General features: G+C 50.3%; 55 protein-coding genes, 1 tRNA gene and 2 rRNA genes (2 of these 58 only partly in view). 23 read left to right on the forward strand and 35 right to left on the reverse strand.

The features are described from left to right. Positions 1-1,413: ribosomal RNA gene (locus DFER_RS18940) — 23S ribosomal RNA — on the forward strand; it begins 1,405 nt to the left of the window's first position. An 80-nt stretch (positions 1,414-1,493) separates the two neighbouring features. Then, positions 1,494-1,605, forward strand: a 5S ribosomal RNA gene (gene rrf / locus DFER_RS18945). 683 nt (positions 1,606-2,288) lie between these two features. Here the strand turns inward: rrf and dxs are convergent. The 4 genes from dxs to mutL all read right to left on the reverse strand — a co-directional run bounded on the left by dxs (position 2,289) and on the right by mutL (position 7,976). Beyond that, a complete protein-coding gene (gene dxs, locus DFER_RS18950) occupies positions 2,289-4,232 on the reverse strand; it encodes a 1-deoxy-D-xylulose-5-phosphate synthase (protein WP_015813256.1) in 1,944 nt (647 codons plus the stop codon). An 87-nt stretch (positions 4,233-4,319) separates the two neighbouring features. Next, on the reverse strand, positions 4,320-5,234 hold the full coding sequence (locus DFER_RS18955) for a rhomboid family intramembrane serine protease (RefSeq protein ID WP_015813257.1): 915 nt from the start codon (positions 5,232-5,234) through the stop codon (positions 4,320-4,322). Between the two features lie 9 nt (positions 5,235-5,243). Further along, positions 5,244-6,029 carry a rhomboid family intramembrane serine protease gene (locus DFER_RS18960; protein WP_015813258.1) on the reverse strand — a complete coding sequence of 262 codons (786 nt, stop codon included), beginning with the start codon at positions 6,027-6,029 and terminating at the stop codon, positions 5,244-5,246. 57 nt (positions 6,030-6,086) lie between these two features. Further along, positions 6,087-7,976: a DNA mismatch repair endonuclease MutL gene (mutL, locus tag DFER_RS18965; protein ID WP_015813259.1), complete on the reverse strand. Its 1,890-nt coding sequence runs from the start codon at positions 7,974-7,976 to the stop codon at positions 6,087-6,089. 243 nt (positions 7,977-8,219) lie between these two features. Between mutL and DFER_RS30185 the strand changes: the two genes are divergently transcribed. Continuing rightward, positions 8,220-8,384: a hypothetical protein gene (locus tag DFER_RS30185; RefSeq protein WP_015813260.1), complete on the forward strand. Its 165-nt coding sequence runs from the start codon at positions 8,220-8,222 to the stop codon at positions 8,382-8,384. A gap of 93 nt (positions 8,385-8,477) precedes the next feature. Here DFER_RS30185 and nagB read toward each other — a convergent pair whose 3' ends face one another. Further along, positions 8,478-10,418, reverse strand: a complete 1,941-nt coding sequence (gene nagB, locus DFER_RS18970) for a glucosamine-6-phosphate deaminase (RefSeq protein ID WP_015813261.1) — start codon at positions 10,416-10,418, stop codon at positions 8,478-8,480. Positions 10,419-10,771: 353 nt separating this feature from the next. Between nagB and glyA the strand changes: the two genes are divergently transcribed. The 5 genes from glyA to serS all read left to right on the forward strand — a co-directional run bounded on the left by glyA (position 10,772) and on the right by serS (position 16,493). Continuing rightward, positions 10,772-12,073 carry a serine hydroxymethyltransferase gene (gene glyA / locus DFER_RS18975; RefSeq protein ID WP_015813262.1) on the forward strand — a complete coding sequence of 434 codons (1,302 nt, stop codon included), beginning with the start codon at positions 10,772-10,774 and terminating at the stop codon, positions 12,071-12,073. A gap of 232 nt (positions 12,074-12,305) precedes the next feature. Then, positions 12,306-13,007, forward strand: coding sequence for a tetratricopeptide repeat protein (locus DFER_RS18980; RefSeq protein ID WP_015813263.1), 702 nt, complete (start codon positions 12,306-12,308; stop codon positions 13,005-13,007). 118 nt (positions 13,008-13,125) lie between these two features. After that, on the forward strand, positions 13,126-13,623 hold the full coding sequence (gene ribH / locus DFER_RS18985) for a 6,7-dimethyl-8-ribityllumazine synthase (RefSeq protein ID WP_015813264.1): 498 nt from the start codon (positions 13,126-13,128) through the stop codon (positions 13,621-13,623). 161 nt (positions 13,624-13,784) lie between these two features. Beyond that, positions 13,785-15,143, forward strand: a complete 1,359-nt coding sequence (locus DFER_RS18990) for an aspartate kinase (protein WP_015813265.1) — start codon at positions 13,785-13,787, stop codon at positions 15,141-15,143. A gap of 57 nt (positions 15,144-15,200) precedes the next feature. Then, positions 15,201-16,493 carry a serine--tRNA ligase gene (serS, locus tag DFER_RS18995; RefSeq protein ID WP_015813266.1) on the forward strand — a complete coding sequence of 431 codons (1,293 nt, stop codon included), beginning with the start codon at positions 15,201-15,203 and terminating at the stop codon, positions 16,491-16,493. Positions 16,494-16,561: 68 nt separating this feature from the next. Here serS and DFER_RS19000 read toward each other — a convergent pair whose 3' ends face one another. From DFER_RS19000 to DFER_RS19010, 3 genes are all read right to left on the reverse strand, one after another. Continuing rightward, positions 16,562-17,899 (reverse strand): MutS-related protein, encoded by a 1,338-nt coding sequence (locus DFER_RS19000; protein ID WP_015813267.1) that lies wholly within the window; start codon positions 17,897-17,899, stop codon positions 16,562-16,564. A 143-nt stretch (positions 17,900-18,042) separates the two neighbouring features. Further along, positions 18,043-19,293, reverse strand: coding sequence for a hypothetical protein (locus DFER_RS19005; protein WP_015813268.1), 1,251 nt, complete (start codon positions 19,291-19,293; stop codon positions 18,043-18,045). Further along, a complete protein-coding gene (locus DFER_RS19010; protein WP_015813269.1) occupies positions 19,290-20,561 on the reverse strand; it encodes a hypothetical protein in 1,272 nt (423 codons plus the stop codon). Before DFER_RS19010 ends, DFER_RS19005 begins: the two co-directional genes overlap by 4 nt. A gap of 185 nt (positions 20,562-20,746) precedes the next feature. On the opposite strand from DFER_RS19010, the gene DFER_RS19015 reads away from it, so the two are divergent. Then, the gene (locus tag DFER_RS19015) at positions 20,747-21,886 is read left to right on the forward strand and encodes an acyl-CoA dehydrogenase (RefSeq protein WP_015813270.1); all 1,140 of its coding nucleotides are present in this window, start codon (positions 20,747-20,749) and stop codon (positions 21,884-21,886) included. Positions 21,887-22,058: 172 nt separating this feature from the next. Continuing rightward, on the forward strand, positions 22,059-22,988 hold the full coding sequence (locus DFER_RS19020) for a helix-turn-helix domain-containing protein (RefSeq protein ID WP_015813271.1): 930 nt from the start codon (positions 22,059-22,061) through the stop codon (positions 22,986-22,988). 141 nt (positions 22,989-23,129) lie between these two features. On the opposite strand, the gene DFER_RS19025 is transcribed toward DFER_RS19020, so the two are convergent. Beyond that, entirely contained in the window at positions 23,130-23,561 is a 432-nt protein-coding gene (locus DFER_RS19025; protein ID WP_015813272.1) for a nuclear transport factor 2 family protein, read from the reverse strand. Positions 23,562-23,685: 124 nt separating this feature from the next. Between DFER_RS19025 and DFER_RS19030 the strand changes: the two genes are divergently transcribed. Beyond that, entirely contained in the window at positions 23,686-24,027 is a 342-nt protein-coding gene (locus DFER_RS19030) for a hypothetical protein (protein ID WP_015813273.1), read from the forward strand. Between the two features lie 45 nt (positions 24,028-24,072). Here the strand turns inward: DFER_RS19030 and nadD are convergent, their stop codons facing one another. The 7 genes from nadD to DFER_RS19065 all read right to left on the reverse strand — a co-directional run bounded on the left by nadD (position 24,073) and on the right by DFER_RS19065 (position 28,809). Beyond that, on the reverse strand, positions 24,073-24,645 hold the full coding sequence (nadD, locus tag DFER_RS19035) for a nicotinate (nicotinamide) nucleotide adenylyltransferase (protein WP_015813274.1): 573 nt from the start codon (positions 24,643-24,645) through the stop codon (positions 24,073-24,075). A 15-nt stretch (positions 24,646-24,660) separates the two neighbouring features. After that, positions 24,661-25,230 (reverse strand): guanylate kinase, encoded by a 570-nt coding sequence (gene gmk, locus DFER_RS19040; RefSeq protein WP_015813275.1) that lies wholly within the window; start codon positions 25,228-25,230, stop codon positions 24,661-24,663. A 9-nt stretch (positions 25,231-25,239) separates the two neighbouring features. Continuing rightward, entirely contained in the window at positions 25,240-25,443 is a 204-nt protein-coding gene (locus DFER_RS19045) for a hypothetical protein (protein ID WP_015813276.1), read from the reverse strand. A 165-nt stretch (positions 25,444-25,608) separates the two neighbouring features. After that, positions 25,609-26,208: a sigma-70 family RNA polymerase sigma factor gene (locus DFER_RS19050; RefSeq protein WP_015813277.1), complete on the reverse strand. Its 600-nt coding sequence runs from the start codon at positions 26,206-26,208 to the stop codon at positions 25,609-25,611. A 220-nt stretch (positions 26,209-26,428) separates the two neighbouring features. Beyond that, a complete protein-coding gene (locus DFER_RS19055; RefSeq protein WP_015813278.1) occupies positions 26,429-26,932 on the reverse strand; it encodes a hypothetical protein in 504 nt (167 codons plus the stop codon). Next, positions 26,929-27,771: a rod shape-determining protein MreC gene (gene mreC / locus DFER_RS19060; protein WP_015813279.1), complete on the reverse strand. Its 843-nt coding sequence runs from the start codon at positions 27,769-27,771 to the stop codon at positions 26,929-26,931. The genes DFER_RS19055 and mreC overlap by 4 nt, the downstream gene beginning before the upstream one ends. Before the next feature lie 12 nt (positions 27,772-27,783). After that, the gene (locus DFER_RS19065) at positions 27,784-28,809 is read right to left on the reverse strand and encodes a rod shape-determining protein (protein ID WP_015813280.1); all 1,026 of its coding nucleotides are present in this window, start codon (positions 28,807-28,809) and stop codon (positions 27,784-27,786) included. Between the two features lie 222 nt (positions 28,810-29,031). Here DFER_RS19065 and DFER_RS19070 point away from each other — a divergent pair, with 222 nt between their 5' ends. From DFER_RS19070 to DFER_RS19080, 3 genes are read left to right on the forward strand one after another with little or no spacing between them, the layout of a single operon-like run. Then, entirely contained in the window at positions 29,032-30,534 is a 1,503-nt protein-coding gene (locus DFER_RS19070) for a GH3 auxin-responsive promoter family protein (RefSeq protein ID WP_015813281.1), read from the forward strand. A gap of 19 nt (positions 30,535-30,553) precedes the next feature. Then, positions 30,554-31,714, forward strand: coding sequence for a 1-deoxy-D-xylulose-5-phosphate reductoisomerase (locus DFER_RS19075; protein ID WP_015813282.1), 1,161 nt, complete (start codon positions 30,554-30,556; stop codon positions 31,712-31,714). Between the two features lie 12 nt (positions 31,715-31,726). Beyond that, positions 31,727-32,164 carry a hypothetical protein gene (locus DFER_RS19080; RefSeq protein ID WP_229206048.1) on the forward strand — a complete coding sequence of 146 codons (438 nt, stop codon included), beginning with the start codon at positions 31,727-31,729 and terminating at the stop codon, positions 32,162-32,164. 24 nt (positions 32,165-32,188) lie between these two features. Here DFER_RS19080 and DFER_RS19085 read toward each other — a convergent pair whose 3' ends face one another. The 5 genes from DFER_RS19085 to DFER_RS19105 all read right to left on the reverse strand — a co-directional run bounded on the left by DFER_RS19085 (position 32,189) and on the right by DFER_RS19105 (position 36,602). Then, the gene (locus tag DFER_RS19085; protein ID WP_015813284.1) at positions 32,189-32,953 is read right to left on the reverse strand and encodes a glycosyltransferase family 2 protein; all 765 of its coding nucleotides are present in this window, start codon (positions 32,951-32,953) and stop codon (positions 32,189-32,191) included. 38 nt (positions 32,954-32,991) lie between these two features. Then, positions 32,992-33,822: a glycosyltransferase family 2 protein gene (locus DFER_RS19090; RefSeq protein WP_015813285.1), complete on the reverse strand. Its 831-nt coding sequence runs from the start codon at positions 33,820-33,822 to the stop codon at positions 32,992-32,994. Between the two features lie 6 nt (positions 33,823-33,828). Next, complete coding sequence (locus DFER_RS19095; RefSeq protein ID WP_015813286.1) at positions 33,829-34,647, reverse strand: phytanoyl-CoA dioxygenase family protein; 819 nt, start codon at positions 34,645-34,647, stop codon at positions 33,829-33,831. 96 nt (positions 34,648-34,743) lie between these two features. After that, entirely contained in the window at positions 34,744-35,679 is a 936-nt protein-coding gene (locus tag DFER_RS19100) for a glycoside hydrolase family protein (RefSeq protein ID WP_015813287.1), read from the reverse strand. A gap of 41 nt (positions 35,680-35,720) precedes the next feature. Then, complete coding sequence (locus DFER_RS19105) at positions 35,721-36,602, reverse strand: class I SAM-dependent methyltransferase (protein WP_015813288.1); 882 nt, start codon at positions 36,600-36,602, stop codon at positions 35,721-35,723. Between the two features lie 186 nt (positions 36,603-36,788). Between DFER_RS19105 and DFER_RS19110 the strand changes: the two genes are divergently transcribed. Continuing rightward, positions 36,789-37,982: a M20 metallopeptidase family protein gene (locus tag DFER_RS19110; protein WP_015813289.1), complete on the forward strand. Its 1,194-nt coding sequence runs from the start codon at positions 36,789-36,791 to the stop codon at positions 37,980-37,982. Here DFER_RS19110 and DFER_RS19115 read toward each other — a convergent pair. Both DFER_RS19115 and DFER_RS19120 read right to left on the reverse strand, forming a co-directional pair. Continuing rightward, on the reverse strand, positions 37,945-38,706 hold the full coding sequence (locus tag DFER_RS19115; RefSeq protein WP_015813290.1) for a polyprenol monophosphomannose synthase: 762 nt from the start codon (positions 38,704-38,706) through the stop codon (positions 37,945-37,947). The genes DFER_RS19110 and DFER_RS19115 overlap by 38 nt on opposite strands. A gap of 55 nt (positions 38,707-38,761) precedes the next feature. After that, entirely contained in the window at positions 38,762-39,121 is a 360-nt protein-coding gene (locus DFER_RS19120) for a DUF4296 domain-containing protein (RefSeq protein WP_015813291.1), read from the reverse strand. Positions 39,122-39,196: 75 nt separating this feature from the next. Between DFER_RS19120 and DFER_RS19125 the strand changes: the two genes are divergently transcribed. The 4 genes from DFER_RS19125 to rnhB are packed head-to-tail and all read left to right on the forward strand — an operon-like array spanning position 39,197 to position 42,661. Beyond that, positions 39,197-40,084, forward strand: a complete 888-nt coding sequence (locus DFER_RS19125; protein ID WP_015813292.1) for a DUF58 domain-containing protein — start codon at positions 39,197-39,199, stop codon at positions 40,082-40,084. Continuing rightward, entirely contained in the window at positions 40,077-41,003 is a 927-nt protein-coding gene (locus DFER_RS19130) for a hypothetical protein (RefSeq protein WP_015813293.1), read from the forward strand. The genes DFER_RS19125 and DFER_RS19130 overlap by 8 nt, the downstream gene beginning before the upstream one ends. A 12-nt stretch (positions 41,004-41,015) precedes the next feature. Next, complete coding sequence (locus DFER_RS19135) at positions 41,016-42,035, forward strand: VWA domain-containing protein (protein WP_015813294.1); 1,020 nt, start codon at positions 41,016-41,018, stop codon at positions 42,033-42,035. Beyond that, complete coding sequence (rnhB, locus tag DFER_RS19140; protein WP_015813295.1) at positions 42,035-42,661, forward strand: ribonuclease HII; 627 nt, start codon at positions 42,035-42,037, stop codon at positions 42,659-42,661. The genes DFER_RS19135 and rnhB overlap by 1 nt, the downstream gene beginning before the upstream one ends. On the opposite strand, the gene DFER_RS19145 is transcribed toward rnhB, so the two are convergent. The 8 genes from DFER_RS19145 to DFER_RS19175 all read right to left on the reverse strand — a co-directional run bounded on the left by DFER_RS19145 (position 42,622) and on the right by DFER_RS19175 (position 48,553). Next, a complete protein-coding gene (locus DFER_RS19145) occupies positions 42,622-43,155 on the reverse strand; it encodes a DUF2480 family protein (RefSeq protein ID WP_015813296.1) in 534 nt (177 codons plus the stop codon). The two genes, rnhB and DFER_RS19145, sit on opposite strands and share 40 nt — an antisense overlap. A gap of 91 nt (positions 43,156-43,246) precedes the next feature. Beyond that, positions 43,247-43,942: a tRNA (adenosine(37)-N6)-threonylcarbamoyltransferase complex dimerization subunit type 1 TsaB gene (tsaB, locus tag DFER_RS19150; RefSeq protein WP_015813297.1), complete on the reverse strand. Its 696-nt coding sequence runs from the start codon at positions 43,940-43,942 to the stop codon at positions 43,247-43,249. 42 nt (positions 43,943-43,984) lie between these two features. Further along, positions 43,985-45,637, reverse strand: coding sequence for a S41 family peptidase (locus DFER_RS19155; RefSeq protein WP_015813298.1), 1,653 nt, complete (start codon positions 45,635-45,637; stop codon positions 43,985-43,987). A gap of 6 nt (positions 45,638-45,643) precedes the next feature. Continuing rightward, on the reverse strand, positions 45,644-46,060 hold the full coding sequence (locus DFER_RS19160; protein ID WP_041735301.1) for a ribonuclease P protein component: 417 nt from the start codon (positions 46,058-46,060) through the stop codon (positions 45,644-45,646). 97 nt (positions 46,061-46,157) lie between these two features. After that, positions 46,158-46,316, reverse strand: a complete 159-nt coding sequence (gene rpmH, locus DFER_RS29655) for a 50S ribosomal protein L34 (protein ID WP_015813300.1) — start codon at positions 46,314-46,316, stop codon at positions 46,158-46,160. Between the two features lie 124 nt (positions 46,317-46,440). Continuing rightward, positions 46,441-47,859 carry a hypothetical protein gene (locus DFER_RS19165; RefSeq protein ID WP_015813301.1) on the reverse strand — a complete coding sequence of 473 codons (1,419 nt, stop codon included), beginning with the start codon at positions 47,857-47,859 and terminating at the stop codon, positions 46,441-46,443. A 123-nt stretch (positions 47,860-47,982) separates the two neighbouring features. After that, positions 47,983-48,207, reverse strand: a complete 225-nt coding sequence (locus tag DFER_RS19170) for a hypothetical protein (protein ID WP_229206049.1) — start codon at positions 48,205-48,207, stop codon at positions 47,983-47,985. A gap of 273 nt (positions 48,208-48,480) precedes the next feature. Then, positions 48,481-48,553 (reverse strand) — tRNA-Met (locus DFER_RS19175). 108 nt (positions 48,554-48,661) lie between these two features. Here DFER_RS19175 and DFER_RS19180 point away from each other — a divergent pair. From DFER_RS19180 to DFER_RS19195, 4 genes are all read left to right on the forward strand, one after another. Next, the gene (locus DFER_RS19180) at positions 48,662-50,662 is read left to right on the forward strand and encodes an LTA synthase family protein (RefSeq protein WP_015813303.1); all 2,001 of its coding nucleotides are present in this window, start codon (positions 48,662-48,664) and stop codon (positions 50,660-50,662) included. Between the two features lie 45 nt (positions 50,663-50,707). Next, on the forward strand, positions 50,708-51,634 hold the full coding sequence (era, locus tag DFER_RS19185; RefSeq protein WP_015813304.1) for a GTPase Era: 927 nt from the start codon (positions 50,708-50,710) through the stop codon (positions 51,632-51,634). Positions 51,635-51,699: 65 nt separating this feature from the next. Beyond that, positions 51,700-53,010 (forward strand): ribosome biogenesis GTPase Der, encoded by a 1,311-nt coding sequence (gene der / locus DFER_RS19190; protein WP_015813305.1) that lies wholly within the window; start codon positions 51,700-51,702, stop codon positions 53,008-53,010. A 317-nt stretch (positions 53,011-53,327) separates the two neighbouring features. Further along, the gene (locus tag DFER_RS19195; protein ID WP_015813306.1) at positions 53,328-53,720 is read left to right on the forward strand and encodes a hypothetical protein; all 393 of its coding nucleotides are present in this window, start codon (positions 53,328-53,330) and stop codon (positions 53,718-53,720) included. A 59-nt stretch (positions 53,721-53,779) separates the two neighbouring features. Here DFER_RS19195 and DFER_RS19200 read toward each other — a convergent pair whose 3' ends face one another. The 4 genes from DFER_RS19200 to uvrA all read right to left on the reverse strand — a co-directional run. Further along, positions 53,780-54,616 (reverse strand): fumarylacetoacetate hydrolase family protein, encoded by an 837-nt coding sequence (locus DFER_RS19200; protein ID WP_015813307.1) that lies wholly within the window; start codon positions 54,614-54,616, stop codon positions 53,780-53,782. A gap of 110 nt (positions 54,617-54,726) precedes the next feature. Then, entirely contained in the window at positions 54,727-55,191 is a 465-nt protein-coding gene (locus DFER_RS19205; protein WP_041735310.1) for an RES family NAD+ phosphorylase, read from the reverse strand. Between the two features lie 7 nt (positions 55,192-55,198). Next, positions 55,199-55,624 (reverse strand): Xre family toxin-antitoxin system antitoxin, encoded by a 426-nt coding sequence (locus tag DFER_RS19210; RefSeq protein ID WP_015813309.1) that lies wholly within the window; start codon positions 55,622-55,624, stop codon positions 55,199-55,201. A 50-nt stretch (positions 55,625-55,674) separates the two neighbouring features. Beyond that, positions 55,675-57,671, reverse strand: partial view of an excinuclease ABC subunit UvrA gene (gene uvrA / locus DFER_RS19215; RefSeq protein WP_015813310.1) — the 3' portion only. Its footprint extends 910 nt past the window's final position; only the last 1,997 of its 2,907 coding nucleotides appear in the window; the start codon falls outside the window, past its right edge — the gene reads right to left on this strand; its stop codon occupies positions 55,675-55,677.

The raw sequence follows: 57,671 nt of genomic DNA on the forward strand, positions 1-57,671 counted from the left end.
CAGGTTAATATTCCTGCCCCTGCATGCAGTGTGAAAAAGTGACGGAGCGACGTGGGTGGTACGTACTGACGGAATAGTGCGTTGAGCGGAGCCTACGGGCGATGCGAACCATTGAAGACGCTTCCAAGAAAAGCTTTTGAAACTCCAGCTGTATGCAGCCCGTACCGTAAACCGACACAGGTAGTCGAGAAGAATATTCTAAGGTGCTCGAGTGAATCACGGCTAAGGAACTCGGCAAATTAACCCTGTAACTTCGGGAGAAGGGGAGCCTCCTCGCAAGAGAGGCCGCAGAGAAATGGCCCAGGCGACTGTTTAGCAAAAACACAGGGCTCTGCCAAATCGAAAGATGACGTATAGGGCCTGACACCTGCCCGGTGCTGGAAGGTTAAGAGGGGATGTTACCGCAAGGGAAGCATTGAATCGAAGCCCCAGTAAACGGCGGCCGTAACTATAACGGTCCTAAGGTAGCGAAATTCCTTGTCGGGTAAGTTCCGACCTGCACGAATGGTGTAACGATCTGGGCACTGTCTCGGCCGTGAGCTCGGTGAAATTGTAGTAGCGGTGAAGATGCCGCTTACCCGCCACGGGACGGAAAGACCCCGTGCACCTTTACTATAGCTTTGCATTGTTTTCGGGTCAGGGATGTGTAGGATAGGTGGGAGGCTGTGATTGGGCGTCGCCAGGCGTTCAGGAGCCAACGTTGAAATACCACCCTTCGCTGGCCTGGGATCTAACTTGACTGCGTCAAGGACCGTGCATGGTGGGTAGTTTGACTGGGGTGGTCGCCTCCAAAAGTGTAACGGAGGCTTCCAAAGGTCTGCTCAACACGCTTGGTAACCGTGTGTGGAGTGCAATAGTACAAGCAGGCTTGACTGCGAGACCGACGGGTCGAGCAGGTGGGAAACCAGGGTATAGTGATCCGGTGGTTCTGTATGGAAGGGCCATCGCTCAAAGGATAAAAGGTACGCCGGGGATAACAGGCTGATCTCCCCCAAGAGCTCACATCGACGGGGAGGTTTGGCACCTCGATGTCGGCTCGTCACATCCTGGGGCTGGAGAAGGTCCCAAGGGTTCGGCTGTTCGCCGATTAAAGTGGCACGCGAGCTGGGTTCAGAACGTCGTGAGACAGTTCGGTCCCTATCTGTGGTGGGCGTAGGAAGATTGACGGGGGCTGACCTTAGTACGAGAGGACCGGGTTGGACCCACCGCTGGTGAGCCGGTTGTTACGCCAGTAGCATGGCCGGGTAGCTATGTGGGGAATAGATAAGCGCTGAAAGCATCTAAGTGCGAAACTAGCCCGAAGATGAATCTTCCACATAAGGGTCGTTGTAGACTACGACGTTGATAGGCTGCAGGTACACGTGTCGAAATACACTCAGCTGAGCAGTACTAATTACCCAACAGCTTGCACATTTAATCTTTATCCTTCATCTCTTCTACTTCCAATATGACATGAAAATCAATGACTGGTTCATTGATAACTCAAAGAGCTTGTTGGTGACTATTGGACTGGTGTTCACCTCTTCCCATCCCGAACAGAGAAGTTAAGCCCAGTTCCGCCGATGATACTTGGATCAAACCTGGTAAAGTAGGTAGTCGCCACAATTATTAAAAGCAAAAGCATCCTCATAAGGGATGCTTTTTTGCGTTTTGGGGTGCTCACCTCTTCCCAGTCGTGCGCGACCCCGGTCCGAAACAGAGAAGTTAAGCGGGGCTGCCTAAGCCCGGGTCCGCCGATGATACTTGGACTGGGCGTCCCCGACTAGGCGTCCCCCGACTGGGCGTCCCCCGACTGGGCGTCCCCGACCAAACCTGGTAATGTAGGCCGGGCCGCGTAGGCGGGGCGCGCAGCTTAGCCGCCACAATTATTAAAAGCAAAAGCCTCGCAGAAATGTGAGGCTTTTTTGCATTTTGGGTGTTGATTTCTTCTCACTTGATACCGAAATATCAAACTGTGATTCGGCACCGATATTTGAAATGGGCATCTCCAATCAAGCCTTGGCAAAGTAGGCATGAGCCGCGAAGCCTAGCCGCCACAATTATTAAAATATAACGCTGCTCAGAAATGGGCGGCTTTTTTGCATTTCTGAAATTTGAGATTGAGCGGCATATTGTGGAAGTATCCCCAGGATTCCTTTGAAGCCCCAGGAATATCATTTTTTCATCCAGCGGGACAAGTTGCTAAGCCTACCAATGATAGCGTCCTGCACAGCCGATTTTGCCCCTACCAAGCCCACAACAAAAAAGCCGATCAAACGACCGGCTTTCTATCTCAAAGAATTTTTTCTCTAATGCATTAAAGAGGCGACACGGGAACGGCGTTGCATCACTTCTACCGAAGCCGATACAATCCCTTTTGTATCTATTCCGCATTCGTGATACAATTCGGCTGGTTCGCCGTGTTCGATGATTGTATCTGCGATGCCGAGACGTTTGATTGCGCTGCTGTATCCATTGTCAGCCATGAACTCGACCACTGCGCTGCCAAATCCGCCTTGCACGCAGCCATCTTCCAGTGTGATGACTCTCTCATAGGATGAGAAGATTTCGTGCAGCAGAGCCTCATCTAATGGCTTTGCAAAACGCATATCATAAAGTGAAGCGCTAATGCCTTGTTTCTCTAAGTCTTCACAAGCCTGCAACGCGAAGTTTCCAAGCGGGCCGAGAGATAGGATGGCAAGGTCGCTGCCACTCCGGACTTTGCGGCCTTTTCCAATCTGAATTTCTTCGAATGGTGTTTTCCAATCCGGCATTACTCCATTGCCTCTTGGATAGCGGATGGTGAATGCGTTTTTGCCTGACTGAAACGATTCCAGCTGGGCGGTGTACATCATGTTCCGTAGTTCCTGCTCGTTCATCGGCGAGGCGACCACCATATTTGGAATACAACGCATGTAAGCAATGTCATACAAGCCATGGTGTGTCGGGCCATCGGCGCCTACGAGGCCTGCCCTGTCGAGACAGAATATTACTGGCAGTTCCTGAATGCATACGTCGTGCACGACCTGATCGTACGCGCGCTGCATGAAAGTGGAATAAATGTTACAATAGACCACTTCGCCGCGTGTAGCCATGCCCGCCGAGAAAGTAACAGCGTGCTGTTCGGCGATGCCGACGTCGAAAGCCCTTTCAGGAACGGCTTCCATCATGATGTTTAGTGACGAGCCGGACGGCATGGCAGGCGTGATACCGACAATTTTGGGATTTGCTTTCGCCAGTTCTACAATGGTATGGCCGAAGACATCCTGGTATTTGGGCGCCTGAGGCGTGTCGTAAACTTTTTTCTTGATCTCCCCCGTGATTTTGTCGAAAACGCCGGGAGCATGCCATTTCGTTTGGTCCTTTTCAGCCGGTCCGTAGCCTTTTCCTTTTACGGTAAGGCAATGCAGCAGCTTTGGACCCGGGATGTTTTTAAGGTCTTTCAATACTTCGGTGAGATGGCTGATATCGTTGCCATCAATCGGGCCGAAATAGCGCAAGCCAAGCGATTCAAACAGGTTGCTCTGGCGAAGAATGGCGGTTTTCATGGCCGTCTCCACTTTTGAAACAATCTCCTGAGCACTTTTGCCGAAGTTACTCATCTTGCCGAGCAGGTTCCAGACTTCGTCTTTGAACTTGTTATAAGTCTGCGAAGTCGTGATGTCGGTCAGGTATTCTTTCAGCGCACCGACGTTCGGGTCGATGGCCATGCAGTTATCATTGAGGATGATCAGCAAATTGGAGTCCGTGGCGCCGGCGTGGTTCATGCCTTCGAAGGCCAAACCGGCCGTCATGGCACCGTCGCCGATGATCGCGATGTGCTGGCGCTGGAAGTTCTTTTCCAATGCTGATGCCACCGCCATTCCGAGCGCGGACGAAATGGATGTCGACGAGTGACCTACACCAAATGCATCGTAAATGCTCTCTTTTCTTTTGGGAAAACCGGATAACCCGCCGTAAACGCGGTTGGAATGGAAGTCGTCGCGGCGACCTGTAAGGATTTTATGCCCGTAAGCCTGGTGACCTACGTCCCACACAAGCTGATCGTCGGGCGTATTGAAAACGTAATGCAATGCTACGCTCAGTTCCACCACTCCGAGGCTAGCGCCGAAATGCCCGCCGTACACGGACACGTTGTCTATAATAAATTGCCTTAACTCGTTGCAAACCTGCGGAAGCTGAGAACTGTCCAGTTTTCGGAGATCTTCGGGAGAATTAATTGTTGCTAATAATTTTCCTGGCGTTATAAGCATACCGTAGGGCTATTGAATCAAATGTACTCGCTGTCCGCTTCTATTAAATAGTCACAAAATTAAGCAAATACGCATTAAGTACGACTATTATTTTTGCTGGCTCGCCTTGAACAGCTTCTGCTTTTCTTCCCGGGTCAGGCTTTCGTAGCCCGATTTGGAAATCTTATCGAGGATCGAATCGATCTCCATCTGATCAGGCATTTCGATCGTGCCGGATGATGACGATGAATACACGCTCGTGCTGCGGTATACCTGCCGTTCGCGGTAGGTTACCTGCATGGACGGACGTTTGCGGAAAATACGCGACCATACCGACAGCAACCCGTAGATCGGCTTACCCAGATCTGTCCCGTTTTGCAGCAGTTTGATGAAAACATAACCGGTGAATGCGCCGCCCAAATGCGCCAGGTTACCCCCGGCATTCGGGCCGACGGTTTGGGCCAATGAAAGGATAATGTAAAAAAGCGCGATGAACTTGATGCGGACAGGACCCAGAAAAATCAGGTTAAAAGTATAATTCGGCAACAATGTGGACGCGCCTACCGCCACCGAAAATGCCGCCGCCGATGCCCCCAGCATGCGAGACCCTTCTATATGTGCCTGAAAATAAGGCAGTAAGTTATATAATACAATGTAAATCAGCCCGCCGGCGATCCCGCCAAGCAGATAGAGTGCTATTACTCTTTTGGCACCCAGATACTCATCTACCAGTTTCCCGAACCAGTACAGAAAGAGCATGTTGAACAGAATGTGGAAGATGTCGTCGTGTGTGAAAAAGTAGGTGATCAGCGTCCAGGGCTTGTAAATGAACTCCTGCGTGGCAGCAGGAAGCTGTAACATATTGATCACCAATGCATATACGTTCGAGGACTGCGATAGGGTAAGCACAATCTTCATGAGCAGCAGGATCAGGAACACCGCTGTATTTACCAGGATAATCTTAACAAGTGCGTTCTCGGATTTCGCGAATTCCCGCTTAACGTCGTCAACAATATTGCTCATCTTCTTCTTCTAATAGAAATTTGACTTTTGCGTACCCCAGTAACGCAACAATATATATGCAAATAGCATTCCTCCAACGTGCGCGAAGTGGGCAACATTATCGGACTGAGCATTTTGTATCCCCGAATACAATTCGAAAAGCCCGTAAAAAGCAACGAAATATTTTGCTTTGATCGGGAACGGTACGAACAGGAGAAACAACTCCGTATTCGGAAATAACAAACCAAACGCCATCAGAATCCCGAAAATCGCTCCCGAGGCCCCGACCATAGGTATGCTGATAGACCAGGCGTAATATCCTTGTACCAGCTTAATACTCTGTTGAATATACACGGAATTGGTTGGATTTCCTTCGAAAGAATTTAAAAATCCGAGGTTCGGTTCATAAAGTGGTTCGGCATGTTTGCTCAGGAAGTCGGCCAGGCCGTCGGGCGTCGGATTTTGGGTAAATAACTCAACAGCCTGTGCTACCTGCCAGTTTTCATATAGCCCTATGCCGGAGAAAAGCATCCCCGCGCCGATACCGGTCACAAAGTAGAATATCAGGAAGCGTTTTGGCCCCCAGACCCTTTCGAGCAGCGGCCCGAACATGATCAGACCGAACATGTTGCTAAAAAGGTGTCCGATGCCGCCATGCAGGAACATGTAGCTTACAAACTGGAAAATATGGAACTCGGGCGACATCACCGGCATAAGCGCGAATTGCCCTTTCAGACTGAAAACGGAAGAATCTATGAAGTAGAAAAGTATATTCAGAATCAGCAAATTCCTTACCGTAGGGGTTATGGCTAACATATTTAGTTCGAATTCAAATATTTAACTTCTATAACTCGACAATGCCGGCTTTTGTTCTTAATTCCTGAAGATATTGGCCAGCTTATCCATGGTCAGCAAAACGATAATCGGGTCTCCACCGGGCGTCCGGTTCGGGTCCGATGATGAAAACAACTGGTTCATGAGCGTGTGTATTTCCATGTGCGACAGTTTCACCGCATAACGAACCGAAAAACGCTTTGCCAGCGACCGTGACAGGCTTTCCGGCTTGTTCAGTTTAAGGTCGGAATAACTCTGTTTGAGTTGCTCGATCAGCTCTTCGAACAAATCCTGCTCGCTTTCTTCCGGCAAATCGGCCGGAATGCCCCGAATGATCAATTCATTGGTTCCAAATTCGTCGAACTCAAATCCCAGACTCCGAATCTCCTTTTTCGTTTCATGCACGAGCTGCATGTCCGAATGCGTGAGGCGGATCGTTTTCGGGAAAAGCAGCTGCTGGCAGGCGCCGTTGCGGTTAATAAGCATCTTACGATATCTTTCGTATAGAATGCGTTCGTAGGCCGCCTTCTGGTCGATGAGCATGATCCCGTCTTTTACCTGCGACAAAATGTAGCGGTTGTGAAGCTGGAACAACAATGCGTCCGCTTCCGGTGCAGCTACCACTTCTGAGGCCATCCTGTTTACCTTGCTGGCCACGGTTTTCGCCTGCTCCTGGTACACCGGCCGCGATGCGGAAGGTGCATTCATTTCAAAAGCAGCAAGTTCGCGGTGCCGGTCGTCCGTATTTTGCAGCCCTTCGAAAAGCTTGCTCCAATTCGTCAGGTTGGATTTGGAAGCATTGCCTTCACTTTTGCGCGGTTGTGCGGCCCAGTCGGGCATGACGGTGCGCGGGATAAGGTTCGGGCTGGGGTCGGTTGGTGTGGTGGGGTTCAGGAAATTGATGTTTTCCTCAAAATCAATGGACTGCGATAGATTATAAACGCCCACGGCCTTCTTCACCGCCGCCATGATGATGGCATAAACCGATCGCTCGTCGTCGAACTTGATCTCCGTTTTAGTGGGGTGAATGTTGATATCAATGTGTGATGGGTCGATATCAATGAACAACACATAAAACGGATGACTGCCTTCGGGAATGGTCCCGTCGAAAGCGCTGATCACCGCGTGGTGCATGTAGTTGTGCTTGATAAACCGGTCGTTTACGAAAAAGAACTGCTCGCCCCGGGTTTTGCGGGCAAATTCGGGCTTGCCGATGTATCCACGCACTTTAATGTACGAAGTATCTTCCTGGCAATAGGCCAGCTGCTCGCGGTAGCTTTTGCCGTAAATATCGATGATCCGCCGGACCAGCTTCACCGGTTGTAGGTTGAAGACCTCCGTATCGTTATGATGCAGCGTAAAACCAACCTCCGGATGCGCCAATGCCACGCGCTGGAACTCGTCGAGCACATGCCGCATTTCGACCGAATTCGATTTTAGGAAGTTTCTTCGGGCAGGCACATTGAAAAACAGGTTGCGAATGGAAAAGTTTGTGCCTTTTGGGCAGGCTACCGGCTCCTGGGTTTTGATTTCCGAGCCGTCAATGCGGATGAGCGTGCCCAGCTCGTCCGACTCCTGGCGCGTGCGCATTTCCACCTGCGCCACCGCCGCGATGGACGCCAGCGCTTCGCCGCGAAAGCCCATTGTCCTGATCCTGAACAGGTCTTCCGACTGCCTGATTTTGGAGGTAGCATGCCGTTCGAAGCTCATCCGCGCGTCTGTTTCCGACATTCCGGTACCGTTGTCGATCACCTGGATGAGGGTCCGGCCGGCTTCGCGCAGGATCACCTGGACGTTCGTTGCCTTCGCATCAATCGCATTTTCCATCAGCTCCTTCACGACCGAGGCGGGTCTCTGAACGACCTCCCCTGCGGCGATTTGGTTGGCTATGGAATCGGGTAATAGCTGTATGATGTCGGATGAAGGCATGTCGGAAGTGGCAGTTAACTTTACTATAACAAATAAACAAAAATTTTTTTTACTGCCTGGCCACTATTCGCGGGTAGCAACTCGGGGCGCTGTACTTTTCCAATATTTACGATTGAAATAATTACATTTAATATTCAAATTTTATAGAAAATTTGATCGTTAGTAGTGTAAAAGCTTGTTGAATATTCATTATTTGTATAACTTGGGATACTAATCGTAAGTAAATAAGCACCTGATCCTGTTATGAAAACGCCAATTATCAAGAGATTTAACTTCACAATGGCATTGCAATGGCTCATCTTTTTGCCGGTCATTCTGCCGCTTTGCATCATTTTCGGCGCCTTGCAGGGCGTGATGAATATGGTTGAGAAAATGGCGCACCGGATGTGGGCTGACATGGAATTGTAGGCACGGCACCGCACATATCGGATCAGCGTATCAGGTAGATATAAAATGAAAAGAGCCCGGAATTTCCGGGCTCTTTTCATTTGCAGTATTTGCTTAGAACTTCCAGCGTACAAATGCTTCCATCGCTTCGTACTCGGCCAGGCCGAGGGAATCGTAGAGTTGCGCGGTGCCGCGGTTGCGCTCCTCCGCACGTTGCCAGAACTCGCGGGAATCTTCTCCCTGGAACACCACACCGTCTTTCTGCGACTGGTGTTTGAAAATTCCCTGGCGTTTTTTCAGCACCTGGTCAGGGCTCATCGGCACCGCCATTTCGATTTCATAAATATCCCACTCAGCCCACGCGCCGCGGTACAACCACACCCAGCAGTCTTTCATGAAATTCTTATGTTTCGAACGCTGCAATGCGGCTTCGATCGCGTCCCAGCACACTTTGTGCGTTCCGTGCGGATCGGCAAAGTCGCCGGCGGCGTAGATCTGGTGCGGCTTGACCTCCTCGATCAGGTTTTCGATGATTTTGATATCTTCTTCGCCGATCGGTTTTTTCTGGACTGTGCCGGTTTCGTAGAACGGCATGTCGAGGAAATGCGCCTGGCTGGTAGGAATGCCCACAAAACGGCAGGTAGCTTTCGCTTCACCACGGCGGATCAGGCCTTTCACCTTACGAACCTCGGGGCTATCGATCTCGCTGTTTTTGGTATGTCTCAAAAATTCCTTTGCATCCAGGAAGAGCTTATTCGCATTCGGGCTCTCGATGTCGAAGCCAGTGTTGAAGTCGACTACAAAATCAATGAAACGCAATGCTTCATCGTCGGCTACGGCGATGTTACCCGAAGTCTGGTAGGCCACATGCACTTCATGACCCTGATCGACGAGGCGCTGGAATGTACCGCCCATTGAAATAATATCGTCATCCGGGTGCGGGCTGAAAATCAACACGCGTTTTTTCGCGGGCTGTGCACGCTCCGGACGGTGCGTATCGTCCGCATTAGGCTTACCACCCGGCCAGCCGGTGATGGTATGCTGCAATTGGTTAAATACATTTATATTAATCTCATAACCAGCACCATATTGTGCCAGCAAGTCACTCATACCATTGTCGTTGTAGTCCTTGTCGGTCAGTTTCAGTATGGGTTTTTTCAAGGTTTGCGACAAATGCGTTACCGCTTTCTTGATCATTTTATTATCCCAAATCACCGAATCCACCGCCCAAGGCGTCTTAATGCGAGTCAGTTCGGAAGCAGCACTTTCATCTACGACAAAGCTCACGTCGGCATGCGCTTGCAGGTAGGAAGCGGGGTTCAGCTCGGTTACAGGACCTTCTACGGCACCTTTGATTACCTGCGCTTTTCTTTCACCCCAGGCCAGCAACACCACCCGGCGTGCATTCAGGATAGGCGCCACACCCAATGTGATTGCCTTGCGCGGTACATTGTGCAAGCCACCGAATTCCATGCTGGCCGCAGCGCGCGTAGAATGGTCGAGGGTGATGAGGCGGGTATGTGAGTTGATGAGCGAGCCCGGTTCGTTGAAACCGATGTGGCCGTTACCCCCGATACCGAGCAGCTGGAAATCCAGTCCGCCTACCGCATTGATTTTATTTTCGTACGAAGCACAGTAATCACGGAGCAATGCCGCAGGTACGGTGCCATCCGGCAGGAAATAGTTTTCTTTCGGAATGTCGACGTGGTCGAACAGTTGCTCTTTCATAAACCGGTGGTAGCTGTAAATGGAATCAGGCTCCATTTGGTAGTACTCATCCAGGTTGAAAGAAATCACATTTTTAAAACTCAAACCTTCTTCACGGTGCATGCGCACCAGGATCGCGTAGACGGTCTTTGGCGAAGAACCCGTAGCAAGTCCCAGAACGCAAGGCTTACCTTCCTTTTGTTTCTGACGGATCAGGTCCGAGATCTCTTTTGCAACCGCATAGGACGCCTCTTTCGAATCGGCAAAAATCTGCGTCGGGATTTTTTCATAGGTAATGGGTTGCCCTATGGTGCCGGTGGTGCCTTTTCCATTGCTGGAAGCTTGCATCAGGATAGTTTGTGGACTTACCGTTTGTTGGCTCATAACTTAAAGTTGAATGATGTAAGAGTTTTCGTGAATAGACTGGAATTAAACCGCAAGTTACTCATGTGTTCGATCACGCACGAACGATTTGACCACAAAAGTACAACCTAAAACAATTATTCTTAAAATAATTTAAGAAATAACTTACACTTAAAACTACGCTTGCCGCCCGTCATAGGGCTATTTGTATGCACAATGCATTTCAGTCGGTTGGCACTTTAAACATAAAGTAAGTGTTCCTATTTTATTCCACAAGAAATGCTTGTAAATTTGCGGCTTAATTCCACGAGTATCACATCATTTTTCTGACAAATCCCATGTCTACACTCACCAGCGTTGAACGCGACACCGCCATTTTTGATCTGATCAACAGAGAAAAACATCGCCAGGAGTCTGGTATCGAACTGATCGCTTCTGAAAACTTCACATCGCGCCAGGTTATGGAAGCGTCAGGGAGTGTATTGACCAACAAATATGCAGAAGGCCTTCCGGGCAAGCGTTACTATGGAGGCTGCGAGGTGGTTGATGAAATCGAGCAGATCGCGATCGACCGTTTGAAAGAACTTTTCGGTGCTACCTGGGCTAACGTACAGCCACACTCGGGTGCACAAGCTAATACAGCCGTTTTCCTGGCTTGTTTGAATCCCGGAGATAAGATCATGGGTTTCAACCTCGCGCACGGCGGTCACCTTACCCACGGTTCACCGGTGAACATTTCAGGTAAATATTTCCAGCCTGTATTTTATGGTGTAGAAGCGGAAACCGGTCTGATCGACTGGGATAAAGTGGAGGAAACTGCATTGAAGGAGCGTCCGAAGCTTTTGATCTGCGGCGCATCTGCGTATAGCCGTGACTGGGATTACGAGCGCCTGCGCGCCGTAGCCGACAAAATCGGTGCATTGCTGATGGCCGATATCTCTCACCCGGCCGGTTTGATCGCGAAAGGTCTTTTGAAAGATCCGTTCGACCACTGCCACATTGTGACTACCACCACACACAAAACATTGCGCGGCCCACGCGGCGGTGTGATCATGATGCGCAACGACTTCGAAAACCCGTTCGGTATTAAAACCCCGAAAGGCGCGCTGCGTACCATGTCTTCATTGCTTGACTCGGGCGTGTTCCCGGGCACACAAGGCGGACCGTTGGAGCACATAATCGCTGCCAAAGCCGTTGCATTCGGTGAAGCATTGAGCGAAGGATATTACAACTATGCGACCCAGGTTGCGAAGAACGCACAGGCAATGGCTAAGGCGTTCGTGGACAAAGGTTACCGCATAATCTCGGGCGGAACCGACAACCACCTGATGCTGATCGACCTGCGCACTAAAAATGGTGTGGAATCAGGCCTGACCGGTAAACTGGCTGAAAATACATTGATCAAAGCGGACATTACCATCAACAAAAACATGGTACCGTTTGACGACAAATCGCCGATGGTAACCTCGGGTATGCGCGTAGGAACTGCTGCAATGACCACCCGTGGGCTGGTGGAAGCGGATATGGAGCGTATCGTGGACCTGGTTGACACCGTGCTGGTGAACAACGACAACGACGCGAAAATCGCCGCAGTGAAAACAGAAGTGAACGAATGGATGAAACAATATCCATTGTACTAATACATATTTAATGCATGACGCTGCGCGGTGACCCTGGTTGCCGCGCAGTTTTTGTTTTTGGCAGGTTAATGCATTGACTGGCAAATGAAAGCGCTCGAAACGCATTTGTCACCGTAAGCCTTTCGTTAACTAATGGTTGGCGGGAAATATATAACACAAAGAATTGTGTACTAACTTGTTTTGACTTAATCAATTTTTCATAACTTTGCACTCCAAAATCGAATTAATTGATATGAGCAAGAAAAATCCGGGCGAACCCGGGATTGAAATCATCGAATCTCCGGAGGCATTAGCGGGTCAGATCAATAAAGCTGAGGTTTTTTTCCTTAAAAACCGCAAGGTTGTGATGGGAATCGGTGTGGCGGTTGTGGTGGCTATTGCTGGTTTCGCGGGTTACCGTTTTTATATTGATGGTCAGGAAGGCACTGCTCAGAATGCCCTTGCGAGTGTCGTTTACGATTTTGAAGCTGATTCACTGCAAAAAGCATTGAACGGAGCCGGCGGAAATGAAGGTCTTCTTTCAATCGCTGATAACTACAAAGGAACCGATGCGAGCAACCTCGCGAGCTTCTATGCGGGTGTGGCTTTGCTGAAACAAGGCAAATATGACGAGGCGATCAGCCGTTTGCAGTCATTCAGTTCTTCGGACCTGCTGATCCACGCGCGTGCCCAGTCGTTGATCGGTGACGCTTATCTGGAAAAAAATCAGGCTGCTGAGGCTATCTCTTACTACAAGAAAGCAGCTGATTATGAGAAGAATGAATATTTTACACCCGTTTATCTGATGAAACTGGCGCTCGCTCAGGAAAAGGCTAACCAGCCTGCTGATGCGGTGGCTACGTATAAACGTGTTGTGGACGAGTTCCCGCTTTCCTCGGAAGTGGTGAATGCCAAGAAATATATGGGATTATTAGAGGGACAGGTCGGCAAATAATGGTTAACCCATTCTGTTTCTGAAAAAGGATAAAGCCGACTAAGGTTTTATCCTTTTTTTATTCATTTTAATCCGAAATCTTAAATCATACCTGTTTTCACAAACCCCTTGAAAATCAATGTCAAGCGCCGATAAAAACCTGAGCGTATTCACCACGGAAGGACTTCCGGATATCAGCAATAAAAAATTCGCGATCGTCGTAGCCGAATGGAACAGCGAAGTGACCGACAAACTCTTCGAAGGCGCTTACCAAACGCTGATCACCTACGGGGCGCTCCCTGCGAATATCGTCAGAGGTAATGTGCCGGGTAGCTTCGAGCTTACCCTAGCCTCGCAATGGTACGCCCAACGTGCCGATATCGATGCGGTGATCGCACTAGGCGTGGTAATCCAGGGCGAAACGAAGCACAACGATTACATCAACCACGCAGTAGCACAAGGCATTACCAACGTAAGCCTGAAATGCGATAAGCCAGTAATCTTCGGCGTACTGACTCCCAACAACATGGAGCAGGCACTGGATCGCGCAGGCGGCGTCCACGGCAACAAAGGCGACGAGGCGGCCATTACGGCGATTAAGATGATCGGGCTTAAAAATTTAATTTTGAATGATTGAATGATTGAATGAGTGAATAGGGCGTGTTACCGTTCAGGAACGTGAACCACAACTTAAAGCACATTCACTCATTCAATCATTCGCTCATTCACACATTAGACCATCGCCCGGCGACCCGATCAATCATTCAAAATTCAATCATTCAATCATTCATAATTACTATGCAAGTCTGGAAATTTGGCGGTACTTCGGTAGGGAAGCCTGAGCGTATGCACTCAATCCGCGAACTCCTCAACAATGATCCTAATCGTAAAATCGTGGTTTTGTCGGCTTTGTCCGGCTCGACTAATGCGCTGATCGCTATCGGAGAAGCGGCCAAATCGTATGACGATGCCAAGGCTGCGGCTTTGATTGAAGAGTTGAAAAATCATTACGATCTGTTTATCAAAGAACTGTATTCAACGCCGGAAGGCTTGGCAGCTGGTCAGCAGATCGTGGATTCCGAGTTCGGGTTTATCAAATCCGTGGTAAGCGTGAAGCCTTTTACCATTAAACAAGAGAAAGAGCTCGTTGCGGAAGGTGAAATATTGAGTACCAAAATGTTCCAGGCATACCTGGAAGAAAAAGGCGAAAGCTCGGTGTTGCTGCCTGCATTGGATTTCATGCGCATCGACGCCGACGGCGAGCCGGAACTGGCGACAATCGAGGAGAAATTGGTGACGATTTTGAACCAATATACCGACAAGCAAACGATCGTAACCCAGGGCTTCATTTGCCGCAACCCGCGCGAAGAAGTGGATAACCTGAAAAGAGGAGGTTCCGATTACACGGCATCACTCATCGGTGGCGCCATCCGTGCGGACGAGATCCAGATCTGGACCGACATCGACGGAATGCACAACAACGACCCGCGCATTGTGAAGCGTACCTTCCCGATCCGCGAGCTGACGTTCGAAGAGGCAGCCGAGCTGGCGTACTTCGGTGCGAAAATCCTCCACCCAAGCACCATTACGCCTGCCAAACTGCGCGGTGTACCGGTTCGTTTGAAAAACACCATGCAGCCCGAAGCACCTGGAACGCTCATCGCGACCCAGACTTCCGACCGCGACATCAAAGCCATTGCCGCGAAAGACAATATCACGGCGATCTACATTCACTCGACGCGTATGCTGAATGCTTACGGCTTCCTGCGCAGGGTGTTTGAGATCTTTGAGAAATATAAAACACCGGTGGATATGATCACGACGTCCGAAGTATCGGTGTCGGTAACGATCGATAACTCCGAAAACCTGGAACAGATTAGTGCCGAATTGCGCGAATTTGCTGATTTAGAGGAACATGACCGTGATCAGAACATCATTTGCATCGTTGGTAATTTCAGCGCCGACAAAGAAGGTATCGCCCTGAAAGTGCTTGATGCAATGAAAAACATCCCGATACGAATGATTTCGTACGGTGCGTCGGAGCATAACCTGTCATTGCTGATCCATTCAAAATACAAAGCGGAAGCATTGAATGTCCTCAACGAGCGCCTGTTCTTTTACGAGGACGCGATGAAGGACATTTTCACGGCTCCCTGATTTCAAAGCATTCAAATACTTAACAGCTGATCGCCGACGGCCGACAGCCGACAGCCCATGTTACAAACGAATTTTATCCGCGAAAACCGCGAACTAACCATCGCGGGACTGACTAAAAAGCATTTCAAGGATGCCGAGCAGGCGGTAGACCGCATTATCGAACTCGACGGCAGACGTCGTCAGGTCCAGCAGGAACTGGACGACGTGCTGGCTGCGTCCAACAACAAAGCCAAGGAAATCGGCGCATTAATGAAATCCGGCCAGAAAGCCGAGGCAGAAGCTGCCAAAGCCGACACTGCCGCATTGAAAGAGCGTTCCAAAGCTTTGGAAGAAGAGCATAAAGCATTCGAAGAAAACTTGCTGCAAGAGCTCGTAAAGCTCCCGAACCTCCCGCACGAAAGTGTGCCCGAAGGCCGCAGCGCGGACGATAATGTGACCGTTCTCGAAGCCGGTGCCAAGCCCGCATTGCACGAAGGCGCATTGCCGCATTGGGACCTGATCAGGAAGCTGGGTGGTAACCTGGCCCCGATCATCGACTTTGAGCTCGGTAACAAAATTGCCGGTGCCGGTTTCCCCGTGTACAAAGGCAAAGCTGCCCGTTTGCAGCGCGCCATGATCGCATTCTTTCTCAGCGAAGCGGGCAATGCAGGTTACAACGAGGTGCAGCCGCCGATCGTGGTGAATGCTGATTCAGGATTCGCGACCGGGCAGTTGCCGGACAAGGAAGGTCAGATGTACCACGCGACTGTCGACGATTTGTACCTTATCCCGACCGCCGAAGTGCCTGTGACCAATCTTTATCGCGATGTAATCGTGGCTGAAAGTGAGTTACCGGTGAAAAACGTGGCATTTACGCCGTGCTTCCGCCGCGAAGCGGGCAGCTGGGGTGCACACGTACGCGGGCTGAATCGTTTGCACCAGTTTGATAAGGTGGAAATCGTGCAGATCAACAAGCCGGAGGATTCTTATAAAGCCCTCGACGAAATGGTGGAGCACGTCAAAATGCTCCTCGAAAAGCTGGAACTGCCTTACCGCATTCTCCGCTTGTGCGGCGGCGATATGGGTTTCACGTCCGCATTGACTTACGATTTCGAAGTATGGTCGGCCGGGCAGGGGCGCTGGCTGGAATGCAGCTCGGTTTCCAACTTTGAAACCTACCAGGCCAACCGTCTGAAACTGCGCTACAAAAATGCCGACAAGAAAACGCAGCTGCTCCACACATTGAACGGCTCTGCATTGGCATTGCCGCGTATTCTGGCCGCATTGCTGGAAAACAACCAGCAGCCCGACGGAACCGTGAAAGTACCGGCGGTACTGGTGCCATTCTGCGGGTTTGATGTGATTGAGTAAGATGTGAGATTAATGCTGTGACCTCGGTTTGGTCTGTAACGCATTGAACCGTAATATGCAAAGGGCTCTCATTCCGATGAGGGCCTTTTTGCATTATGGAGCAATGCCGTCACGCCGGTTTGCTCCATAATTAGCCTGCCTACCTTCTCAAATGCGGTGCCTTCTTCGATTTTGAATGTGTTTTCAAATTGATTGTCCGTAATGCGGGTCCGGAAACAGCGGAAGCTGAGCCTGGGATGATCGGCGTAGTGCGTGATGAGTTCGTGGAGGTGTGTGGATACCAAAAAACGGGAGCCATAGAAATTGGCAAAGCCATCGAGCACCGTTTTGGAACAATGCAGCGCATCCTCCTGATTGGTACCGCGAAATAATTCATCCACGATCACAAAGCATTTCTCTCCGGCGCTCAATGCTTCGGAAATCTGTTTGATACGCATCATTTCATTGTAAAAATGGCTGAAACCCTGATCCAGGTCGTCGGAGAGATGAATGGAGGTGAAGAGCCTGTCGATAAATGGTAGGTGCAGCGATTTTGCAGGCACAGGCCAGCCCAAGTGCGCGAGGTATACGATAATGCCGCAGGTTTTGAGAAAGGTCGTCTTACCGCTCGTATTAGCGCCGGTGAGGATGCACACCGGGTTGCCGGGTTTCAGATCATTGGGAACCGCCTCTTCGATCAGCGGATGCCAGGCGTCTCCGGCGCTGAAATCATTGGAATCGCATTCAAAAACCGGAAAGGTAAGTTCATAAGCTCTGGCCGCTTTGACAATCGCCAGACAAGCATCCAGTTTGTAAAGGGTGTCGAGCATATGCCTGAATCCGTTCCTGTGGCTGATCCGAAAGTGATAGTCAAGGTAAAATGTAATGCGGTTTGAAATCTTATGATCTTTCTTGCCAAGCAAAAGAGACAGCGCAGGGGAGGAGACAAACTTCCGCAGCTCTGAAATATCGTCGGCAATTTCATCCGGAATAGCCGTTTCAGAAATATGATCCAAAGTGGATTGCACTGCTCTCAACACGCGCAAAGTTGCCAGCACGCCGCTTTGAATGCGATAATATTCGGCCTTGTTGCGCTTCGAGTACCACCAGGTGTCGAACCAATGCTTAATTGCATCCTGCGACATCGAATGCGCCACGCTCAACGCGAAGTAGCTTTCGGCCGCCGCTGCATAGGCTTTCGCAATGTTGATCCGCCATGCGGCCGGGTGGTTTGCGAAGGTTTTTAAAAGGTCCTGGAAGCGGATCGTGTCTTCCAGTGTTTCTTTTGGTTTGGTGATGATGTTTTTGAGGTAATCGGCACCGCCCAGCGTTTCGGTGTGGTTGTAGAATGCCAAAATGCTGGCTGTCCTGCTGTTTTCGGGCAGGATTTGCAGTTCGTGAAGGGTGTGTCGGTCTACGGGCTGCATCCGGGGCTTGGGGTTTTCCCAAATGTAGAAACCGGGACTGAATGCGGGCCGTTAAAGAAAGTTAAATTGGGGGTTGGTATCCACGTGCGTCAGGCTGCCAGTCGTCGTTTTTATCCGGAGGTAGCCGATGTTTGTGTGACCTGCTAGTTGGAAGAAACTTCGTGCTTTTTCGGGAATGCGAGCCAGATGAAATAGCCTGTCAGGATCACAATGGCAGTTTGCATGGCATAATCAATGAGCAGTTCGGACGATGCAGCAGGATCGGAAGGCGTCATGTAACAAGGCATCCCGAGCCGCCACCAGTACGAAGGATGCACGACGCAAAGCAGGTTGAATACGAAAAGAATCGTAACCTGTGTTTTGTTCTTCCAATCAATCACATAGAACACGAGCGGGATCAGGAAAAGGAAGATGTAATTGCTGTAAGCGCTCTGTTGTACGATCATCATCGTAGCATATAAAACGATCCAAACCTTGGAAAGCATCACGCGGAAGTCCGCATTGCGGAGGCGCCAGGCGGCCATGCAAGCCAGTCCGACCGATGCCACCAGCCCGATCCAGTTCCAGAACTTTTCGCCCACGCCGATGGAGTTGTAAAACCACGGATTAAGTACGGACTGAATGTTCGGGGCTCGGAGCGTTTTGGCCTCATCCAGCGGCTGCATGAATTCCAGCCCGACAAGCGGATAAAGAATGCCCAGCGAGATAATCCCGATCATGGCAACAGGGATCACAAAGCGCACTTTTTGTTTTTCCAATAAAAACAAGGGCACCATAATGAGCACGAAAATGGCCTTGGTCATCAACAGCCCAATCGCCAGAATTATGGCATACCACTCCACGCGCAATGTGCGCTCCCGCACGAGATAGGCGAGGATCACAAAAAGCCACATCCATACATCTTCCTGCGCGCCAATCACGCATAATACCAGCGAGCCTGGCAAGAGCAGGTAAATGATCGCGCGGAACAGGAATGTGCCGCGGGTTTGGAATGGCCGGAAAAAGTGGTAGGAAACGAGCAATGCAATGCCGTCCATCGCTGCCATCGTGAGCACGATCATCTTCGGGCTGTACCAAAGTTTGAGCCAGATGCCGAGGAAATAGGCGTAAAGCGGTGAGTAGGGCGACCAAAAGTCACGATAGACGATTTGCCCTATGGAAGCCTTGCTGCCTTCGTCCCAGAACCCGTTCACATCGGAGGTAGGCTCCATATTGGCGACAAGGTACACTGCGATAAATGGCAGCAGCCGCAGGATAACCCAAGCGACGCCCAACACGGCATTCGCCGACTTCTTTTCGAGCCATTCGGTCAACGATTCCCTTTTGAAAAGCAATGCGGCTGTAAGCAGTAATGCGGCAATGCTGATGGCGGTTTTGGCAAGGACTATGTTCATGCCGTTGCCAGGGTTTGAGAATGCACCACTTTACGGTAGGTTTCGCGGAGAATCCAGAGGAAGCAGAGCACATTCAGGATTTGCAGCACGTACTCAAACAGGTAGGAAGTATTTGCAAAAAGGCCCAGCGATGTATAGGCGGGCTGCTTGATATACACCCACACAAACGGCTGCACCACCGTGAGCCAGTCCAATGCGAGCAGCACCACCACGTGGAATGTCTTCCGGATGTCGATGATTTCAAACAAAACGGCCATCAGATAGGCGATCACATAGGCGCCCATTGCACTGGCCTGGAAGAGCATCATGCACACGAATACGGCAATGAAAATGCCCGGTAACACCTCGCTGATGTGCCGGTGGCGCGCTTTGAACGCCATGTACACCGGGATGAAAATGGTAAACAACAACCCAAACCAGTTGATAAGCGTCGATTTCTTTTCATCCACATGGAAAACGATTTCCACGAATGGCCGCAACACCGAAAACAGGTTGGGCGTCATGAGCTGCTCGGTATGCCGGATCGGCATGAGGAACAGGTCGCCGATTTGCCAGTACAGAAAGCCGACGGCCGGCAGCCCGATCGCCGCCATCACGAGTAGCATTTTAATGGGTTTTTTCACCATCACCAGCAATGCCGGCAGCAGGAATATGAATGTGACTTTGATCGTCAGCAGTGTCATGGCGTAGAGAATGCCAATGCCGACTTCGTAATTGCTTCTGTTTTTAATAGTATACCGCCAGATCAGCAGCGCGGCGCCCCAGAACCAGACTTCCTCCTGCCCATCCACCAGAATGTACATGAATGCGGCCGGCAGCATGTAGTAAATCGCAGCCAGTTGCAGCGCTTTGGGGCTTTTGCTTTTGTAAGTATCGTAGGTAAGCCAGAGGATGGCGCTTTCCATCAGCACCATAAACAGCACGATTGCCCGCGCATTGTGCCAGATCCACACCGGAATGCTGATAATGTAGGCATACAGCGGCGCATGGTACGACCAGAAATCGCGGTACACGAAACCGCCGGCTTTGGCGCCCTCCGCTTTATAGAAAAAGAAAGGAATGTCGCCCCGCGGCTCCTCGTTGACGATGAGGAAGATGCCGATCCACGGGATAAGCCGGAAGAGGACAAAGCCCAGGGTCAGGATCAGTTTATCGTTTTCGCGCTGCCATTTTGAAAACAGATCCGAACGGCTGATCGTCCAGATAATTCCGATTGTCAATGCAAGGTTAATGAGCAGCTTAATGTAAAAAACGGTAAGAACGGGCATGTGAATCGGTCGTGATCAGTGCGCAAACTTAAGACAACTTTTGTTGAAATCGGCTTTCAAAACCCAAAGTTTTAATCGGTTAGAGGAATGTATGCTTGCATACCTTTTTCGTAAATCCTATTTTTGAAAATCTTCATCCTCAAAAATCAACGTCTTCTATGTCAGCTTCCCAACCCCTTTCCGGAATGGATTTCAACCTCAGTGAAGAGCATCAGGCTGTGCAGGCCGCTGCACGGGATTTTGCACAAACCGAACTGTTGCCCGGTGTGAGCGAGCGTGATGCCGCCCAGCATTTCGACCCCGATTTGCTTCATAAAATGGGCGAATTGGGCTTTCTGGGCATGATGGTAGCGCCGGAATACGGCGGCGGGGGCATGGATACGCTCGCCTACGTGCTCGCGATGGAAGAGATTTCGAAGGTCGATGCGTCGGCAGGCGTGATCATGTCGGTGAACAACTCGCTGGTGTGCTGGGGACTTGAAAAGTACGGCACGGAGGCGCAGAAACAGCAATACCTGACGCGGCTGGCTGCCGGGGAGATCATCGGGGCGTTCTGCCTGTCGGAGCCCGAAGCCGGGTCGGACGCCACGTCGCAGCATACCACCGCATTTCCCAACGGCAACTATTATTTATTGAACGGCACAAAAAATTGGATCACCAACGGCAACACTTCGGCGGTTTGTTTGGTAATAGCTCAAACACACCCCGAGCTGCGGCATAAGGGTATCAATGCATTCATCGTCGAGAAAGGCTGGGAAGGCTTTTCTGTCGGAAGGAAGGAGGATAAAATGGGCATAAGAGCCTCAGATACACATACTTTGATGTTTTCTGACGTGCCGGTGCCCGCGGCAAACCGGATCGGCGAGGACGGCTTCGGATTCCGGTTTGCGATGAATGTCCTCAATGGCGGCCGCATTGGTATCGCGGCGCAGGCGCTGGGGATCGCGGCGGGTGCATTTGAGCTGTCCTTAAAATATTCCAAGGAGCGGAAGACATTCGGGAAACCGATCGCCGATCATCAGGCGATCCAGTTCAAATTGTCGGAAATGGCGACGAAAATTGAGGCCGCGCGGTTACTTGTCTACAAGGCCGCCCGGTTGAAGGACGAAGGCAGGGACTATATTCAGGCGGCTGCAATGGCAAAATTGTATGCATCCGAAGTGGCTATGTGGGTGACAACAGAAGCCGTTCAGGTGCACGGAGGCTATGGTTATGTGCGGGAATACCATGTGGAACGGCTCATGCGCGATGCCAAAATCACACAGATTTATGAAGGTACCTCCGAAATCCAAAAACTTGTAATCGCCCGTGAACTCCTTAAATAATTAGCGATCCCGGGAAAAGCCGATTTTCTTCTGAATCTTGGATTTAAATAATATCAAAATATCACTTTTTTTTAAATTTTTGTGAAACTATACTTGTATTAGTTTTGTACAATTTATTAGATTTGTACAAAATTTGAAAAATAGGTCAAAACGACCCTTAAATATATCAAGTATGGAAGACTATAATAAGATTATTGAGTCGTTGGGGGTGAAGTTTGTGAAGGCCCGTCATATCAGGATTTTACAGCCCATCACGATCAAAAACTTTTACGACGTACAGAACTCCCTGACCATTCTGTACGACGGTGAAGTTTCGTTCGGGTCCGATGAGCCTCAGAAGGTTGAGGAAGGCGATATGCTCTTCATTCCGGGCGGTAAGCATGCCACGGTGACTTACGGAAACGGCGCTTCCGCCAAAACCGTATCCAACGAGGAGTTCATGACCAATCGCGACAATTACATCGAGGCAGGCCATGATCCGGCATTGATCGGCAAGTTGCCCAACTCGTTCGGTCTGATCTCGTTCGAGGCAAAAGTTTTCGATACTGTAAACTTCTTCACGTCGCTCGACGTGCCTCCATTCCTGATCAAGCGCGACGACCAGATTGCCGCGACGATCAACCAGATCCTCACGGAAGATATGCTCGATACGCCGGGTAAAGGCCGTATCATCAAGATCAAAACCGAAGAGGTGGTGATCGAGATCATCCGGTATATTTTGAAAAACAAACTGTTCGTTGAGCAGCTCGTTACCAACAGTACCTATTTCAAAGATCCTCGTCTGATCGATATTTTCGCTTACATCAAAGACAACCTGGGCGGCGACCTGTCGAACAAGGTGCTCGCGAACGTAGCGAACGTTTCAGAGGATTATGTAGGTCAATATTTCAAAATGCTGACCGGTATCAATCCGCAGGACTACATTGAATACCAGCGCATGGAAAAGGCTGTGGACCTGCTCCGCACGTCGAAGAAAAGTATCCGCGCGATCGGTTCAGATGTGGGTTACAAAGACACCGCTTATTTCTGCCGCCGCTTCAAAATGATGTTCGGTATCCCGGCCGGAAAAATGCGCCGTCGCGAATCGCTGATGAATGTTTAGAATGTAATGTTAGACTATAATTGAAAAAGAGAACTGGTTCCGGTTCTCTTTTTTTGTGGGTTAATGTTGAGGATGCAGCTGTTTGGAGAGCTGCATTTGATGTTTCCCGGCATGTATGAATGCATTGATAACGCGATCACTTTATTGCGCAGGCGTCAGCTGCACGGTAACAACCCGCCAATTCCCGCCCGAACGCATGCACACGCTCGTATAGGCCACATCTCCGTTGAAGCCATTGTTCTGAATGCGCGCGCTCACGTTCCAAATCCCCTGCACAATGGCCACATCCCCGTAAGTACGCGTGCGTGTGCCCGTGAGCATGCCCGAATCCACGATAATGTAGCCTTGCGTAACCGCCTGCTGCAACGCACGGGCGTCGATCGTGGAGCCATTGAAATTGGTAACTGTAAAGTCGTTTGAAATAAGGCCGCTGATGGCATTAGCGTCTTCTTCCAGCAACGCTTTAAAGAACAGGTTGGAGCAGTCGGTGCCGTCGATGGGCTGGGGGGGATTGTTTTGCGCGAATGCCGTCGTGGCGATTGCCAGCAGGAAAATGGTCATGAGTTGCTTCATATGGTCAGTGGAATTACAACATTCTCGCATTGTATGGCTAGATTCGCCTCTGTTTTTGAATGAACGAACCAGTACAATGAAATTAGGTATAAAAATCCTTTTGAGCGCATTGATCTGCCTTGCAATGGCCTGTTCAAGCGCTCCCGATCAATTAGGTAAGCTGGACCTCAAAAAATGGCGTAGTGACCGCGGAGGCTGCAACGATGTGCGCAAAGGTCTGGAAGGTGATTTTAAAAGCGTAGAAAAAGAATTGAAAGGCAAGTTTGCGGACACGATCGGTGAACTGCTAGGCCGCCCCGACATTCACCAGCTGGGCGAGCGGAATACCAAATTTTATGTCTACTACCTCACCAAAGGCCCGCAATGCGAGAATATGCAGGCAAAATCGGAGTCGCGGAAGGTGATTTTGAAGTTTAATGCAGTAGGATTGCTGTCGGAGATCACTTACCAGGATCGCCCGTTATAAGCAAGTAGCGAGGCATTGAATCCCGATCGCATTTATGCGGGCTTTTTACTGATAAAACTTCTTGATTTTTATCAGCTGCTCCACCGGCTCGGGCACCATGTAGCGGATCGACTGGCCCTTTTTAATGCAAGCCCTCAAAAAGGTAGCCGAAATATCGAGCAACGGGGCCTGTACAAACTGCACATTCGGATGGTCGCCGAATGCATGTGCCTTTGAATTCGGGCGCGGGTAAACATACAGCCCGGTGTATTCGAGGATCTTGCCGTAGTTTTTCCAGTTCGGAAACTGTGCCAGGTTATCCTCCCCCATAATCAGCCTGAACTCATGCTGCGGATATTTCTCCTGCAAACGCACGAGCGTGTCGATCGTATAGCTCGGCTTGGGCATGTGAAATTCAATGTCGTTGGCCCGGAGCAATGCATTATCCGAAATAGCGCGCTGCACGAGGTCGAAACGGTCGAATTCGTGCAGGAGGCTACTGTTTTTCTTGAATGGATTTTGCGGGCTCACGATAAACCAGACCTGTTCGAGGTCCGTCGTCGTGGCCATGGTGTTGGCAATGATCAGATGACCGACGTGAATAGGATTGAACGATCCGAAAAACAGGCCGATCTTCATCGCATTGAATAAATTTTAGGATTGAATGAATTCCTGGACGAGCTGTTCCGCTTCGGCAAGCGCTGCATCCAGTTGGTCATTGATCAACACCCGGTCGAATTCGTGCTCGAAACTTTGTTCGTAACGCACTTTGGCTAAACGCGTGGCCAGCGTTTCAGGTGTTTCGGTGCCCCGGCCCGACAGCCGGCGCTGGATTTCTTCATCGGAGGTAACTTTTACGAATACGGCGAGTGCGGCTTCGCCATATGCTTCTTTCAGTTTTAAACCTCCCTTCACGTCCACATCGAAGAGGACATGTTTGCCTTCATCCCAAAGGCGCTGAATTTCTGATTTGAGTGTGCCGTAATAATTGCCGGCGTAAACTTCCTCCCATTCCGCAAACTGCTGATCCGCTATTTTCTGACGAAAGTCCTGCAAGGTCAGGAAGTAGTAATCTTTGCCATCCACCTCGTGGTCGCGCCGCTGGCGCGTGCAAGCCGAGACAGAAAATGCCAGTTGCTGTGTGTATTTATTTAAAAGATGCCTTACAATGGTGGTCTTTCCGGATCCGGAAGGGGCAGAAAATATGATAAGCTTACCTTTCACTCGAACAGATTAACTGTTAATTTTTGAAATAATCGTATTGAGAATGCTCTCCGGGCAAGGCTTCTTCACAATCTTGTTGTTAAGGGAATCCTTAATGCACTTTTCGAGTCGGTATGATTCGATACAAGGGATGCATTTATCCATGTTTTCGCGGAAGTGGTCTTTCTCTGCTTCGGTCGCCTCGTCATCCAGGATAGCCTGAATGATTTTCATACACTCAGCGTGATGCTCGCAGGTATGCTTCATTTGTTTTTGCGCAACTTCTGTTACAGAAGGCGTCGTGGAAGATGCATTCATTAGTTAAAATGAAAAAAGAATAATGGAATATTGTACAGTTGTACCCTATAACCGAAGAGGTTGCAAAAAAAGTTTCACAACCTATGAATCATATCCCATTGAGCTCGCGTAGCTTCTGAGTTTTTCTTTCAGGAGGTTACGCGCGCGGTGCAATCTGGATCTCACCGTTCCGATCGGAATGTCCAGGATTTTGGCCATCTCCTCGTAGGTAAAACCTTCGATGTCGCAGAGAATAATGACCGTTCTGAAGTCGACAGGCAGGGCGTTGAGCGCGTTAGCAACTTCATCGCCGATCAGTTCCTGTACAGCATCGGCACGGAGGTCTACGGTATAAGTGGTATCGGATGCTTCCTCGGAATTATAGGTCGTTTCAACTTCCTGATAATCAACTTTGGAAGGTTCTTTACTTTTTTTACGGTAGTCGTTGATGAAGCTGTTTTTGAGGATCCTGAAAAGCCACGCTTTCGCATTGGTACCCTGCTCGAAAGAAGATATAAAACGGAACGCCTTCAGATAAGTATCTTGAACCAGGTCGTTGGCATCGTCTTCATCCATGGTAAGGCGGAAGGCGAAGTTGTACATGGAGTCAATGTGTGGCATGAACTCGCGGTTAAATACTTCATAACGAAGATCGTCCGTGTATTCATTAGTCGTGAGCGTTTCTGACATGGCAACTAACATAGGAATGCTGAATTTACAAAGATTAATAACAGCTCCAATTCGTACAAATTAAAATTTGATAAACGGGTCAATGGAGCGTCCTAACTGCCCTTATTTCACGATAAAATTAAAAAGAGCCGGGATGGAAATACTGCCTCCCGAACGGTGCCGCCTCTATCGTTAATCTAATGTTACTACATCAAATTCCGAGCCAAAATGCTGGTTCGGTCAAAATGTCATGCTAACGTTTGGAGAACAGTTCCAGCAGAATGATGAGGATGGTTGTGAAGAGCGTGCTGGCACCGATGCGGATGAGTGTGTAAAGGATCATTCCAAAGTTGTTCATCTCCATCAGGAACAGCATGGAATGGTGCACGAGGATCAATGGGAATATATAAGAAACAAATGCGCCGAATCCCTGCGCCCGGATGCCTACCTCCGCCCGCTCGGCCCCCCGCGACTTCATCTGGTAATGGATCAGGAACGGCCTCAGGTAGGCGATCAGCACCGTGGCCGAGGCGTGCATGCCGAAGGTATTCGAGAATACATCGACGATAAAACCCACCGCAAACGCAATCAGAAGCGAATACATGCGGTCCATGTCTGCGGGCAGCAGCAAAATGGCTGCAATATAAATGAAGCTGAACGCATAGTTGAACAGCACGATATTCCGCATGAAGAAGATCTGCAAAAACAGGTAAAGCAGGATCATCAGGGAATATTGTATGGCCTCGCGTAAGCTCATTTCTTGGGTTCTATGGTTCTTAGTTTAAGGTTTTCCTGTTCTACAAGTTGGTGATTTTGTACCACATACACGTAAGACAGGTTCCGAAAGTCGGTTGCGAGGCGCAGGGTAATGTTATAGAACGTCTGGTTCGGGTTTACGGCCACGGTTTCAACCCTGCCTACCATGATGTTCGGCGGGAATACCGAGTTCTGGTCCGACGTCACCGCCGAATCGCCCTTGTAAACTTTGGTATACTTCGAAACGTCGATCATGTCGATCAGGTTTGGATCTTTTCCATCCCATTTGGCATAACCGATCTCCTTGCTCCGCACGAGCTTGGACGAAACCATGAAGTTCGAATGCAGGATGGACGTGATCACCGAATAATGCTCCGAGCAGAACCGCACTTTCCCTACCACACCCGTGGCCGAAATGACGCCCATCCCAGCCTTAATGCCGTGCGCCGTGCCCTTATCGATCGTGATGACGTTGTTGGCCTTGTTGGTTTCGTTGTCCACCACCTTCGCCACCGTGTACGTAAAACGCGCCGCAAAGGCCGAATCCGGCACATAGCCGGCCGGCGACTGGGCTGCGTTCGTCTGGCTCAGCCGGGCTACCTGCGCGTGTAAATGCGCGTTTTCGTTCGCAAGGTCGGCGTTGATCTCGTTCAGCTTCGTGTAATCCCGCACCGAGTTCGAAAACGCGAGCGTTTTGGCCACGTAGTAGTTCGAAGTATTGAAATAGGTAGCTCCCCAGTAGGTGTTGTTGCGCACGATCAGCCAAACGCTGAGCACTTCCAGCAACACAAAAACCAAAAAGAAACGATTCCGGACAACGAAATCAACGAGTTGGAGCATGGGTTAAATGTCCTACGAAATCAGTACAGGCTTGTATAGTTCGAGGTTTTTGAGGACTTCCCCGGTACCTTTTACAACGGCCTTCAACGGATCGTCGGCAATGTGAACTGGAAGCTTCGTTTTCTGGGCGATACGTCTGTCGAGGCCGTGGATCAATGCGCCGCCGCCTGTGAGGTAAATACCGTTTTTGAAAATATCCGCAGAAAGTTCAGGCGGGGAAATTTCAAGGGCTTTCATGACGCCCTCTTCTATTTTGGAGATGGATTTATCGAGTGAGTAAGCGATTTCGCTGTAAGTAACGCGGATTTCCTTTGGAATACCCGTCATCAAATCACGGCCGCGGATCTGGTAATCGTCCAATGGCACTTCCAATTCGGGAGACGCGGAGCCGATCGCCATTTTGATCAATTCGGCAGAGCGCTCACCGATGAGCAGGTTATGCTCGCGGCGCATGTAGTCGACAATGTCACGAGTGAAAACGTCGCCCGCAATGCGTACCGACTGCTCGCAGACGATACCCGACAATGCGATTACCGCGATTTCGGTGGTACCACCGCCGATGTCGACGATCATCACGCCGTTCGGCTGCGTAATGTCAATGCCGATCCCGATAGCGGCTGCGATGGGCTCGTGCACCATATATACTTCCTTCGCGCCCGCGTGCTCGCAGGAGTCTTTTACCGCACGTTTTTCTACCTCGGTAATTCCCGAAGGAATACAAACGACCATGCGGTGGGAAGGCGTGAAGAAGCGGCTGCCGGTATCGATCATTTTGATCATCCCGCGGATCATCATTTCAGCCGCCGTGAAGTCGGCGATCACCCCGTCTTTCAGCGGACGGATCGTTTTGATATTCTCGTTCGTCTTCTCGTGCATTTGCATTGCCGTGTGCCCGATCGCCAGTACTTTACCGGTGGTTTTATCCATGGCAATGATCGACGGCTCATCAACAACAACTGTATCTTTATGGATGATCAGAGTATTCGCGGTACCCAGATCGATCGCTATATCGCTCGTCAAAAAATCAAACAATCCCATATATAATGTTAAATACTTTTAGCCCACTTTGATTTCAGGATGGCAAAATTACAGATTATTAACCACAAACAAAGGCATTTAAAAAATTTCGGTATGCGGTATCCGAAGGCTGTAAAACTAGTTCCCAAAGCCTTTCCAGGCGCGTTTCCAACGGCGTTTTCGGACGCCTTTCCGACCGGTAAATCATGGAATTTGTAAATCCTGCGTACATTTGTTTTCACTATGGGAATCAGATCAATTTTGAGCAGGCCGCTGGCCCGTTACATTGTTAAGCAGCAACAGGAATGGATCGCGCGAAGTGTTGAGGTCCAGGAAAAATGGAGAGCGGAACTAGTTAGGAAGGCGGCCGGAACGCAGTTTGGAAAAGACCATTATTTCAAAGATATCCATAGCTATGCCGACTACAAGCAGGCCGTTCCGGTGAGCGATTATGAGGACCTGAAACCGTATGTCGAGAAAATAAAATCCGGGGAAAGTGATATTTTGTGGCCTGGCAAACCTTTGTATTTTGCCAAAACGTCAGGTACAACTTCCGGCACCAAGTACATTCCCATCTCCCGGGATTCCATTTCCAATCACATTGACTCGGCGCGTAATGCCATTTTGACGTATATTGAAGAGACGCAAAAGTCTGAATTTCTGGATAATAAGCTGATTTTCCTATCCGGCAGTCCGATACTGACAGATACCGGGGGAGTACTGACAGGACGCCTGTCAGGCATCTCCAACCACCACGTTCCCGCCTACCTGCGTTCCAACCAGCTCCCGAGCTACAACACGAATTGCATTGAAGATTGGGAAACGAAGCTGGATAAGATCATCGACGAAACCATCGACCAGCGCATGTCGCTCATTTCGGGCATTCCTCCCTGGGTACAAATGTACTTCGACCGCATTACCGAGCGGACGGGGAAGAAGATCAAAGACGTGTTCCCTGATTTCTCGCTGTTCATTTACGGCGGTGTCAACTTCGAGCCCTACCGCGCCAAGCTGTTCGAATCCATCGGCAAGCGCATTGATTCCATTGAATTATACCCCGCCTCGGAAGGCTTCCTGGCCTATCAGGATAAACAAAATGACGAAGGCCTCCTGCTTTTGCTCGATACGGGCATTTTCTTCGAATTTATTCCCGTTGAAAACTACTTCGACGAAAACCCGCGCCGATTATCCATCGGTGAAGTGGAAACGGGCAGGAATTACGCGGTGATCGTCAATAACAACGCGGGATTATGGGGTTACTCGCTGGGCGATACTGTCAAGTTTGTCTCGACAGACCCTTACAAAGTGCTCGTGACGGGCCGCATCAAGCATTTTATTTCCGCTTTCGGCGAACACGTGATCGGTGAGGAAATTGAAAAAGCATTGAAATACGCATTGGAACGCCATCGCGAAGTGGAAGTGGTGGAACTGACCGTGGCGCCGATGGTAAATTCGGCGGATGGCGGCCTTCCTTATCATGAATGGCTGGTGGAATTCGCTACGCCTCCGAATGACATGGAGCAATTTGCCAAAGACCTCGACCGCAGGCTCACCGAGCTGAACATTTATTACAAAGACCTCATCACGGGAAGCATTCTGCGCCGTCTCGAACTCACGCCGCTGCGCAAAAATTCCTTCATCGATTTTATGCGTGCCAATGGGAAGCTCGGCGGCCAGAACAAGGTCCCGCGCCTGTCCAACGACCGCAAAATAGCCGACGAGCTGACGCGCCTGAACCAAAGTTGAACCTAACTGTGAGAATGCAATGAAAAAAAGAGTAGCCATTTTAGGTTCGACCGGGTCCATCGGCACCCAGGCCCTCGAAGTGATCGCGGCCCATCCTGACATTTTCTCCGTTTCGGTGCTCACCGCCGGCGGCAATGCGGATTTGCTCATTGAGCAGGCCGTCAAATTCAAGCCGGAGGAAGTGGTGATTTGCAACGAAGCACATTACGAAAGGGTAAAAGCTGCCCTTTTTCCATTCAATATCAAAGTGTACAGCAGCGCCTCTGCGCTGGTTTCGGTGGTAGAATCGGATCATGTGGATGTGGTACTGACGGCCATGGTAGGCTATGCCGGCCTCTTGCCGACCATTCACGCCATTAAAGCCGGAAAGGACATTGCACTAGCCAATAAAGAAACGCTCGTAGTGGCCGGTGAGCTGATCACGGCATTGGCGAAGCAGTATAATGTGCGTATTTATCCCGTTGATTCCGAGCATTCGGCCATATTCCAATGCCTTGCGGGCGAGCAGGACAATGCGATCGAGAAAATTATATTAACCGCTTCCGGCGGTCCGTTCCGCGGCAAGGACCGTGCTTTTCTCGCCAATGTAACGAAAGCGCAGGCGCTCAAACACCCGAATTGGAGCATGGGCGCCAAGATCACGATCGATTCGGCGACATTGATGAACAAGGGTTTGGAAGTAATCGAGGCGAAATGGCTGTTTGATCTGAATGCTTCGCAAATAGATGTCGTCGTTCACCCGCAGAGCATCGTGCATTCGCTGGTACAGTTCGAAGATGGGAGCATCAAGGCCCAAATGGGCCTGCCTGATATGAAATTGCCCATTCAATATGCATTGTACTACCCGCAACGCCTGAAATCCGACTTCCCGCGGTTCAATTTCATCGATTACCCGTCGCTCACCTTCGAGCAGCCCGATTTGGAAACATTCCGCAACCTCGCCATCGCCTATGAGGCCCTTGAAAAAGGCGGAAATGCCGCTTGTATCGTCAATGCAGCCAATGAAATTGCCGTTGACGCATTCCTGCACGACAAGATTGGTTTTCTGGATATTTCGGACGTTATTGTCGAGAGCCTGGCCAAAATCGCCTTCATCGGGAATCCTTCGATCGAGGATTACGTTCAGACGAACGAGGCAACCAGGCGTTATGCTTCCGAAATGATTCAGGTCAAAGTTTAAATGAAAACCACCTTGCTAAAATACTTGTCCGTTGCGCTTGCGAGTACATTGAAATTCTTCGGAGGGCCTATTGCAGGGGTTGTGTTGAAACTAACCTGGTGGGAAACCGCCCTCTGCTCGGCGGTAGGGATGATGTTTACGGTGTTTGTGCTCACCTACCTGGGTGGTGCGATCCGCAACCTCATTCAAAAAAAGCGCAAATCTCCCCCCAAAAGATTCACCAGAACCAACCGCATTGCCGTCAATATCTGGCGTAAATTCGGGATTGTCGGCATCGCATTCCTTACGCCGCCGTTGTTCACGCCGCTTTTCGGGCCTATTCTGGCCGTAGCATTCCGCGTGCCTAAAGCGTCGATCTTCATGTGGATGTCGGCCAGTGCGCTCGTGTGGGGATTGGCGATCTCCTACATTGCGCACAAGATGACGTTTATCCAGGAGTGGATTAAGTAAGTTGTATTGGTTGATTAATCCGTATTACCGGCTTACTTCCTTCTTTGGCGCGGTGGTTTTCTTCATAAAATCACCTTGTGAGAAGTACTTTTCAATAAGGCAATACATCAATATAAAAAAGTACCGGCTGCCCATTTCCTTGATTTTCAGCTTCGATTCGCCGTATTTCCGGTTGGTCCAGCTATTGGGTACCACGGCGTAGTTGTAGCCGCGCACCATCGCTTTCAGAGGAAGTTCAATTGTCAGATTGAAGTGAGGCGCCAAAAACGGCTTGATACCCTCGATCGTTTCACGCTTGTAAAGCTTGAATGCATTGGTAGTATCATTGTATTTAATGCCCATTACAAAGCGTACAATGGCATTCGCCACGCGGTTGATCACCTTTTTCAATGCCGGATAGTCGATCACCTTGCCGCCTTTTTCCCACCGTGAGCCGAAAACGCAGTCGTAATCGCCTTCCAGCATTTTGTGATAAAACTTCACAAGGTCCTCGGGATCATCGGACATATCGGCCATGAAAACGGCCACGCAATCGCCTTTGAAGCGCTCCAACCCGTAACGCACCGCGTAGCCGAAGCCGTTCGGGCCGGGATTGGTGTAATAAACGAGGGTAGGGATTTGAAGGGAAAGTTCGTCCAGCACGCGCAATGTCCCATCCTTCGAATTGTCGTTGGTGACGCAGATTTCGTGGGGGATATTGTACTTATTTAATGTATTATGTAATGATACGAGCGTGTGTGTGATCGATTCTTCTTCGTTATATGCTGGTATTACGACGCTTAGCTTCATAAATGTATTTCGTGTTAAACAGTACAAATTAAAGATTATTAATTCGAACTGCCAATTTTTTCAAGGCTGGCAAGAAGCTCGTCGTAGCGTTGCAGGGTCTTGCCGACCGTCGCGTCATAGCGCCCGCCCAGCCATTCGCCCACATTCGTGAACATCTCCTTTCTGTTTTGTAAAAATTTCAAATTCGTGTGTGCGTGTACATGGCTCAGCCCCGCGCTATGTTTGCGGTAAACGCCCATTACCTCATTTAAATACCCGATTTTGCCCTTCGCAGCCAGCTGGAACATGATCGCCCAGTCACCCGCAGCCGCTTTGGCGTGCCATTCGGCAAAGTCTTCGGTGAGGAAATGATTGCGGTAAACCCAGCTGGCCGTAGCCATAAACCATCGGTCTTCGAGCAGATCTTCAATGGTAGAAACCGCCTTCTGGTCGGCTGCATTGAAGAAATGTGAGGGAGAGCCATCTTCGTAAATAACTTCCATATTATGATGGCAAACCGCGAAATCGGGATTCGCATCCAGGAAATCGACCTGCTTTTGAAGTTTCAATGGATCGGTCCAGTAATCGTCGCCTTCGCACATCGCTACATATTCTCCTTTGCAGGCTTTCAGCAATTGCAGCACATTGTTGCGCCCTGCAAACTCCCGCGGCTCTTTCGGCCCCTGGTTTTCAGAATGCAAAAAAGCCCGGATTACGCCAGGCCTTTTTGCATCATATTCACGGATAATGTCCGGCGTCGCGTCCGCAGAAGCATCATCCCCGATCACAATTTCAAACTCAAAGTTGGTCTGCTGCATGAATGCGCCATCCAGCATTTGGCCTATGTATTGCTCGTGGTTGTACGTCGGGACGCAAACGGAAAGTTTCATTGAATTTCAGCTAAAAACCTCTTTCAGCTGCTCTACCGTCGGGAAATCCGGGGTTACGAGCTCTGTTTCGGGTTTGTAAATGTACGCCATCGGGTAGCCGCGCTCGATGAAGGTAGGTTCGTCGAGGTTGTTGTAGCGGAGCTGCACCGACCAGCGGATGTTGTTCGTGATGTTGTTCCCCGACTGGTGGATCAGGAATGCCGAGAAGATGAGGATGTCACCCACCCGGAATTCCGTTTGGACGAAATCTTCATCCTTTAACTCAACCGTAATACCTCCCTGATAACCGGAAGTGGACGAAGCCTGCAAGCCGATCTTGTGGCTGCCCGGGATCACCTGCAATGCGCCGATGTCCGCGCCGGCATCCACCATCGGGAACCAGATCACGGCGCTGTCGAGCGAGCCCTGGCCGGTGCGCCAGTCCTGGTGCGCGTCCAGTTTCCAGTGCTTGCTGCCGTCTTTGGACAAAAAGCGGCTGTTGAACTGCATCGCTGCCCGTGCACCGATAATGGGCGCCGAAAGGCCTACGTCTTTCAACAAGTTTTCAATAACCGGGTCCACACCCAGGCGGTGCAGCGAGAATGAATGCTGGACCGTTTTGCCGGTACTTACAAATCCATCGAAATCCTTTTCGAAGAACTCGAACATTGCGTTTTCGAAAGTGTCCTTGTCGTCGATATCGACGGTTTTGCCCGTTACGCGCTTGATCTGCGTCGCGAAAATCTGGCGGGCTTCGGTGTATATTTTGTTAATGACGTCCTTGTCGAGGTAGTTTCTCAAAAGGACATAACCATCGCGGTTGAACAGCTCCTGAAGTGTACTCATTGTGCGATCACGTTTGTGACATTTAATGGTGATTTCTTCAAAATTATCTCGCCATTGTTGCTGAGGATATGACTGGCCTCAGTTTGATTCAGAATATTAATCTTCCCAAACCGCGTAACCAAATCCCGCCGCACCGAAGCCATTACCATTATAAAGCAGGTAACGCTTGCCGTTGTGCTGGTAGAAATTGGCGTAATCGATCATTTCGTAGTCGAAATCTTCCGGGTTGTCGGATTTCGCGATGCCTACCAAATGGTCTTTGCGCTCCCAGGTGGTACCGTCGGCCGACTCGGCGTAGCCCAGGCGATAGCTCTGGTTGCGGTCGGTGCGGTAGTCGCGGGAGTGGCGGTAGGAGTAGTACATTTTGTAAATATGATCTTCCTTAAACACGCTCGGACGGCCTACTGCATGCAGGAAATCGTCGAAATCCAATGTCGGAATGTCGCTGATTTCCCAGTGGATGCCGTCTTTGGAAGTCGCAGATTGTGCGCGGTAGTAAGGCTCGGGGTAATCGTGGATCATCTCGCATTTGTGGCCCGAAATGTACCACATCCGCCAGGTGCCGTCGTCGTCGATGAGCACCGAAGGCTGCGCGGCCCATAGCGGGTTCTGGATGCTGCGGTCCATAATGGGCCCGCGGAACATCTTTTTGAACGTCAATCCACCATCCTGGCTTACCGAGAGTCCCATTGACAGGCGGTAGGAATTGTGCGTGCGGTTCCAGCCGGTGTAATACAGCCAGATGTCGCCATTCGGGCGGTCTACAAACCAGGCTGGCATTGCGCCGGTTTCGTCGTATTCACCCGGTCCGCCGAGTTCGAGCACGGGCTTGTCGTGTATGTAAAGGATCTTTTTGGGATCGTCGTAATCCACGTCGATGAACGTCGGCCGCGATTGCGTGCTGTTATCCCGCGTCGAGAAATAGATCCTCAGAAAATCCTTGTGTTTATAGGCAAATGGCACCTGCGCGTGGCTCTGGCTGTGGGCCAGTGAACCATCAGGTTTATAAATAACTCCTTTTTTAACCCACATTGGAAACGTTGATTATTGGTATTGAAAAATGGCGTAAATGCTTAGTCGACTGCTTTTTCAGCACGCAGGCGCCAGTTATCAACGAAATCTTTGCCCGGGATCGGCAGATCGATGTCCACTTCCGGTGCTTTGGCCGTTACGCGGTATTCCATTACATAAAATGCATTGCCGAACACATAATGCAGCTTGAAGTTCTCGATATTGGCCGGAACATCTTCCAGCGGCACTTCGGCGCGGAACAACGGGTTCGCTTTCAGCAAAGTAGCATAAGTAGGGGTGTTCCGCAGCCACGGGGCCACGCTTTCATCGCCTACCACCACTTTTCCGCCCGGTTTCACTACGCGGGTCAGTTCGTCGAATGCGCGTTTGCGCTCCGAGAAGGTGTTAATGCCGCCGAAATGGAACACGGCGTCGAAAGTATCGTCCGGGAAAGGCAGGTAAGAGCCGTTTCCAAGGAAGTAATGCACGTTCAGATCGTCGGTAACGAGTTTTTCCTGCGCCAGTTTCAGCATGTTAGGCGAGAGATCCGACAATACGGCTGTGCCGCCGGGCCTTACCTTATCGAGAATCAATGCAGAATCTTTACCGGTTCCGGCGCCTACTTCGAGGGCTTTCATGCCCGGTTTCAGCTCCATCAGGTCGATGAAAAAGCGGCGGGTAGCAGCTTCGTCGGAATGGTTCAGGGTTTCGAAAACCCAGGAAACGCCTTTGTCGTAGCGAAGGAAAGCCTGGTCGTACAGGTATTGTTCGCGGGCATCTTCCGGCAGCAATTCTTTGGGATACAGCATATTGACAATGCCGGTGTCACCCACTTCATAGACGGTGCCGTCTTCGCTTTTGAGAGATTTGCCGTCTTCGGCTATGGTTAAAGGGGTTCCTGTGATTGGGCAAACCAGTGATTCTAAAAACTCCTGTTGATTCATTTTTGCGTGTCTGATTGATTCATATCCGGTCAAAATTACCCTTTTTCTTGGTAACACCAGCCAATGCAGCCGGCGTTCTTAGCAAATGGGCGATGTGTTTTTCTGTTGCATGGTAACGATACCGCACCATTTTTTTATTATTACCTTTGAATGTTTTGTAAAGACAACCCGTAGTACTTCAATATCATGTCCCAGCTTCAGGAAAAAATCAAAGCGCTTGCCAAGGATCAGTCGCAAGACATCATTGCCCACCGCCGCCATTTGCACAGCAACCCCGAGTTATCATTTGAAGAGTTCAAAACGGCGAAATACGTTGCATCCGAACTCACGGCAATTGGCCTGCAACCCGAAGAAGGCATTGCCGGAACGGGCGTGTTAGCGATTATCGAAGGGCGCAATCCGGGCAAGAAAATCGTTGGCTTGCGCGCCGATATGGACGCATTGCCGATCCTCGAAGCGAATGATGTTCCTTATAAATCAACCGTTCCGGGCGTGATGCACGCTTGCGGGCACGATGTGCACACATCGTCGCTCCTGGGTACGGCGCGCATCCTGCACACACTGCGGGAGGAATTCGAAGGGACAATCAAATTAGTATTCCAACCGGCTGAGGAAAAAGCACCGGGAGGCGCATCGCTGATGATCAAGGAAGGTGTTTTGGAAAACCCAAGGCCGGCCAGCATGGTAGGCCAGCACGTGGCGCCGAATATTCCGGTCGGTAAAATCGGTTTCCGCGAGGGCATGTACATGGCCAGCACGGATGAATTGTATTTGACTGTTAAAGGCAAAGGCGGCCACGCCGCTGCACCGCATCAGCTGGTAGATCCTGTATTAATGGCTTCCCACATTATCGTCGCATTGCAGCAGATCATCAGCCGCAACCGCAATCCGGCCAATCCATCCGTACTTTCCTTCGGCCGTTTCATTGCCGATGGGGTCACGAATGTTATTCCAAACGAAGTGACCATTCAGGGAACGTGGCGTTGTATGGATGAAGAATGGCGGGAGGACGGCCTGCGCCGCATGAAGAAAATGGCCGAAAGCATTGCCGAGGGAATGGGCGGAAGCTGCGAGTTTGAAATTGTAAAAGGTTATCCATTCCTGAAAAACCACCCCGAACTGACCCGCCGCACACGCACGGCCGCGGTAGGTTACATGGGTGCCGAAAACGTGATCGATCTCGACCTCTGGATGGCCGGCGAAGACTTCGCATTCTACTCACAAGTGGTGGATTCATGCTTCTACCGCCTCGGAACGCGCAATGAGGCACGCGGAATTATCTCCGGCGTGCACACACCTACATTCGATATCGACGAAAGCGCACTCGAAATTTCGACCGGCCTTATGAGCTGGCTGGCAATTTCTGAGTTGAATGCTTAGGGATATACCTTTTGAAATAACTGTTGATTTTCAACGTGATCACACCAAAGATGGCTTCCTTGAAAATGCCTTTCGACATTTTTGAGGCGCCTTTGGTGCGGTCGGTGAAGATGATGGGCACCTCGGTAATGCTGAAACCGTATTTCCACGAGTTGAATTTCATCTCGATCTGGAATGCATAACCGATAAACCGGATGTTGTCGAGGTTGATCGTGTTCAGCACTTTGGCCGTGTAGCAAATGAAGCCGGCCGTAGGGTCCATGATCGGCATGCCGGTGATCATTCGCACGTAATAGCCTGCGAAATAGGACATCAATACCCGGTTGATCGGCCAGTTCACCACATTTACACCGGTAATGTAGCGCGAACCAACCGCTACATCGTGGCCTTCGTTGGCGCACGCATTGTAAAGACGCACAAGGTCTTCGGGCGGATGCGAGAAGTCGGCATCCATTTCAAAAATATAATTATAGCCTTTTTCGAGCGCCCATTTGAAGCCGTGGATGTACGCAGTACCCAGGCCGAGTTTTCCCTTTCTTTCAACCAGATGAAGCCCCGGATATTCTTTCATGAGGTCTTTCACAACTCCTGCGGTGCCGTCCGGCGACCCGTCGTCTATGATCAACAGATCAAACGGATGGCTCAGGCTAAAAACCTTCCGGATGATGGCTTCCACATTTTCAAGTTCGTTGTAGGTAGGGATAACTACAATGCAATCGTTCACAGAAATTGTCCAGTTTAGAAGTTAAATGCGTAGTATAGAGTGCAATACAAAAATTTCAGAACTTAATATTATTATTTTTCTCCCGTTCCTCAATCTTCTTATTCACTTTTTCGTAAATGGTGGTCATGCGCTCGGGCCGGCTCATGTAATAAGAGTAGCTTTCACGGTATGCCGTTGTATCAACCTTATGTTTTTTGTAAATATCAATTTTCAAGCGGTTGAAAATCATGAGCGAAGAGTCGAGCGATTTCAGCTGCAAACGGTTCACGCGCGACTCGGCCAGGTGAATGTCGGTCAGAATGGCCGCCATTTTCTCCTCCGGTAACGTGCCTTTGGGCGGCTTTTCCTCCTCGGAGCAGGACGAAAGCAGCAGGGTAAAGAGCACCGAAAGGGTTATACCAGTCGTGAATTTCATGGGCTTACTATCAAAATACCTATCTTTGTTTTAGGTACACCAGACGACAAAGGTGGTGATTTTTTTGCAAAACTTATGTTTGAGCAGTTTCTGGGAAAGTTAAGGAAGTATGAAATCCGGATGCGGAAAGCAGTGACCAGCGAGCGTCACGGCAATTTCCATTCGGTATTCAAAGGGTCCGGCCTGGAATTCGACGATCTGCGCTTGTACCAGTACGGCGACGACGTGCGGGCGATCGACTGGAACACTTCTGCGAAAGGCCACGGCACGTTTGTCAAGATTTTCAAAGAGGACAAGGAGCAGACGGCCTTCTTCATGCTCGATGTGAGCGCGTCCCAGCAGGTAGGGGAGATCAAAAAGCTCAAAATCGATATTGCGAAAGAGATTTGCGGCGTGCTTACGCTTTCGGCTATTCAGGAGGCGAGCCGCGTGGGGTTACTCTGTTTTTCGGACAAAACGGAGCGCTATATCCGCCCGTCCGACGGCATGAAGCACGGTTATGGCCTTATTTCGGAGTTTTACAAGCTCGTTCCGGAATCTACCAAAACCAACATTGCCGAAGCCATTCTCGTGGCATTGAATGTGCTTCGCCGCCGCAGCCTCATTTTCCTCATCTCCGATTTTATCGACAACAATTACCAGCATAACCTCAAAGCACTGGCCCGCAAGCACGACCTGATCGTGATCCATTTGTACGACTCGCGTGAAGTGAATTTGCCCGGATTGGGCATTATCCCGCTCTATGACGCGGAAAAGAAGACGACCGTTTGGGTCAATACTTCTTCGAGACAATACCGCGAGGAAATGGCCAACCGCTTCGGTAAACGCAGCGCCGAGCTCCAACGGCTCTGCCACCAGAACCGCGCCGACTATATTTCCATCAATACCCAGGAAGATTACGTGCCGGCCCTGATCCACATGTTCAAAGTAAGGCGTTATACCAAAAGTACGGCCAATGGCTAGGGTTTTTCAGGCAATCTTTTCGGTGATCATCGGTCTTTTGCTTTGTTTTTCAGGCATAGCGAGAGATGCGCGTCAGCAGCGTATGAAACCGAAAGGCATTTTTCTGAACGACAGCGTGGAGGTCGGTAAGCCGGTTTACTTCTCACTAAGCGTACGCCACAGCCCCGAAGCAGACATTTTCTTTCCCGACAGTACCTTCGATTTCTCACCGTTCGAACTCGTCGCCCAGCGCACATTCGTGTCCAGCACCGACGCCCGCGGCACGCTCGACAGCGCGGTTTACCACCTCATTTCGTTTGACGTTTCCAAAGTACAGAAGCTCCGGTTACCTGTTTTTGTATTCCAAAAAAAGGATTGCACAGCCGTTTACACCGCGCCCGACTCGGTTTTACTCATTAAAAGCAATAACATTGACATTCGTAAAAAGCCGGTATTGAAAGAAGAAACACGCCTGGTGCCGCTGAGCAGCGAATTCAATTTTTCGATGCTGATCGGCTCGGTTGCGTTGATTATCGGCGTTGTTGGAAGCATTTACTGGGTTTTCGGGCGGGATATTTACAAGCAGTGGCAGCTGCTCAAATTGCAGCGCCGGCATCTCGAATACGTGCGTTCGTTCAACCGCCTCATGCGCAGCGCGCGAGAGAAGCACAACATTAAAGACGCCGAAAAGGCCATTATCATTTGGAAAAACTACCTCGAAAGGCTGGAAAAAAAGCCTTTTGCGACTTACACCACCCGCGAGATCATCGATAACATGCCCGACGACGCCCTGGCCGACGCATTGAAAAACATGGACAGCATCGTGTACGGGCAAAGCCGGTCGGGGAATATGGATCAATACCTGGAAGTGCTCAAAACGGGCGCTACCCGCCTGTACAGGGCCAAAAGGAAGTTTGTACTCGACAGCCCCGTCGCATAACCCGAGCATTGAATGGAGAATTGGTTTTCACTGGAATGGTTCGGGTACAACACGCTGCGGTCGTATGAATGGGTTTATCCCTATTTCTTCTATTTGCTGCCGCTCGTGCCGTTTTTATTTTGGCTCAGAAATGCATTGCATCGCAAGCACAAGCAGCGGCTTACGATCACTTACACGTCGGTAACCGGTTTCCGCAGCTGGCTTACATTGTTGCGATTTGTGCAGCCGATATGCGTCGGCCTGGCCATTTGCCTCATTTTGCTTGCATTGGCTCGGCCGCAGGTCGTTTCGGAGCGGAAAGACCGGTTTTCCGAAGGCATCGACATCATGCTGCTGCTCGACATTTCCGATTCGATGATCGAGAAAGACCTGAGCCCGAACCGCCTGGAAGCCGCGAAACGAATGGCCCGGCAGTTTATCAAAGGCCGCTTGCAGGACCGCATCGGGCTGATCGTATTTGCAGGAGAAGCGGTATCACTTTGCCCGCTCACGACTGATTATGAATTACTATACGGTTTTCTTGATGAGGTAACGCCCAGCCTCATTCCCACGCCCGGCACGGCCATCGGCAGTGCGTTGGCCGTGGCGGTAAACCGCATGCGCGACACGGCGGGCGAAAGTAAAGTGGCGATCCTGATCAGTGATGGCGATAACACGTCCGGCAACCTCGGCCCCACCACCTCCGCGCAGCTTGCCAATGCATTCGGGGTGAAAGTGTATACGATCTCGGTCGGAAAGCCGAAAAGCGCCTCAAAAGCCGACACCACGGCAAGCGCGGGGGCGTTAATGGACGAAGGAGAGCTGCAAAATATTGCGGGAATCGGGAATGGGAAGTATTTTCGTGCTACCGATAATACGGCGCTGGAATCGGTTTTCAAACAGATCGACCAGCTCGAAAAAGTGAAATCACGCGATGTGCTGTCGCGCGATGTGAAAGATTACTACCGCGTTTACCTTTATTGGGCGGTTACATTGCTGCTGGTGGCGATTGGGACGAAGAGTACATTTATGGCCAATATTCTGGAAGATTAATGCTGAAAGCTTATTATAATATCGATGCTATCGAGGCGGGGTTGGATGAAGTGGGGAGAGGCTGCCTGGCCGGGCCGGTGGTGGCTGCGGCCGTGATATTGCCGCGCGATTATAAGCATTCATTCCTCAACGATTCCAAGCAGCTCACCAAAGCGCAGCGTTTGGAACTGGAAAAAGAAATCATCCGCGAGTCCGTTTGCTGGGCCGTAGCCGAGGTCGATAACCTGGAAATAGACCGCATTAATATTCTCAAAGCCAGTTTTTTGGCCATGCACCGGGCGGTGGACAAGCTCCGAGTGCGCCCCGAGCATCTGCTCGTCGACGGTAACCGCTTTACACCTTACCCGATGATCCCGCACACCTGCATTATCAAGGGCGACGCGCATTATTTGTCGATTGCGGCGGCTTCGGTTTTAGCAAAAAATTACCGGGACGAGCTGATGAGCAACCTGTCCCGGCAATTCCCGCACTACGGCTGGGAGCAAAATGTGGGGTATCCGACCATCCACCACCGCAAAGCGATCGTGTTGCACGGGCCGTGTTCGTACCACCGGATGACTTTCAAACTGATTAAATCCGAAGAAGATCAGACGGTTGAAGAAACGGAAGATTTGGGCTTTTTATAGAGCGGCACCGTACTGCAAGGCTCTCCGAACATGAGGCTCTGCACAACGGGTTTCAGCAATTTGCTCACCGCTACATACGCTGAAACAGGCACTTCCACCTTACTGCAACCTTTTACTACCACGCGTTTTCCGGCAAATTCCTCTGCATTCAACTTAGCGATAGCGTCGGCGAAAAGCTTGTCTTCCAATGCATTCAAATCACCGAATACAAATGCATTCGCGTAAGGTTCTAAATGCACCGCGAGAAGCATGTAGGCCCAGGTAGGTACAATGGCGTCTTCCGAGCAGATGATCGCCACGTTTTTTCCCTGGTATTGCGCCCAGTCGTGGGTTTTCAGGAAGTCGCGGAAATCCTTCTCCCGCAGGATCATGCCCTGCCAGAGGTTGTCTTTGATATCGTAAACAATGCGTTCGCCGGGATGGTAAAGTTCTTCCAAATCCAGCGAGATAATGCCGCTGGTGGCTACCCGGTTTACTATTTCGTCGGTTTCCATGCTAAAAATACTGTTACAAAAAGGCTAACAACAAAATGCGGGCGATTGTTTGAAAATCAGTCAATGTTTGGCAAAATGACTAAATCGCCGGTTACTGAACCAGTGTGCTGGCCTTCCGCTGCGCGGGCGACATAAAGTCTTTCAGATAGTAGGGCTCAAATGTCGCCACATCCTCAAACTGGGCATTCTGAAATGCCAATGCACCCAGCTGGCCCACTGTTTTGGCAGAAGGTTTAATGTCAGCTTCCGGAAAAACCGCATTCGCGTGCTGCCCGAACAATGGCTTGCATTTAGCCGCGCCATCACCGAAGAACACGACCTGATTGGTCGCCAGCAGGTTTTCAAATGAGTTTTCAGTCAAAATCACCGCCTGCGTTTCCTGCACAAATGCATTGTTTTCATCCAGCACCGCAGCATATACTTCCATCCGCCGCGCGTCGATCATCGGGCAAAACAAGTGGCCAGGGTAGAAAGGGGCCAGCTGCAAAGCCATAGCCTGCAATGTATTAACGGCAATCAGCGGCTTATCCAGCGCATAGCATAAGCCTTTCGCCGTGGACACGCCCACGCGCAGGCCGGTATACGAGCCCGGGCCCTTGGCAACAACTACTGCGTCGATGTCCGAGAGTTCAAACCCCGCGTGCGAGATGCTGTCGCGCATGAGCGACGTGAGCATGGCGGACGAGGATTTGTCGGTAAAAAGATCGTAAGCTGCCAGCAGGCCGGTGTCGCTGTGGACGGCCACCGAGCATCCGCGGATCGAGGTGTCGATACTTAATAGAAGCATATAAAAGCAAAAAGCCCGCCGCGAGCGACGGGCCGGATGGTATTATTTCTTTTTCAAAATGTGGCCGTAACGGGCCGGGTCCTTGAATAGTGCCAGCGCCGCTTTCACTTCGGGATCTTCGTCGAAAGAAGCCTCGCGCATGCCTTTTTCCAGGTAATAATGCTTGATGATCTCTTCTTCGAGGATCTTTTTGATCTCCGGTTTGAAGATTTGCAGATCGTTATCCTTGCTGTGTGATAGTTTGGATTTCAATGCTTTCAATTGGTCCTCAATTACTTCCAGCGATTTTTCCTTTTTGGCCGAGGCTTCCAGGTCTTTCAGATCGCGCTCGACCTGGGTGGTGTAATCGTATTCCTTATCGCCCAGCCATTTGGTAAATGCGGCATAATCGGCGTCGCTCAGCTGGAATTCCTTCGCGGGCTTGATCGTCGGATGCTCAAAATGGTACTTCACTGCGTAGTCGAAGAACAGCCGGTTGCGGCCCAGCGAAACGGCCAGCGGCGAGTAGCTTTCTTTTTCAGTAATAATATCAGGCAAAATACCACCGCCATCGAATACGACTCGCCCATTTTTGGTCTTGAATTCGGTCATCAGCGAATCGGGAATTTTGCCCACGCTGCCGTCGTCGTTGCGGTGGCTGTAATCAATCGCCTGGATGCACCGGCCGCTTGGGATGTAGTATTTGGCGGTGGTGATCTTCATTTTAGTATTGAAAGAAAGGTCGCGTGTGGTTTGCACAAGGCCTTTTCCGTAAGTCCGCTGGCCGATCAGCACGCCGCGGTCGTAATCCTGGATCACGCCCGAAACGATTTCGGCGGCCGAGGCGCTGCGGTTATTGGTCAAAACCACCACAGGGATCTCCGTATCGAGTGCCGGGTTGTAAGCGGTGTAAGTCTTGTTCCATTCGCTCACTTTTCCTTTGGTCGAAACCACTTCTTCGCCCTTTGGAATGAATATATTCGAAATTTCGATCGCCATATTCAGCAAGCCGCCGGGGTTATCGCGCAGGTCGAGCACGACGGATTTCATGCCTTTGCCCTTCAACTCCTGGAATGCATTGCGCACTTCGCGGGAAGCGCTGGCGGTGAAATCTTTCAGGTCGATGTAGCCTACTTCCTCGTTCAGCATGCCGTAGTACGGCACATTAGTTACCTTTACGATGTCGCGGTTCAATGTAATTTCAAGCGGCTTGGTGTTGCCGTAGCGCTTCACAGTGAGCTTCACGGCTGTTTGAGTCTGGCCTTTGAGCAGTTTCCCGGTGTCGAAATCCTCGCGGGTGGAAAGGTCGATGTCGTTGATTTTCGTGATTTCGTCGCCCAGCTGCAATCCTGCTTTCTGAGCGGGGGTATCTTCATACACCATCATCACGGTGTGCTTGCCGTCCGCGGAGTTGACCATCGCGCCAATCCCGTTGTACTTGCCGGTGGTCATGGTCATGTAGTCCTCAATGTCGTCCTCGGCATAATATACCGTGTACGGGTCGAGGGACCGGAGCATGTTGTCGATGCTCGTTTTGATGAGCAGGTTGGGGTTAATCTCATCCACATAATACGCATTCAATTCCTTGAAAAGCGTGGCATAGATGTCCAGATTCCGCGCGATTTCAAACAGGCGGTCGTCCTGACGGAACGAAACGAATGCAAGCCCGCCCACAACCGGAGCTGCCAGCAAAATGGAACGAAGATACTTTTTCATCTATGTTCAGGAATTGGATTGTTCTTTGAGAAAGGCGGGCGGCAGCTTTTCAAGCTTTTTGAGCGACTGCTTCATGGCCGTTTCAATAACGTCATACGAGGTTATTTCTTTTGCAAGATACAAAAAAGCAATGTAGGAAGGGCGCGTTTCGGCGGGTAATGCGGCGAGCGCGGATTTGTGCAGGCGATAGGCCTCACGACAGCGGCGGCGGATCAGATTGCGGTCGACCGCTTTCTTGAAATGCCTTTTGGAAATGGAAAACAGGACTTGCGGAAGGGGTGGGGGCGACTGCTGATCGTAAATGTACAGCAGCCTGAATGGATAGAGGTAGAACGTTTGAACCTCCGGGCTGCCTTTTTTGAATAGCTTGCCGATAATGCGGAGGTTGCACAACCGCTCGTCCTTACCAAATGTCTGTTTCAAGTTCTTGTAGAAAAAAATGTCTGATAAGTTTGTGGTTATCAAACTTATCAGACTATAGAAGACTCAGGCGTCCTCTACTCAAACCTTCAAGCGCAGATTATTGCTTGTGACGTTTTTCGTCAGAAACAGTCAGTTTCCAACGGCCTTTTTTGCGACGGCCGGCAACAACTTTGCGTCCGTTTGCCGTTGACATTCTCTCACGGAATCCGTGCTTGTTTCTCCTCTTGCGATTCGATGGTTGAAAGGTACGTTTCATCTCAGTATCAAATTATTGCGATATAAATCTCTGTCTACCCGTAATTTTGGCTTGCAAAGGTAGATAAAAAAATTAATCAAGTCAAAATTTCTGTATTTTTTTCAGAAATAGTCTGTCGGCGAGCCTATTTATAGAAAAACTTCTTCTTGAAAAACCACTCCGCACAGCCGTTATTGACCTCCACCGAAGCCCATGCCGGATCGGTTTCGTCGTTTACGATCACGATCGTGTAGGGAACGTTTTGCAGTTTGGGCACATACACCTGGTCTTCCTTCGTGTTCAGCACCAACGCCGTACGCTCATGCATTTCCTGGTTGAAACGCGCCGCACGGCCCGTGAGCAAATCCGACCATGCCGAACGGTAATTGAAGTTGCCTGCAAAGAGGAAGAAGAAATACAAGCCGACGATCCATGCCACCGCGGGACCTTGCTCGACAGGCTGCATATATCCCTTTTTCAACACCCAGAATGTAAGCACAAACACATTGAACGTCCATCCGATAAGCGTCCAGAACGTGATCACACATTGTCCGCGCAGGTTTGGCGGCTCGGCAATGGACCAGTAGGAGGGGAAATAGCTCAGGTAAAGGCAACCTGCGAAAATCAGTATCGAAAGCGCCGGATGCACGTTGAAGAATTTGAAATCGTTTTCGCCCTTGTATTTAAATAGCCGGCTGGCGATCGGGATCAGTACCAGGGCCAGCACGCACAAGGCCGGCGCCATTTTGGAAAAATTATGGATTTGCCACGCCAGACTGTTTTTAATGGAAAACATCAGGTCGTACTTCAACGGTGTGGGATACAGCCCCGACTCCGCCCGCGCGCCATTGCCGGGAGCGGTAACCGACAGCACCCCGAAAATCAATGCTACTGCACTTAAAATCAGGAATTGAACTTTGAGCTTCCGCTCGATCACACTGCTGAAAAAGAACAACGCGCCGGAAAGGGCAGCCAGCCACACGAGCGTGTATTCGTTCATGCCTACGAGCAGGATAATGCCCAATGCGAGCACGACGATGTTTCGCATCGTGAGCGCCGAATAGTTTTTGAACAAGTAGGCAAGCAGGTACAGCGTGCCGATGTCCGCCACGGTGTAGTAGTAGCCGGTATACCAGTAAAAATAGCCCGATACCACCGGCAGCTCAGCGATCAGCACGAACACCAGCAGGAATGCGAGCAGCCAGGTTTGCCATCTGGGCAGCTTTCCGGCGGTGAGTGCGCCGGCAAATTTCAGGGATGCGTGTACGTATAAGAGTATCAGCACAATGGGCGCGAGCTTGTAGCCTACGTAGGAGTCGTATGCGAGCGGCTGCGTGGCCGAGATGAGCGTGCCGATATACCGGCCCGACCATGTTTTCCAGTAATGCACCTGGTAGCCCCAGTAACCCATCTCTTTCACCGCCAAAGTATGGCAGTAATCGTCGGTGGTGGGGAATGCAAAAAATGAAACCGCTACAAATGGAAACAGGATGACAAAGAATGCCAGCAGAAGCAGTTTGAACTTGTTGTCGGGATTTTTGAACCAGGAGAAGTAATGTGTCATATGTTGTTACCCTTGTGAAAGAAGTATCCAAACATAAGACATTTATTTTAAACGGGCGTGCTGAAATGCCCATCTGTGAGGTTGCGGGCACAACAAGCGCACTCGCAACCAGCCTGCCAATGGCTAGGCCGACATCAGGTTATAGGCCGAATAGTTCTTCGTAAATGACTCGCGCACGTCCTCCACCTGGTGCGTCAGTAGCCAGGTACGGAACCGGATCGCATCATCGGTTTCGTGGTGAACAATGAGCCCGCCCGAGAGGAGCAGTGTGAAAGTCTTGTGTGTCTGCAAAAAGCGGCGAATTTGTGCCGCGCTATGTTCGAAGCCGGAGAAATAGGTATTAGTCATAGTCATATCTACATGGCAGCATGAATAAATCAACGGCAAGATACAACATTGTAGGTGTTGTTGTATAAAATTGTAGAATAAATTTACTATTTACTCTTAAATTTTTCAAAGATAACGTGAAACGTGTAAAATAATATGTCACCGATAGCAAATAAAATTTACGCATCGGCTGTTTGGGCGAGCAGCAGGAGCTTGAAATGAAAGTATGAGAGAGGCAAGGGCCGGGGGAGAAAACGAAAAAGCCACCTTCTTTCGAAAGTGGCTTTGGCCTTGTAGCGGGAGCTGGACTCGAACCAGCGACCTTTGGGTTATGAGCCCAACGAGCTACCAACTGCTCCATCCCGCGGTGTCGTTGAATTGGAGTGCAAACATACGACAAATGTTTTACAGAAAACAACTATTTTTGTGAAAACTTTTCAAAAAAGTTTCCCTCTAACAAACTGACATCAATTTTATGAGTTCATACACAGGCGCTTCCGGTTTCGGATGGCGCATTCATCAGGTGCTGCTGATCAGGCTGCTCGGCGTCATGATTTTGTTCAGCATTTGCCGGATTCTCTTCTACTTGTTCAACCAATCGTTTTTTCCGGAGGTAAATCTGGCCCTGGCGCCCCGGCTGTTTCTCGGAGGTGTGCGGTTCGACCTTGTGGCGGTGCTCTACACCAATATCCTTTACGTTTTCCTGACGCTCATTCCGGTAACCTTCAAATACAGGCCGGCATTTCAAACGTTTCTGGATTACCTGTTCATCATCACCAACAGCATTGCCCTGCTGGCCAATTGCGCGGATTTTATCTACTACCGTTTCACCATCAAACGGAGCACGTGGTCGGTTTTGCAGGAATTTTCGCATGAAAACAACATGCATAAGCTCTTTGGCGGGTTCATTGTAAACTATTGGTATGTGGTGCTGGTGTGGATCATGCTCGTGGCGCTGGTGGTGTACATCACACGCCGCTGGCGCGTGAGTACCAGGCCCGCCCGTCCGGTCTGGCAGATATTTCTCGTGCACAGTGTATTGATGACCGTTTCGGTGTTTCTTTTCATCGGCGGGGTAAAAGGCGGCTTCCGGCACAGTACCCGGCCGATCACACTCAGTAATGCAGGCGAGTACGTGGATAAGCCCAAGGAGATGTTTATCGTACTGAACACGCCGTTCTGCATTTTCAAAACTTTGAAACGCTCGGATTACCAGCGGGCGGATTATTTCAGATCTGAGCAGGAAATGAATGACGTTTATTCACCCATTCACACGCCTGAGCCGGACGCGCCTGCATTTCGTCCGAAAAACGTGGTGATCCTGATCTGGGAAAGTTTTGGGAAGGAAATGGTAGGGACTTACAATAAAGATTTGGAAAATGGCACCTACAAGGGCTACACGCCATTTATCGACTCGCTGATGCCCCATAGCAAGGTGTTCTGGTATTCGTTTGCAAATGGCGCGAAGTCCATCGAAGCGATTCCGTCGGTACTTACGAGCATTCCGGGTATTCTGGAACCCTTCATTCTGACACGCTATACCGACAATAAACTGCCCAGCCTGCCCGAAATGCTGCAAGGCAAAGGCTACCATACCTCCTTTTTCCACGGGGCACCCAACGGATCGATGGGTTTCAAGGCATTCACGAACCTGATCGGCATTAAAGATTATTATGGCAAAACGGAATACAACAACGATGCCGATTACGACGGCATCTGGGGCATTTGGGACGAGGAATTCATGAAATTCTGGGGCAGAAAGCTCGATACATTCCAGGAGCCGTTTATGAGCACGCTGTTCACGGTGTCGTCGCACGACCCGTACAAGGTGCCGGCGCGCTACCGGGGCAAATTTCCGAAAGGCCCGCTGCCGATCTACGAAACGATGGGTTATACCGACAATGCATTGCGCCGTTTCTTCGATTCCGTGAAGGATAAGCCATGGTTTAAAAACACCTTGTTCGTTATCACGGCAGATCACGCCGCCACATTTGCGCATTATCCCAAATACCAGACCTCGGTCGGAAACTTCTCCATCCCCATCATTTTCTATGCGCCGGGCGACGCCTCGCCGGGCGAGGTGCCGACAGGAGAAGAACCGAAAGTGGAAGTTCTAATGAAAGGCGTCGACAGCACGCGCCTCGTGCAGCAAATCGACATTATGCCTTCCATTTTGGGGTATCTGCATTACGACAAACCCTATTTTGGTTTCGGGAAAAACGTTTTCGGGAACCCTCCGATCAACTTCGCTGTCAACTATGACGGGGTCTATCAATGGTTCAATGGGCCATATGTTTTGCAATTTGATGGCCGGAAAACCGTAGGTTTGTATAAATATCAGGAAGACAAGCTCTTGAAAAATAACCTTGCAGGCCGTATTCCCGAGGTTCAGGGGCCTATGGAATTGCAGGTGAAGGCATTTATCCAGCAATATTCCAACCGGATGCTGGACGACAAGCTGACGGTAACACCTTAGGTGCCACGTTTTTGGGAGGCGAAAAAAAGTGAAGAAGTAAATTTTATGGAAGAAAAAGCCGAAAATAACCATACCGAATTGCGAAACCACCGGGCCGGGTTCGTGAGCATCATCGGAAAGCCCAACGTCGGGAAATCGACGCTGATGAACGTACTCGTGGGCGAGAGAATGTCGATCATCACCTCCAAAGCACAGACGACCCGCCACCGGATCATCGGGATTCTGAACGGAAATCATGAAAATATTCCTTTTCAGCTCGTGTATTCCGACACGCCGGGGGTGATCAAGCCATCGTACAAGTTGCACGACTCGATGATGACCTTCGTAAAAGGGTCGCTGGAAGATGCCGACGTGGTGCTTTTTGTGGTGGAAATAGGGGAGAAAGCTGCCGAGCACGAGGTGCTGCCGCTCTTGAACCGCACCCAGTCGCCGGTTGTGCTCGTTTTGAACAAAATAGACCTTTCGAACGAGGAAGAGGTAAAACAGAAGATGCAGGAATGGGAGAATGAAATCCACCCGGCTGCCATTATACCGATTTCTGCATTGGAAAAGGCGAATATAGGCACGCTGTTTGACGCCGTGGTGACGCGCCTGCCGTTCCACCCGCCTTATTTCGACGAGGATGAACTAACCGACAAGCCGGAGCGTTTCTTTGCTTCCGAAATCATCCGCGAAAAGATCTTCTTGAATTACCGCCAGGAAATTCCATACAGCTCCGAAGTAGTAATCACCGAATTTAAGGACAGGGACGATATCATCGTAATCCGCGCAGAAATTCTGGTCGAACGCAAAAGCCAGAAGGGCATTATTATTGGTGAAAAAGGCGAAATGCTGAAAAAAGTGGGCATTCAGGCCCGGCAGGACCTCGAAGAGTTCTTTGGCAAGAAAGTCTTCCTCGAACAGCACGTGAAAGTAGAACCGGACTGGCGAAGCAAGGAAAACAAGCTGCGTCAGCTGGGATATCAGGAATAAAATTTAAACAAAATGAATGAAGAGCAGGTGCCAGACCGGCTCGGATCATATTAATAGTAAGAAAAATGGCAAATGTAATATCGATTGTTGGTCGTCCGAACGTGGGCAAATCCACTTTGTTCAACCGCCTCACCGAAAGCCGGAAGGCGATTATGGATAACCAGAGCGGCGTAACCCGCGACAGGCACTACGGTTACGGCGAATGGACCGACCAATATTTCACAGTGATTGATACGGGAGGCTACGTGGTAGGCTCCGAAGATATTTTCGAAGGCGCGATCCGCGACCAGGTCGAACTGGCGATCGAAGAATCGACCGTGGTACTTTTTATGGTAGACACCATGACCGGCCTCACGGATCTCGACAAAGATTTCGCAAATGTGCTCCGCCGCTTCAATAAGCCGGTTTACCTCGTAGCGAACAAGGCCGAAACGACAGAGCGCTACCAGTCTGCGGGTGAATTTTATGAACTGGGCCTTGGCGATGAAATCTTCGCGATTTCAGCCCAAACCGGCTTCGGTACCGGCGAACTCTTGGACAAAGTAGTGACGCATTTCGAAACCGCAGGCATTGAAAATCCCGAAGAAGGCATTCCCCGCATTGCTATCATGGGCCGCCCGAATGTAGGTAAATCGTCGTTTCTGAATGTGCTTACCGGCACCGACCGCAGTATCGTTACCGACATCGCAGGCACCACGCGTGATGCCATCCACACACATTACAATGCATTCGGGATGAACTTCATCCTCACCGATACCGCCGGAATCCGCAGAAAATCGCGGGTGAAGGAGGATATCGAGTTTTATTCGACGCTCCGTTCGGTGAAGGCGATGGAAGAATCGGACGTTTGTATCGTGCTGCTCGATGCTACGCTTGGCCTGGAAGGTCAGGATATGAACATCATCGGTCAGGCGGACAAGGCTAAGAAAGGCATTGTGATCATGGTCAATAAATGGGATTTGGTTGAAAAGGATTCCAAAACGGCGGATCAGTACAAGAAAGCGTTACTGGAAAAACTCGCGCCGATGAACTACATGCCGATCATTTTCGCGTCCGTAGTCGAGAAACAGCGCATTCACCAGGTGATGGAGAAGGCCATGGAGGTGTATCAAAACAAAACGAAGAAAATCTCGACCTCGAAACTGAACGAGGTAATGCAGGCCGAGATCGAAAAATACCCGCCACCAGCGCACCGCGGCAAGTATATCAATATTAAATACATGATCCAGCTGCCCACGCCATCGCCGACGTTCGTGTTTTTCAGCAGCCATCCGAAGCATGTGAAAGAGCCCTATTTGCGCTACCTGGAAAACCGGCTGCGCGAAAATTTCGACTTTTCGGGCGTTCCCATCACGATATTCTTCCGTGAAAAATAGGGAATAGCAAAAGCAAAACAGCAACGCCGGTGTGGAATTTTCCGCACCGGCGTTTTGCATTCTATCCGTAACCTGCTACTGTTCAGGCAGGAATTTTGACGGTTCGTCTTTTTGCAAAAACCTTGAGCAACCTTTTATATTACTTTTACATCTGTTAACTGTTCCAACCAGGTACCTTTTCACGCACACGAAAAATTTCAAAAAAAATGTTAAAAACAAGGTACTATGTATTGCAAGATACCTAATGAAACATATATATTTGTAAGGTCAATTAGTTACACATAATTCCATCCGGATTTTAACGATTGAATACAGCCATGAAAACATTCAGAATCCTCATATTGCTTACCTTAATCAGCCTTCAGGCCAGTGCAACCGGCTATGTGCACAATATGTTTGTAGCGCACCGCAAGTTGCAATCCGGCAAAGAATGTGTAACTGAGAAAACAATCGCGAAAAAGGCGAAACCGGCAATCAAGGCGGTAAAAGTACCCGTAAGCGTGAAACAGGCAGGATTGGTGAAGAAAACCACTGCCAGCATACCCGGCACGGAGATGATCACCCTGAACGCCCGCATCCTTGAAGAAGGGCCCGCAGCATTCTTCGAAAGCGAATCAGAGGAAAGTGAAGGTGAATCAATGGTAAGCAAGCTCATCAGCGCAGTCCGGTGCGTGATTTACACATTCATTCCGAAGCTCGGGCATTCGTAGTAACATTTATAAAAATTGAAAAGAGCTGCAAGGTTAATCTTGCAGCTCTTTTTGTTTTATCACCCCACCGTATTCGTCAAAGTGCCGATTGGCTCGATCGTGATATGAACGATATCGCCCGATTGCAATGTGAAGTCCGAAGACGGTACGATCCCTGTGCCGGTCATCAGATAGCAGCCGTGGGGGAATGCCATTTCGCGGTAGAGGAAATGCAGCAGCTCCTCGGGCTTGCGCTTCATTTGCGACAGGGTCACTTGTCCGTTGAATACTTCTTCGCCACCGCGCACGATCGAAAGGTCAATAACCGTGTCGGCGCCCAGTTGCTCTTTGAAAACGTACAGGCAAGGGCCCAGCGCTGCGCTGCCGGTGTAGGATTTGGCCTGAGGCAAATACAGCGGGTTTTCGCCCTCGATGCTGCGGGAGCTCATGTCGTTTCCAATGGTATAACCCACTAGTGCGCCTTCGGATGTGGCGAAAAGTGTCAGTTCCGGCTCGGGAACGTCCCACGTCGAGTCTTTACGAATGCGGACCGTTCCATGATGGCCTACCACGCGCCAGGCGGTCGATTTGAAGAATAGTTCCGGACGTTCGGCTTCGTATACGCGGTCGTAGAAGCTGCCGCCGCCAGCTTTCTCGGACTCTTCCATCCGCGCTGTGCGGCTTTTGAAATAAGTCACGCCCGATGCCCACACTTCCTGGGAGCCAATGGGCGCGAGCACGTCTGGCATTGGAATGTCATCTGTGAATGTGAGTGGGATCAGGCTTTTTGTCTGATCTTCAAGCCATTCGTACAGGTTGTTACGGTTGGTGACGAGGTCCCAGTCCGTTTCGTGGAGACGGTAGAAAATGTCTTCGTTTTCCAGAAGAATGCCATTTTCGGTCTTATATAACTTCATGAAATGCAAGTTTTGGTTTAGCCTGAATAAGTCCCGCCAGGAACGTCTTTACTCTTAAATACGAGCAGGAAAGTGTTTCAGGCCACTGGATTTCGCCGGAATATGGGGTATCAGCTGCGCCACAAGCGCCGGTCGATCGGGATCGGCTCCTGGGCGACGAGTTTGATGTCCGCAAACAGCGGATGATCGGGATGGAGAATAATATTGGAGGAAAAAGGGACGATCACTGACGGAATGCCGATGCCCAGGACGTCGGGTTTAATGAGCCAGTCTTTAAGCCAGAATTGCGTCCGGCTATAAGTCTTGTCCTGCCAAAAATCAGGAAGGTCTTTCCGCGCGTAATGCCGGATATCGTCGGGAATTTCAATGGACGACAGCCAATATTTGGGAAGATCCTCATAGCGCACGCCCGGCGCGTGTGCGAGGGTTTCTACCAATCCTAGTTCGGGAGTAGAAGTGGTGTAAAGTACGCCAACGCCCCTCGGATTCCAGCGTGCGCCGTAGAGCCTGGCGCCCTCGGGAGAAAGCGCATCATATCGGAATTTTTCGCGTGTGATCCTGTATACCAATGGCATAGGCGGCTCAGGCAGGTAAACCATAATCCAGACGCCCGAGCACATTATCTACCAGCCCGAAGCCCGTAACGGTGTCCATCATTTGCAGCGGCGACTGGTCGTTGAGCGAAGTGATAGGTGTTCTCAGCCAATGCCTGACGACACTTTCCTTTCCTTCAAAGGTAGCCAATGCATGAATGAGCACATTCCGAAGCAGTAGCAGCCGCTCGGAAGCATCGGTACCAAGGCGTTTCTCCCCCTGAATGCGATGCAGATTGCGGGGCGTCATGCCCAATACATAAGCGATTTCGTTATCGGTGAGCCCCACCAAATCGGAAATCTCATCTGCGGCAGAGCGCATGACGCCTTCGCGGGACGTTTTGACGACTAAATATTCGGAAGCGGGTTCCTTGCCGTAAGGAGCAAACTCTTCTTCAAAAGACCGGATTGCCATAAGATTTTCTGTGAATTATGTCACTAAGTTAAGTGACATAATTCACATTTTCAAATCTTTTCCTTCAAAAACTCCGCCGTGTAATTCCCGTCCAGTTTAAGCATCTCCTCCGGTGTGCCAGTGAAGGTGAGGTTACCCCCGTTTTCGCCGCCCTCCGGACCAAGGTCGATGATCCAGTCGGCGCTTTTGATCACCTCCATATTGTGCTCGATGATGATCACGCTATCGCCCTGTTCCACCAACGCATTAATGGCTTTCAGCAGCTTTTTAATGTCGTGGAAATGCAGACCGGTCGTTGGTTCATCGAAAATAAACAGCGTTTTGCCTTTGTTGGAAGAGCCTTTGCCGAGGAAAGAGGCCAGTTTCACACGCTGCGCTTCACCGCCGGACAAGGTGTTCGACGACTGCCCCAGACCGACGTACCCGAGACCCACTTCCTGCAAAGGCAGCAGCTTGTCGGCCAGCTTAGGTTCCGTTTCCCGGAAAAAGTCGATCGCTTCATCAACAGTCATGTCCAGGATTTCGGCAATATCTTTGTCGTGATAGCGCACTTCCTGTATTTCCTGCTTGAAACGCTTGCCGTTGCAGCCCTCGCAAGTCAGGTAAATGTCGGCCATAAACTGCATTTCGACCTTCACTTCCCCTTCACCCTGGCATATTTCGCAGCGGCCGCCGTCGACGTTAAAGGAGAAATGCGAAGGTTTATAGCCGCGCGCTTTCGAGAGCGGCTGCTCCGACATCATTTGCCGGATATAATCATATGCCTTAATATAAGTCACCGGGTTGGAACGCGACGACTTGCCGATCGGATTCTGGTCGATCATCTCCACCGCCTCAATGCGATCGATACTGCCCGTGAGCGCGTCAAAACGCCCCACATCCTCGCTGAATTCGCCTTTCAAGCGCATTAAAGCGGGATACAGGATTTTACGGATCAAAGTAGATTTCCCTGAACCACTCACGCCCGTTACGACAGTCAGGTTGTTCAAAGGAATTTTCACGTCCAGCTCCTTCAAATTATTCTCCCTGGCACCTTTAATTTCCAGGAAATGCAAAGACTTTCTGCGGACAGAAGGAACGGGAATGGAATCATTTCCCAAAAGAAAATCCAAAGTATGTGACCGCATATGCCCGGCCCCACTACTCATGACCTCCTGACTACCAATGCCCTCCTGACTATTCCCTGCCCCTGAACCATTGATTTTCAGCTCCTCGATATCGCTTTGATTTCCCTGAAAAACGACGTGGCCGCCGCCGGTTCCCGCTTCGGGGCCGATGTCGATGATCTGATCTGCGGCGTGCATAACTTCCTCCTCGTGTTCCACCACAATCACCGTATTGCCGAGATCGCGCAGCGATTCCAATACGCCTACCAGCCTCTGCGTATCGCGCGGGTGCAAGCCAATGCTCGGTTCATCCAGAATGTACATCGAGCCCACCAGCGCGCTTCCCAACGAAGTGGCCAGCTTAATGCGCTGGAACTCGCCACCCGACAATGTGCTCGTCAACCGGTTCAATGTCAGGTAGCCGAGGCCCACGCGGTTCATGTAGTCGAGGCGCGATTCGATTTCGGTCAGGACACGGCGGGCGATTTGCCGGTCGTGGTCGCCGAGTTCGAGCTGTTTGAAAAACACCGAAACATCCTGGATAGGCATTAACACCAGATCGGTAATGGATTTGCCGCCGATTTTGACATACGAAGCATCCTTCCGCAAGCGCGAGCCGCGGCAGTCGGGGCAGGTGGTGCGCCCACGGAAACGCGAGAGCATTACCCGGTACTGGATTTTGTGTGTCTGTGATTCAAGTTCTGAAACGAAATCGTTGATTCCCTGAAAATATTGGTTACCGGTCCATAAAAGCTCTTTTTGGACCGGCGTTAGGTCTTTGTAAGGTCTGTGGATCGGGAAATCGAACTTGACGCCGTTGCGGACGAGCGGCACCAGCCATTCGCCCATTTTTTCGGTGCGCCAGGGCGCAATGGCACCGTCGTACACCGAAAGATTTTTATCGGGGATCACCAGGTCGGGGTCAATGCCTAGTATTTTTC

Source organism: Dyadobacter fermentans DSM 18053, assembly GCF_000023125.1.
GTDB lineage: Bacteria > Bacteroidota > Bacteroidia > Cytophagales > Spirosomataceae > Dyadobacter > Dyadobacter fermentans.

Excerpts from the sequence above, each read along its gene's own strand:
- dxs (WP_015813256.1), bottom strand. The coding sequence starts at position 4,232 with ATGCTTATAACGCCAGGAAAATTATTAGCAACAATTAATTCTCCCGAA.
- DFER_RS18955 (WP_015813257.1), bottom strand. The coding sequence starts at position 5,234 with ATGAGCAATATTGTTGACGACGTTAAGCGGGAATTCGCGAAATCCGAG.
- DFER_RS18960 (WP_015813258.1), bottom strand. The coding sequence starts at position 6,029 with ATGTTAGCCATAACCCCTACGGTAAGGAATTTGCTGATTCTGAATATA.
- mutL (WP_015813259.1), bottom strand. The coding sequence starts at position 7,976 with ATGCCTTCATCCGACATCATACAGCTATTACCCGATTCCATAGCCAAC.
- DFER_RS30185 (WP_015813260.1), top strand. The coding sequence starts at position 8,220 with ATGAAAACGCCAATTATCAAGAGATTTAACTTCACAATGGCATTGCAA.
- nagB (WP_015813261.1), bottom strand. The coding sequence starts at position 10,418 with ATGCAAGCTTCCAGCAATGGAAAAGGCACCACCGGCACCATAGGGCAA.
- glyA (WP_015813262.1), top strand. The coding sequence starts at position 10,772 with ATGTCTACACTCACCAGCGTTGAACGCGACACCGCCATTTTTGATCTG.
- DFER_RS18980 (WP_015813263.1), top strand. The coding sequence starts at position 12,306 with ATGAGCAAGAAAAATCCGGGCGAACCCGGGATTGAAATCATCGAATCT.
- ribH (WP_015813264.1), top strand. The coding sequence starts at position 13,126 with ATGTCAAGCGCCGATAAAAACCTGAGCGTATTCACCACGGAAGGACTT.
- DFER_RS18990 (WP_015813265.1), top strand. The coding sequence starts at position 13,785 with ATGCAAGTCTGGAAATTTGGCGGTACTTCGGTAGGGAAGCCTGAGCGT.
- serS (WP_015813266.1), top strand. The coding sequence starts at position 15,201 with ATGTTACAAACGAATTTTATCCGCGAAAACCGCGAACTAACCATCGCG.
- DFER_RS19000 (WP_015813267.1), bottom strand. The coding sequence starts at position 17,899 with ATGCAGCCCGTAGACCGACACACCCTTCACGAACTGCAAATCCTGCCC.
- DFER_RS19005 (WP_015813268.1), bottom strand. The coding sequence starts at position 19,293 with ATGAACATAGTCCTTGCCAAAACCGCCATCAGCATTGCCGCATTACTG.
- DFER_RS19010 (WP_015813269.1), bottom strand. The coding sequence starts at position 20,561 with ATGCCCGTTCTTACCGTTTTTTACATTAAGCTGCTCATTAACCTTGCA.
- DFER_RS19015 (WP_015813270.1), top strand. The coding sequence starts at position 20,747 with ATGGATTTCAACCTCAGTGAAGAGCATCAGGCTGTGCAGGCCGCTGCA.
- DFER_RS19020 (WP_015813271.1), top strand. The coding sequence starts at position 22,059 with ATGGAAGACTATAATAAGATTATTGAGTCGTTGGGGGTGAAGTTTGTG.
- DFER_RS19025 (WP_015813272.1), bottom strand. The coding sequence starts at position 23,561 with ATGAAGCAACTCATGACCATTTTCCTGCTGGCAATCGCCACGACGGCA.
- DFER_RS19030 (WP_015813273.1), top strand. The coding sequence starts at position 23,686 with ATGGCCTGTTCAAGCGCTCCCGATCAATTAGGTAAGCTGGACCTCAAA.
- nadD (WP_015813274.1), bottom strand. The coding sequence starts at position 24,645 with ATGAAGATCGGCCTGTTTTTCGGATCGTTCAATCCTATTCACGTCGGT.
- DFER_RS19045 (WP_015813276.1), bottom strand. The coding sequence starts at position 25,443 with ATGAAAATCATTCAGGCTATCCTGGATGACGAGGCGACCGAAGCAGAG.
- DFER_RS19050 (WP_015813277.1), bottom strand. The coding sequence starts at position 26,208 with ATGTTAGTTGCCATGTCAGAAACGCTCACGACTAATGAATACACGGAC.
- DFER_RS19055 (WP_015813278.1), bottom strand. The coding sequence starts at position 26,932 with ATGAGCTTACGCGAGGCCATACAATATTCCCTGATGATCCTGCTTTAC.
- mreC (WP_015813279.1), bottom strand. The coding sequence starts at position 27,771 with ATGCTCCAACTCGTTGATTTCGTTGTCCGGAATCGTTTCTTTTTGGTT.
- DFER_RS19065 (WP_015813280.1), bottom strand. The coding sequence starts at position 28,809 with ATGGGATTGTTTGATTTTTTGACGAGCGATATAGCGATCGATCTGGGT.
- DFER_RS19070 (WP_015813281.1), top strand. The coding sequence starts at position 29,032 with ATGGGAATCAGATCAATTTTGAGCAGGCCGCTGGCCCGTTACATTGTT.
- DFER_RS19075 (WP_015813282.1), top strand. The coding sequence starts at position 30,554 with ATGAAAAAAAGAGTAGCCATTTTAGGTTCGACCGGGTCCATCGGCACC.
- DFER_RS19085 (WP_015813284.1), bottom strand. The coding sequence starts at position 32,953 with ATGAAGCTAAGCGTCGTAATACCAGCATATAACGAAGAAGAATCGATC.
- DFER_RS19090 (WP_015813285.1), bottom strand. The coding sequence starts at position 33,822 with ATGAAACTTTCCGTTTGCGTCCCGACGTACAACCACGAGCAATACATA.
- DFER_RS19095 (WP_015813286.1), bottom strand. The coding sequence starts at position 34,647 with ATGAGTACACTTCAGGAGCTGTTCAACCGCGATGGTTATGTCCTTTTG.
- DFER_RS19100 (WP_015813287.1), bottom strand. The coding sequence starts at position 35,679 with ATGTGGGTTAAAAAAGGAGTTATTTATAAACCTGATGGTTCACTGGCC.
- DFER_RS19105 (WP_015813288.1), bottom strand. The coding sequence starts at position 36,602 with ATGAATCAACAGGAGTTTTTAGAATCACTGGTTTGCCCAATCACAGGA.
- DFER_RS19110 (WP_015813289.1), top strand. The coding sequence starts at position 36,789 with ATGTCCCAGCTTCAGGAAAAAATCAAAGCGCTTGCCAAGGATCAGTCG.
- DFER_RS19120 (WP_015813291.1), bottom strand. The coding sequence starts at position 39,121 with ATGAAATTCACGACTGGTATAACCCTTTCGGTGCTCTTTACCCTGCTG.
- DFER_RS19125 (WP_015813292.1), top strand. The coding sequence starts at position 39,197 with ATGTTTGAGCAGTTTCTGGGAAAGTTAAGGAAGTATGAAATCCGGATG.
- DFER_RS19130 (WP_015813293.1), top strand. The coding sequence starts at position 40,077 with ATGGCTAGGGTTTTTCAGGCAATCTTTTCGGTGATCATCGGTCTTTTG.
- DFER_RS19135 (WP_015813294.1), top strand. The coding sequence starts at position 41,016 with ATGGAGAATTGGTTTTCACTGGAATGGTTCGGGTACAACACGCTGCGG.
- rnhB (WP_015813295.1), top strand. The coding sequence starts at position 42,035 with ATGCTGAAAGCTTATTATAATATCGATGCTATCGAGGCGGGGTTGGAT.
- DFER_RS19145 (WP_015813296.1), bottom strand. The coding sequence starts at position 43,155 with ATGGAAACCGACGAAATAGTAAACCGGGTAGCCACCAGCGGCATTATC.
- tsaB (WP_015813297.1), bottom strand. The coding sequence starts at position 43,942 with ATGCTTCTATTAAGTATCGACACCTCGATCCGCGGATGCTCGGTGGCC.
- DFER_RS19155 (WP_015813298.1), bottom strand. The coding sequence starts at position 45,637 with ATGAAAAAGTATCTTCGTTCCATTTTGCTGGCAGCTCCGGTTGTGGGC.
- rpmH (WP_015813300.1), bottom strand. The coding sequence starts at position 46,316 with ATGAAACGTACCTTTCAACCATCGAATCGCAAGAGGAGAAACAAGCAC.
- DFER_RS19165 (WP_015813301.1), bottom strand. The coding sequence starts at position 47,859 with ATGACACATTACTTCTCCTGGTTCAAAAATCCCGACAACAAGTTCAAA.
- DFER_RS19170 (WP_229206049.1), bottom strand. The coding sequence starts at position 48,207 with ATGACTAATACCTATTTCTCCGGCTTCGAACATAGCGCGGCACAAATT.
- DFER_RS19180 (WP_015813303.1), top strand. The coding sequence starts at position 48,662 with ATGAGTTCATACACAGGCGCTTCCGGTTTCGGATGGCGCATTCATCAG.
- era (WP_015813304.1), top strand. The coding sequence starts at position 50,708 with ATGGAAGAAAAAGCCGAAAATAACCATACCGAATTGCGAAACCACCGG.
- der (WP_015813305.1), top strand. The coding sequence starts at position 51,700 with ATGGCAAATGTAATATCGATTGTTGGTCGTCCGAACGTGGGCAAATCC.
- DFER_RS19195 (WP_015813306.1), top strand. The coding sequence starts at position 53,328 with ATGAAAACATTCAGAATCCTCATATTGCTTACCTTAATCAGCCTTCAG.
- DFER_RS19200 (WP_015813307.1), bottom strand. The coding sequence starts at position 54,616 with ATGAAGTTATATAAGACCGAAAATGGCATTCTTCTGGAAAACGAAGAC.
- DFER_RS19205 (WP_041735310.1), bottom strand. The coding sequence starts at position 55,191 with ATGCCATTGGTATACAGGATCACACGCGAAAAATTCCGATATGATGCG.
- DFER_RS19210 (WP_015813309.1), bottom strand. The coding sequence starts at position 55,624 with ATGGCAATCCGGTCTTTTGAAGAAGAGTTTGCTCCTTACGGCAAGGAA.